Annotated in this window: 50 protein-coding genes and 1 tRNA gene (1 of these 51 running past the window's edge); 29 read left to right on the top strand and 22 right to left on the bottom strand. The window is 50.5% G+C overall.

Annotated features, from left to right (window positions below; genetic code table 11):
* Positions 1 to 285, top strand: partial view of a DUF6807 domain-containing protein gene (locus C7T94_RS00260; protein ID WP_107212543.1) — the final stretch only. It extends 747 nt beyond the left edge of the window; only the last 285 of its 1032 coding nucleotides appear in the window; its start codon lies beyond the left edge, outside the window; the stop codon is at positions 283 to 285.
* Positions 286 to 452: 167 nt separating this feature from the next.
* Here C7T94_RS00260 and lgt read toward each other — a convergent pair whose 3' ends face one another.
* From lgt to C7T94_RS00245, 3 genes are all read right to left on the bottom strand, one after another.
* A complete protein-coding gene (gene lgt / locus C7T94_RS00255; protein WP_107212541.1) occupies positions 453 to 1256 on the bottom strand; it encodes a prolipoprotein diacylglyceryl transferase in 804 nt (267 codons plus the stop codon).
* A 41-nt stretch (positions 1257 to 1297) separates the two neighbouring features.
* Entirely contained in the window at positions 1298 to 2689 is a 1392-nt protein-coding gene (gene dacB, locus C7T94_RS00250) for a D-alanyl-D-alanine carboxypeptidase/D-alanyl-D-alanine endopeptidase (RefSeq protein WP_107212539.1), read from the bottom strand.
* A gap of 68 nt (positions 2690 to 2757) precedes the next feature.
* Positions 2758 to 3747: an aspartate-semialdehyde dehydrogenase gene (locus C7T94_RS00245; RefSeq protein WP_107212537.1), complete on the bottom strand. Its 990-nt coding sequence runs from the start codon at positions 3745 to 3747 to the stop codon at positions 2758 to 2760.
* A gap of 64 nt (positions 3748 to 3811) precedes the next feature.
* Between C7T94_RS00245 and C7T94_RS00240 the strand changes: the two genes are divergently transcribed.
* Positions 3812 to 5557: a lamin tail domain-containing protein gene (locus tag C7T94_RS00240; protein WP_162618499.1), complete on the top strand. Its 1746-nt coding sequence runs from the start codon at positions 3812 to 3814 to the stop codon at positions 5555 to 5557.
* 88 nt (positions 5558 to 5645) lie between these two features.
* Entirely contained in the window at positions 5646 to 6608 is a 963-nt protein-coding gene (locus C7T94_RS00235; protein ID WP_107212533.1) for an acetyl-CoA carboxylase carboxyltransferase subunit alpha, read from the top strand.
* Positions 6609 to 6811: 203 nt separating this feature from the next.
* Here the strand turns inward: C7T94_RS00235 and C7T94_RS00230 are convergent, their stop codons facing one another.
* Positions 6812 to 9838 carry a glycosyltransferase family 117 protein gene (locus C7T94_RS00230; RefSeq protein ID WP_107212531.1) on the bottom strand — a complete coding sequence of 1009 codons (3027 nt, stop codon included), beginning with the start codon at positions 9836 to 9838 and terminating at the stop codon, positions 6812 to 6814.
* Positions 9839 to 10053: 215 nt separating this feature from the next.
* Between C7T94_RS00230 and C7T94_RS00225 the strand changes: the two genes are divergently transcribed.
* The 4 genes from C7T94_RS00225 (at position 10054) to pth (ending at position 12453) form a co-directional block, all read left to right on the top strand.
* Positions 10054 to 10124: transfer RNA gene (locus C7T94_RS00225), tRNA-Gln, on the top strand.
* A gap of 78 nt (positions 10125 to 10202) precedes the next feature.
* The gene (locus C7T94_RS00220; RefSeq protein ID WP_107212528.1) at positions 10203 to 11144 is read left to right on the top strand and encodes a ribose-phosphate pyrophosphokinase; all 942 of its coding nucleotides are present in this window, start codon (positions 10203 to 10205) and stop codon (positions 11142 to 11144) included.
* A gap of 45 nt (positions 11145 to 11189) precedes the next feature.
* Positions 11190 to 11768 carry a 50S ribosomal protein L25/general stress protein Ctc gene (locus tag C7T94_RS00215; protein WP_107212526.1) on the top strand — a complete coding sequence of 193 codons (579 nt, stop codon included), beginning with the start codon at positions 11190 to 11192 and terminating at the stop codon, positions 11766 to 11768.
* Between the two features lie 124 nt (positions 11769 to 11892).
* Entirely contained in the window at positions 11893 to 12453 is a 561-nt protein-coding gene (gene pth / locus C7T94_RS00210) for an aminoacyl-tRNA hydrolase (RefSeq protein WP_107212524.1), read from the top strand.
* Positions 12454 to 12455: 2 nt separating this feature from the next.
* Here pth and C7T94_RS00205 read toward each other — a convergent pair whose 3' ends face one another.
* Genes C7T94_RS00205 through C7T94_RS00185 form a run of 5 tightly spaced genes read right to left on the bottom strand, consistent with a single transcriptional unit; the run spans position 12456 to position 20692 of the window.
* Positions 12456 to 14054, bottom strand: coding sequence for a response regulator (locus C7T94_RS00205; RefSeq protein WP_107212522.1), 1599 nt, complete (start codon positions 14052 to 14054; stop codon positions 12456 to 12458).
* Between the two features lie 30 nt (positions 14055 to 14084).
* Entirely contained in the window at positions 14085 to 14921 is an 837-nt protein-coding gene (locus C7T94_RS00200; protein WP_107212520.1) for a CheR family methyltransferase, read from the bottom strand.
* Between the two features lies 1 nt (position 14922).
* Positions 14923 to 18390, bottom strand: coding sequence for a response regulator (locus C7T94_RS00195; RefSeq protein WP_107212518.1), 3468 nt, complete (start codon positions 18388 to 18390; stop codon positions 14923 to 14925).
* 57 nt (positions 18391 to 18447) lie between these two features.
* Positions 18448 to 19128 carry a LytR/AlgR family response regulator transcription factor gene (locus C7T94_RS00190; RefSeq protein WP_107212516.1) on the bottom strand — a complete coding sequence of 227 codons (681 nt, stop codon included), beginning with the start codon at positions 19126 to 19128 and terminating at the stop codon, positions 18448 to 18450.
* 52 nt (positions 19129 to 19180) lie between these two features.
* A complete protein-coding gene (locus C7T94_RS00185; RefSeq protein WP_162618498.1) occupies positions 19181 to 20692 on the bottom strand; it encodes a sensor histidine kinase in 1512 nt (503 codons plus the stop codon).
* A gap of 280 nt (positions 20693 to 20972) precedes the next feature.
* On the opposite strand from C7T94_RS00185, the gene C7T94_RS00180 reads away from it, so the two are divergent.
* The 12 genes from C7T94_RS00180 (at position 20973) to C7T94_RS00125 (ending at position 33021) form a co-directional block, all read left to right on the top strand.
* Positions 20973 to 23408 carry a TonB-dependent receptor gene (locus tag C7T94_RS00180; protein WP_162618497.1) on the top strand — a complete coding sequence of 812 codons (2436 nt, stop codon included), beginning with the start codon at positions 20973 to 20975 and terminating at the stop codon, positions 23406 to 23408.
* Positions 23409 to 23555: 147 nt separating this feature from the next.
* Positions 23556 to 23906, top strand: coding sequence for a Spx/MgsR family RNA polymerase-binding regulatory protein (locus C7T94_RS00175; protein WP_107212511.1), 351 nt, complete (start codon positions 23556 to 23558; stop codon positions 23904 to 23906).
* A 62-nt stretch (positions 23907 to 23968) separates the two neighbouring features.
* Positions 23969 to 24712, top strand: a complete 744-nt coding sequence (locus C7T94_RS00170) for a hypothetical protein (protein WP_107212509.1) — start codon at positions 23969 to 23971, stop codon at positions 24710 to 24712.
* Positions 24713 to 24796: 84 nt separating this feature from the next.
* On the top strand, positions 24797 to 26767 hold the full coding sequence (locus C7T94_RS00165; protein WP_107212507.1) for a M1 family metallopeptidase: 1971 nt from the start codon (positions 24797 to 24799) through the stop codon (positions 26765 to 26767).
* A gap of 82 nt (positions 26768 to 26849) precedes the next feature.
* A complete protein-coding gene (locus C7T94_RS00160) occupies positions 26850 to 27473 on the top strand; it encodes a lysophospholipid acyltransferase family protein (protein WP_107212505.1) in 624 nt (207 codons plus the stop codon).
* Positions 27470 to 28567, top strand: a complete 1098-nt coding sequence (locus tag C7T94_RS00155) for a glycosyltransferase family 2 protein (protein WP_107212503.1) — start codon at positions 27470 to 27472, stop codon at positions 28565 to 28567. Before C7T94_RS00160 ends, C7T94_RS00155 begins: the two co-directional genes overlap by 4 nt.
* A complete protein-coding gene (locus C7T94_RS00150) occupies positions 28537 to 29196 on the top strand; it encodes a carotenoid biosynthesis protein (RefSeq protein ID WP_107212501.1) in 660 nt (219 codons plus the stop codon). Before C7T94_RS00155 ends, C7T94_RS00150 begins: the two co-directional genes overlap by 31 nt.
* A gap of 24 nt (positions 29197 to 29220) precedes the next feature.
* Positions 29221 to 30069, top strand: a complete 849-nt coding sequence (locus C7T94_RS00145; RefSeq protein WP_107212499.1) for a 4-hydroxy-3-methylbut-2-enyl diphosphate reductase — start codon at positions 29221 to 29223, stop codon at positions 30067 to 30069.
* Between the two features lie 24 nt (positions 30070 to 30093).
* Entirely contained in the window at positions 30094 to 30783 is a 690-nt protein-coding gene (locus tag C7T94_RS00140) for a fatty acid desaturase (RefSeq protein ID WP_107212497.1), read from the top strand.
* Between the two features lie 104 nt (positions 30784 to 30887).
* On the top strand, positions 30888 to 31904 hold the full coding sequence (hemH, locus tag C7T94_RS00135) for a ferrochelatase (RefSeq protein ID WP_107212495.1): 1017 nt from the start codon (positions 30888 to 30890) through the stop codon (positions 31902 to 31904).
* 3 nt (positions 31905 to 31907) lie between these two features.
* Positions 31908 to 32423 carry a gluconokinase gene (locus C7T94_RS00130; RefSeq protein WP_107212493.1) on the top strand — a complete coding sequence of 172 codons (516 nt, stop codon included), beginning with the start codon at positions 31908 to 31910 and terminating at the stop codon, positions 32421 to 32423.
* Positions 32413 to 33021: an HAD family hydrolase gene (locus C7T94_RS00125; RefSeq protein ID WP_107212492.1), complete on the top strand. Its 609-nt coding sequence runs from the start codon at positions 32413 to 32415 to the stop codon at positions 33019 to 33021. Before C7T94_RS00130 ends, C7T94_RS00125 begins: the two co-directional genes overlap by 11 nt.
* Here the strand turns inward: C7T94_RS00125 and C7T94_RS00120 are convergent.
* Entirely contained in the window at positions 33018 to 34229 is a 1212-nt protein-coding gene (locus C7T94_RS00120) for a 3-deoxy-D-manno-octulosonic acid transferase (protein ID WP_107212490.1), read from the bottom strand. The genes C7T94_RS00125 and C7T94_RS00120 overlap by 4 nt on opposite strands.
* Before the next feature lie 60 nt (positions 34230 to 34289).
* On the opposite strand from C7T94_RS00120, the gene C7T94_RS00115 reads away from it, so the two are divergent.
* From C7T94_RS00115 to rfbB, 5 genes are all read left to right on the top strand, one after another.
* On the top strand, positions 34290 to 35600 hold the full coding sequence (locus tag C7T94_RS00115; RefSeq protein ID WP_107212488.1) for a UDP-glucose dehydrogenase family protein: 1311 nt from the start codon (positions 34290 to 34292) through the stop codon (positions 35598 to 35600).
* 2 nt (positions 35601 to 35602) lie between these two features.
* Positions 35603 to 36592: a UDP-glucuronic acid decarboxylase family protein gene (locus C7T94_RS00110; protein ID WP_107212486.1), complete on the top strand. Its 990-nt coding sequence runs from the start codon at positions 35603 to 35605 to the stop codon at positions 36590 to 36592.
* A 94-nt stretch (positions 36593 to 36686) separates the two neighbouring features.
* Entirely contained in the window at positions 36687 to 37709 is a 1023-nt protein-coding gene (gene galE, locus C7T94_RS00105) for a UDP-glucose 4-epimerase GalE (protein ID WP_107212485.1), read from the top strand.
* A complete protein-coding gene (locus C7T94_RS00100) occupies positions 37706 to 38263 on the top strand; it encodes a hypothetical protein (protein WP_107212483.1) in 558 nt (185 codons plus the stop codon). Before galE ends, C7T94_RS00100 begins: the two co-directional genes overlap by 4 nt.
* Before the next feature lies 1 nt (position 38264).
* Positions 38265 to 39320: a dTDP-glucose 4,6-dehydratase gene (gene rfbB, locus C7T94_RS00095; RefSeq protein WP_107212481.1), complete on the top strand. Its 1056-nt coding sequence runs from the start codon at positions 38265 to 38267 to the stop codon at positions 39318 to 39320.
* A 15-nt stretch (positions 39321 to 39335) separates the two neighbouring features.
* Here the strand turns inward: rfbB and C7T94_RS00090 are convergent, their stop codons facing one another.
* Both C7T94_RS00090 and C7T94_RS00085 read right to left on the bottom strand, forming a co-directional pair.
* On the bottom strand, positions 39336 to 40568 hold the full coding sequence (locus C7T94_RS00090) for an ABC transporter permease (RefSeq protein WP_107212479.1): 1233 nt from the start codon (positions 40566 to 40568) through the stop codon (positions 39336 to 39338).
* Positions 40569 to 40682: 114 nt separating this feature from the next.
* Positions 40683 to 41036: a HesB/IscA family protein gene (locus C7T94_RS00085; RefSeq protein ID WP_107214589.1), complete on the bottom strand. Its 354-nt coding sequence runs from the start codon at positions 41034 to 41036 to the stop codon at positions 40683 to 40685.
* Between the two features lie 92 nt (positions 41037 to 41128).
* Between C7T94_RS00085 and C7T94_RS00080 the strand changes: the two genes are divergently transcribed.
* Both C7T94_RS00080 and dnaA read left to right on the top strand, forming a co-directional pair.
* Positions 41129 to 42679, top strand: a complete 1551-nt coding sequence (locus tag C7T94_RS00080; RefSeq protein ID WP_107212477.1) for an acyl-CoA mutase large subunit family protein — start codon at positions 41129 to 41131, stop codon at positions 42677 to 42679.
* 194 nt (positions 42680 to 42873) lie between these two features.
* A complete protein-coding gene (gene dnaA / locus C7T94_RS00075; RefSeq protein ID WP_107212475.1) occupies positions 42874 to 44304 on the top strand; it encodes a chromosomal replication initiator protein DnaA in 1431 nt (476 codons plus the stop codon).
* 479 nt (positions 44305 to 44783) lie between these two features.
* On the opposite strand, the gene C7T94_RS00070 is transcribed toward dnaA, so the two are convergent.
* From C7T94_RS00070 to C7T94_RS00045, 6 genes are read right to left on the bottom strand one after another with little or no spacing between them, the layout of a single operon-like run.
* Positions 44784 to 48059 carry a S41 family peptidase gene (locus C7T94_RS00070; RefSeq protein WP_239494889.1) on the bottom strand — a complete coding sequence of 1092 codons (3276 nt, stop codon included), beginning with the start codon at positions 48057 to 48059 and terminating at the stop codon, positions 44784 to 44786.
* A 20-nt stretch (positions 48060 to 48079) separates the two neighbouring features.
* Positions 48080 to 48628, bottom strand: a complete 549-nt coding sequence (locus C7T94_RS00065; RefSeq protein WP_204353184.1) for an NUDIX hydrolase — start codon at positions 48626 to 48628, stop codon at positions 48080 to 48082.
* Entirely contained in the window at positions 48615 to 49019 is a 405-nt protein-coding gene (locus tag C7T94_RS00060; RefSeq protein WP_107212473.1) for a hypothetical protein, read from the bottom strand. Before C7T94_RS00060 ends, C7T94_RS00065 begins: the two co-directional genes overlap by 14 nt.
* Before the next feature lie 11 nt (positions 49020 to 49030).
* Positions 49031 to 49801 carry a TPM domain-containing protein gene (locus tag C7T94_RS00055; protein WP_107212471.1) on the bottom strand — a complete coding sequence of 257 codons (771 nt, stop codon included), beginning with the start codon at positions 49799 to 49801 and terminating at the stop codon, positions 49031 to 49033.
* Positions 49798 to 50241: a TPM domain-containing protein gene (locus C7T94_RS00050; RefSeq protein ID WP_107212469.1), complete on the bottom strand. Its 444-nt coding sequence runs from the start codon at positions 50239 to 50241 to the stop codon at positions 49798 to 49800. Before C7T94_RS00050 ends, C7T94_RS00055 begins: the two co-directional genes overlap by 4 nt.
* Positions 50242 to 50286: 45 nt before the next feature.
* Positions 50287 to 50868 (bottom strand): LemA family protein, encoded by a 582-nt coding sequence (locus C7T94_RS00045; RefSeq protein ID WP_107212468.1) that lies wholly within the window; start codon positions 50866 to 50868, stop codon positions 50287 to 50289.
* 206 nt (positions 50869 to 51074) lie between these two features.
* Here C7T94_RS00045 and C7T94_RS00040 point away from each other — a divergent pair, with 206 nt between their 5' ends.
* From C7T94_RS00040 to C7T94_RS00030, 3 genes are all read left to right on the top strand, one after another.
* Positions 51075 to 52622 carry an NAD(P)/FAD-dependent oxidoreductase gene (locus C7T94_RS00040; RefSeq protein WP_107212466.1) on the top strand — a complete coding sequence of 516 codons (1548 nt, stop codon included), beginning with the start codon at positions 51075 to 51077 and terminating at the stop codon, positions 52620 to 52622.
* A gap of 41 nt (positions 52623 to 52663) precedes the next feature.
* The gene (locus C7T94_RS00035) at positions 52664 to 53134 is read left to right on the top strand and encodes a DinB family protein (RefSeq protein WP_162618496.1); all 471 of its coding nucleotides are present in this window, start codon (positions 52664 to 52666) and stop codon (positions 53132 to 53134) included.
* Between the two features lie 103 nt (positions 53135 to 53237).
* The gene (locus C7T94_RS00030; protein ID WP_107212462.1) at positions 53238 to 53597 is read left to right on the top strand and encodes a CoA-binding protein; all 360 of its coding nucleotides are present in this window, start codon (positions 53238 to 53240) and stop codon (positions 53595 to 53597) included.
* A 16-nt stretch (positions 53598 to 53613) separates the two neighbouring features.
* Here C7T94_RS00030 and C7T94_RS00025 read toward each other — a convergent pair whose 3' ends face one another.
* From C7T94_RS00025 to C7T94_RS00010, 4 genes are all read right to left on the bottom strand, one after another.
* Positions 53614 to 54570, bottom strand: a complete 957-nt coding sequence (locus tag C7T94_RS00025) for a DUF5777 family beta-barrel protein (RefSeq protein ID WP_107212460.1) — start codon at positions 54568 to 54570, stop codon at positions 53614 to 53616.
* Position 54571: 1 nt separating this feature from the next.
* Positions 54572 to 55108, bottom strand: a complete 537-nt coding sequence (locus tag C7T94_RS00020; protein WP_107212458.1) for a YceI family protein — start codon at positions 55106 to 55108, stop codon at positions 54572 to 54574.
* 85 nt (positions 55109 to 55193) lie between these two features.
* Entirely contained in the window at positions 55194 to 55568 is a 375-nt protein-coding gene (locus tag C7T94_RS00015) for a c-type cytochrome (protein WP_162618495.1), read from the bottom strand.
* A gap of 130 nt (positions 55569 to 55698) precedes the next feature.
* The gene (locus tag C7T94_RS00010; protein ID WP_107212454.1) at positions 55699 to 57051 is read right to left on the bottom strand and encodes a methyltransferase RsmF C-terminal domain-like protein; all 1353 of its coding nucleotides are present in this window, start codon (positions 57049 to 57051) and stop codon (positions 55699 to 55701) included.
* Positions 57052 to 57671 lie beyond the last annotated feature (620 nt).

Below are 57671 nucleotides of genomic sequence, written 5' to 3'. Positions count from 1 at the left end.
CGCTGGGTCAGCCTGTCTGCTACGAAAAATAAGGAACAGATCAGCGTGGCAATAATAGACCATCCGAAAAACCCCGGTTACCCGGCCTATTCGCATGCAAGGGGTTACGGTCTATTTGCCTCTAACAACCTTGCCGTAAAGGCTTTCAATCCTGCCGCTGAGCCCGTTCGCATCGACCTTAAACCGGGAGAGGAACTGAAGTTCAGGCACCTGATTGTAATCAGTTCGGGCGGCTTTTTAAGCAAGGGGGAATTGGACAAACTGGCTGAACGGTTTGGAAAATAATTTCTAAGAAAGATATTTTTTTTAACTTAAAGTTGGTAACTTTACAAAAGTTACCAACTTTGCAGGACTCGTGCTGGATTGTGTCTTCAAATGTCGCAAACCGGGTTTAGTCCCGGCTTTCTGTCAAATTGCAAATCTAAGCTCAAGGTTGATCAATGCCCGGTAGTTCAGGTCTTGCGAACCGGCCTTAAGACAAAGAATATTCCCAATAAAATAAACGGAATACTGAGCAGCTGCCCCATATTCAGTTGCATGCCTTCTTCAAATGCCGACTGATTTTCTTTCAGAAACTCAATGAAAAACCTGATCAGGAACAGCGAAGCAATAAATACCCCAAATAACAAACCGGGTTTGCTTTTACCCTTGCGGTTAAGCAGGGTCATGACCGCAAAAAGAACCAGGTAACACAGGGCTTCGTACAACTGCCCGGGATGCCGCGGCACGCGGTCTACCTTCTCAAATATGAATGCCCAGGGCAATTCGGCAGGTTTACCGATAATTTCTGAATTCATGAGGTTTCCAAAACGAATGCAGGCACCCGCCAGCGGAACCACCAGCGCCATCTTGTCCAGCAGCCAGAGAAAGGGAACCTTAAACTTGCGCGCAAAAAGAATCAGCGCGATAAATATCCCAAGTGCGCCGCCGTGACTGGCCAGTCCGCGGAAACCGGTAAACCTGAACGATGGCTGAAATTCAACAGGCAGAAAGATTTCGAGCAGGTGATCTTTGTAATACGCCCAGTCATAAAACAGGCAATGTCCCAGCCGCGCGCCAATCAGCGTGGCCAGCACAACGTACACGGTTAGTTTCTCCAGCACCAGCACCGGATAACCATCTTTTTTAAATTCTCCTTTCAGTATCCGGAAACTAAATACGAAACCGAGCGCAAAAAGCAGGGAATACCATTGTATGGCGATGAAACCAAGGTCGATCAGTTCAGGGCTGGGGTTCCAGTGGATGTAGGCGGTCATGTAAGCTTAAACGTTAGCGTATAAAAATCAGGATATAGGGTTTACTTGAGTGCATCCAGTACCTGGAACAATTTCCGGTTGATGCCTGAACCTGAGTAGTTGTTGACATTGATCACTACGACATATTTATTGCCGCTGCGGTCGGTGTGGTAACCTGCAAAAGCCGAGACGTCAGATATGGTTCCGCTTTTGATCTTCATCCCGTTATACTCAGGAAGTGCTTTATAGAAATCAGCGAACCAGGATTCTTTCTGTGCCTGGAAAAGGATAGTGGCCATGGCCCGGGTAGTTACCCGGTTAGCCGGCGAAAGACCACTGCCGTCAACAATATTCAGGGCATTGCGGTCAATGCCCTTTTCTGCCCAGAAGTTAACCAGTGTGCGGGCGCCCTCCCGCGTTCCCGCTGGCCGGCCCGATTTCCAGGCCAGGGTACGCAACAGGTGTTCACCAAAAAGGTTGATGCTCTTTTTCTCAAACCAGTAAACAATTTCAGAAAGGCTGGGCGATGTGATCGTTGAAAGCTTCTGTACAACCGGCGGGGTTGTCTTTTGTTCGAGCGCAAGCAACCGGGAAGTGGTCGCAGCGGCCGAACGGATTCCAAGTCTCTTCATGGTATCCTGCAGGCGGTAAGCACAGTCGTAAGCAGGGTCAGGCAATGCAACAGAAATACCGCTTTTACGGATGTCGCTGGCCCAGGTGCCGCGCAGGTAAGCCAGATTGCCAAACGGAGGCAGGTAGGCATAGGCGTTATCGCCAGAGCCAGCTGCACCCGTTTTCAGCTCATTTACGATCCGGATGTAGGGCATTTCTGGTTGGGCTTTGATCACCGAGGCATTCGCTGCCCGCAGGTGGATATCGAATTGGTTTTCACGCCAGCTCAGCGCCGATGCGCCTGCACCATAGTAATTGCCGATTTCCTGCCAGGTCCAGCCATCAGGTGTGGTCTGCGTGCCCCAGGCACTGTCATCGCCAATGACGGTGCCGCTGATTTCGCGGATACCGGCTGCCCGGATTGCGGCTACCCACTGACTTAAGACCACATTTTCACGGCTTTGTTCGTACCGCCAGGAGCCAAGCGTCGGATCGCCGCCTCCTGTGATGATCAGGTCGCCTTTCAATACGCCGTTTTCGATCCTTCCGCTATAGCCCAGAGTGGTCTGGTAACGAAAATCTTTTCCGAGCAGAGAAAAAGCCGTAGCGGCCGTAATGGTCTTAAGCGTCGATGCGGTGGCCAGACCGGTATGTTCATTGGCACCATACAGCAGTTTGCCCGAGGCCGCATCCAGTACGCAGAGCGATGCCGACGCGTACCGGCACTGTTCGTCGGCCAGGAAACGTTCAAAGGCTTTTTCAACGTTTTCAATCCGGTTCTGGGGCATGGCCGATAAGGGGGCCAGGGCGATAAGAAGGCAAAAGATCTTTCTGAAATGCATCCTGCTGAAATAAAAAATGTGATGCCCTCAGGCACCACATCTGGTTATATGTTTTGGTTCTGCAAGTTCTAGACCAGCTCTTTCTGGACCAGGAACTCAGCGATCTGAACGGCATTAGTGGCCGCGCCCTTGCGCAGGTTGTCTGCTACAATCCACATGTTCAGGGTCTTGGGCTGCGATTCATCGCGCCGGATCCGGCCCACAAATACTTCGTCTTTTTCATGTGCATCTTTTGGCATCGGGTATTTCAGGTTGGCCACATCGTCTATCACCACAACACCCGGAGCCTTATCCAGGATAGTGCGCACATCTTCCAGTTCGAATTCGCTATCAAACTCGATGTTTACTGATTCAGAGTGTCCGCCCATGACCGGGATACGTACCGTAGTTGCCGTTACCCGGATGCTGTCATCGCCCATGATCTTGTTGGTCTCTTTGACCATTTTCATTTCTTCCTTCGTATAACCGTTCTCAGTAAAGACATCAATGTGCGGCAATACGTTCAGGTCGATCTGGTAAGGATATGCTTTTTCTCCCTCTACACCCTGGCGCTCATCCATGAGCTGGGTAACCGCCTTTACGCCGGTTCCGGTTACAGACTGATAGGTCGAAACAACCACACGTTTGATCTTGAACGCATCGTGCAGAGGCTTCAGCGCAACCACCATCTGGATGGTTGAACAGTTCGGATTGGCAATGATCTTATCGTCTATAGACAGCTCATAGGCGTTTACTTCGGGCACGATCAGTTTTTTTGACGGATCCATGCGCCAGGCTGATGAATTGTCAATGACTGTGGTTCCTGCTTCGGCAAAGCGCGGGGCATGCTCCAGCGATGTACTGCCGCCGGCAGAAAAGAGGGCGATATCTGGTTTCATGGAAATGGCAGTGTCCATGCTAACGATGGGGAACTGCTTACCCTTGAACGTGATTTCCTTACCAACGCTCTTTTCAGAGGCTACGGGAATCAGTTCGGTTAAGGGGAAGTTTCTCTCCTCCAGTACTTTTAACATGACGGTACCGACCAATCCGGTAGCACCAACAACTGCGACTTTCATTTCTTTAATTTTTAATTAATTTTTAAATTTGTAGTTATAAGTGAGTTTTTTTATGATTCCAAATATGCGAAATTTCAGTCTTATTCTATTGATCTGCTGGGCTAAAATCGCTTCTGCTGCATTTTCCTGCGATTTTTATGACACAGCGCGGCCGGCGCGCTCGTTTGCGCTTCGCGCCGGCGAAACGATTGTGATCAATGAGATTTTTGCAAACCCCGGCGGTAACGCTTTGTTGCCTGTGCAGGAATTTGTGGAATTGTGGAACCCTTCGACTGAGCCGGTTGTGCTGACCGGATGGAGTTTTTCAGATCTGCGCAGCAAGGCGGTTTTCGGTGCCGATACGCTTGCGCCGGGTGCCTTTCTGCTCATTTGCAGCAACGCTGACGTGGCTGCACTGGGCCGGTTTGGCAAAGTACACGGAATATCGCCCTGGCCGGCACTAAACAATGATGAAGACATGCTGACGCTGAGCGATGCGGAAGGACGGATCGCTGACCAGGTCCGTTATGACCTCGGTTGGTACCGGGCAAGTCCGTCGAAGGGCCTCAGCCTCGAACGCATCAAGGCCGGCGGTACTTGCGGGGGCAGGCAGAACTGGTTGCCCTGCACAGACGCGGGCGGCATAACACCCGGACGCATGAACACGGTGGCCGGTTTCCACGATCAGGCGCCGCCGGTTATACTTGCTGCTGCCGCAGTGGCCGGCGACAGCAGCATCATCCTGGCCTTTTCAGGCGAACCTGATACGGCCACATCCTTGCGTCCGGCCAGCTACAAAGTGAACAACGGCATGGGAGCGCCGGCAACGGTTGTCCCTGAAGATACAGATTTCCGGAAGGTCAGGTTAAATTTTGCCGGCAGCATACCCCGCAATCGGGAGTATCTGATCAGTACTCCCGGCTTGCGCGACTGTGCGGGCCGCCCGCCGGCACGAGGTGAATGCGCCCTTTTCGTACCAGATACCATTGCACCCGGCGATGTCCTGATCAGCGAGTTGCTCTGCAACCCACGACCGGGCGGAGTCGATTTCGTCGAACTGTACAACGCCTCGGCAAAAACACTCGATCTTTCCGGTCTGCACCTTGCGCGGGCCGACACCCTTGGCAAACCGGCAGACATCAGGCCGCTTTCTGCAACCGCCCTGCTTGCCGACGCCGGCTCCTATCGCGCTTTCTCGATCAATCCGGCGATGCTGTCGGGACAGTATCCGCAGGCCCCGGCCGCAATGCTCGTCGGCGTGGGCCGGCTTCCTGCGTATTACAATCAGTCAGGGAGCGTGCTGTTGCTACAGAACGGCCGGCTCATTGACCGTTTGGATTATACAGAAGGCATGCACCATCCGCTGCTGCAGAATATGAAAGGTGTTTCGCTCGAGCGGTCCGATTTTAACCAGCCAGCCTTCATTACCGGCAATTTTAGCAGTGCGTCGGCTGCCGCCGGATATGCCACACCCGGGTACCGCAATTCCCGCCAGGCAGACAGTTCCCAAATAAACCGGGTCGTGCTCGGCGTAACGACCTTCTCCCCGGACGGTGACGGCAGGGCCGATGTATTGCCGGTTCATTACAAGCTCGCGGCGCCCGACAACCTGGCTACTTTGACGGTTTATACCGACCGTGGGGTCAAAATCCGTATCCTGCTTCGAAATGAAGTAGCCGGCGGGACTGGCACCGTTGAGTGGGATGGGCGCGATGAACAGGGAAGGCCATGCCCCGCGGGGGTGTACCTTGTTCACTTCTCCTCTTTCGGCCTGAAAGGGACAAGATTCAGCACGCACAAAGCCTGCGTATTGGCCAGAAACCTGAATTAAGCAAGGCCAGGCGGCAGAAAGTTTGCAGATGCCGCGTAAATGCATGTATTTGTATGTAAAATATTATGTGTAATTTTACAGCCCGATTATGGCATATATCAAAACATCATTTGATTTCGAGAAACCACTGGCCGATCTGGTCCAGCAGATCGAAAAGGTAAAGCAGGTTGCAGATAAGACAAAAGTCGACATGTCGGCTACACTTCAGGAGCTTGAAGACCGGCTGGCGCAGACAAGTTCAGTACTTTATAACAACCTCACGGGATGGCAGAAAGTGCAGATGTCAAGACATGCCGACCGCCCGCAGACGCTGGACTACATCAACATGATCTGCGATGATTTTATCGAGCTGCATGGCGACCGTACGGTCAGGGACGATAAAGCAATTGTAGGCGGTTTCGGAACCATCGGCGGTCAGAGTGTGATGATCATTGGTCATCAGAAGGGCAAGAACACAAAAGAACGCCAGTTCCGCAACTTCGGCATGGCGAACCCCGAAGGCTACCGCAAGGCGCTCCGGCTCATGCGGCTTGCCGAGAAATTCAATAAACCGGTCGTTACTTTTATCGACACCATGGGTGCTTACCCGGGCCTGGAAGCTGAAGAGCGCGGGCAGGGCGAAGCCATCGCCAGAAACCTGCTGGAAATGTCGGTGCTGCGTGTTCCCATTCTGTGCTTTATCGTAGGCGAGGGCGCCTCGGGTGGTGCACTCGGAATTGGCATCGGTGATAAAGTTTACATGCTCGAGCACACCTGGTACTCTGTGATTTCGCCCGAATCCTGCTCATCCATTCTCTGGCGCAGCTGGGATTACAAGGAGCGGGCTGCAGATTGCCTGAAATTGACCTCGAACGATATGTTCAAAAACGGGCTGATCGATGGTGTGGTGGCTGAGCCGCTTGGCGGCGCGCACCAGGACCCCGAAGCTATGGCTGCTACCCTGAAAGATACCATTCTGAAAGACCTGGGCGTGCTTAGTAAAGAAAAGACCGACAAACTGATTGCAAGCAGGATCGATAAGTTTTGCGCCATGGGCGTTGTCCAGGAATAGCGACTTTATCTGCATTAAAATACAGGCCCGGAATTTATTTCGGGCTTTTTGTTTGCTGCTCCCAGACAACGGCAAACCTTGCCGTCCCGTTTAACGCCGCGAAATGCACATGAATATTGCGCCCTGAACCACACCCTTCCAGTTCACCTGTAAAATAAAAAAGCCGGCGGGTAGCCGGCTTTCGGTGACTAAATGTGTTTTTCTTATTCCGAAAAATACATGGCAAACCTGCTTTGCAGCGCCATGAAGTCTTTTTCAAGCTGTGCGTTCAGCTGTTTCTGGTTGTTCACGGCGGTTGCCTGGATCATCATGTTGAAGATATACAGGCCGCGCTGTACGTGCTGGCTTCCGTTCAGGCTGTTCTTGCTTTGCGATACGTCGGCCAGGTAGGTGAGTTCCTTTTTGATAAAATCTGCAGTTGACCGTACCAGCGCGTTGGCTTTTTCGGTTTGCTTCAGGGTATAGAGGTTCTCGGCCATGTAATATTTGCCGATAACAGAATTCATGCTGTAGAATCTTTTTGGGATAACCTGTTCGTATTTGGCAACTGCTTTAAGCGCATCTGCCGTCCGGCCTTCCCTGATAAGCGCCGAGATCAGGTTGTTGAACATGCTGGTCATGATAAACGTATCATCAGAAGACTGTGGGTCCAGGTATTTCGCCGTTGTCATATTACCCCATTTGAACCGGTTCATTACATGCTCGTACATGGCGTCGGTGTTAACCAGCTCACCGCGGGCGGCAGCTGTTGTATCAGGTTTGAAAGGCATCAGCCGCAAGGCTAAGCCTTCGTTGTACAGGTAATTATCCAGCCCGTTAAACTGCTCTGAAGGCACAGTTGTGGCAAAATAGATCGGGCGTTTCCATTGGTTGTGCGCCAGGATATCGAACATGGCCAGCGTTCCTTTGGTCACATAATTTTTGTTGAAAGTCCAGTCTATTTCAGGTGCAATGCGGTCGCGCTGTGCAGCGGGAACTGTTCCCGAGCTGATTACCTCGTCCGGATTGACCGTCATTTTTAGTTTCTTAGTCGGTATAAAGTTTGTTTTACTGCCGTCCTGTAAAGAGATTTTTGCCTCTTCTGCGTCAGACAGCAGGAAGTCGACCACGTCTTTCAGCTCCTGGCTCTGTGCAATCTTGTAATCCTGGTAATACATGACATCACGAACGCCCTGCACATACTGTTCTGCCTTCATGCTGATCGGTAGCGGTGCAGATTCATTTTGTTTCTGCTTCATGCCGTTGATGTACCAGTCGGTGTCAAATAAACTCAGGTTCACGATCCGCACATCAGGACGTACGTTTTCTACCTCCTGAATATACCAGAGCGGGTAAGTGTCGTTATCACCGTAGGTAAAAATAATTGCATTCGGTGCGCAGGACTGCAGGTAATCGTAAGCAATATCGTGCGCAACCATTTTTGTGGAACGGTCGTGGTCATCCCAGCCTTCTGCGGCCATAATGACCGGTCCGGCAAGTAAACCCACCACGACAGCTATACCGGCGCCGGCTGCGGGGCTGAGTTTCTTAAAAACCCATTCTCTAAGGGCAATTACACCCAGACCGATCCAGATGGCATATGCATAAAACGAACCTGCATATGCGTAGTCACGTTCCCGTGGTTCGAGCGGCTTCTGGTTCAGGTATAGTACAATGGCCACACCTGTAAAAAAGAACAGGAGACCTACAATGCCCGCATTCTTCGCGTCGCGTTTAAAATGCCAGAAAATACCGATCAGGCCCAGGATAAGGGGCAGTCCGTAAAATTTATTGTGAGCGTTGCTGTCTTTGATAGACGGGGGCAGGTTATCCTGGTTGCCAAGCCGTGCGGCATCGATCGCCTTGATGCCTGTGATCCAGTTGCCCTCAAAATTGCTCCCTTGTCCCTGCTCGTCGTTCTGCCGGCCTACAAAGTTCCAGAAGAAATACCGCATGTACATGTAGCCGATCTGGTATGAAAACAAGAAGCCCACGTTGTGAATGAGGGTAGGTTTCTGGTCGTCTGCCAGGCGCATCCATTCCTTGTAAAACTCGGGGTGGCCACCCTGGTCGCTGTACATACGCGGAAGCGGGGTTGTGCTGTCGTACTTGTAATCGGTTTTTTTTCCGGCCGATTCATATTTTTCATTTCCCTTGCGGTATAACGTTTTGCCCTCCTCGATGCCTACCTTCTCAGAATTGAAGTTTGGTCCGAAAAGCAGCGGGCGGTCGCCGTACTGCTCCCGGTTCAGGTAGCTCAGGAAAGAAAAGGCATTATCAGGATCACTGTTGTTCAGGTTGGGATCTGCCTTTGCACGAATAATGATCATGGCAAATGAGGCATAACCGAAAATAATCAGCACGAGCGACAGGAGCGAGAGGTTAAGAATTTTGTGCTGGTGTTTGATCGAATACCGGATAGCCCAGACCAGCGCGCCGATGAGCAGGACAGCGAAAAACAAAACTCCTGTACCAAAACCCAGACCCAGCGTGTTTACGAAAAACAGGTCGAAATAGGCGCCAAACGAAACCAGGTACTGGATCACGCCGTACTGGATAATGCCCAAAATCAGGCAGCCGATCAGGAAGGTTTTGAACATTCCCGATGTGGTGTGGGTTTTATAGCGTTTAAAATAATATACAAAGGCAAGTGCGGGAATAGTGAGCAGGTTGAGCAGGTGAATGCCGATCGAAAGGCCCATGATGTAGGCAATAAAAAGCAGCCAGCGGTCGGCCCGTGGCTCATCTGCATGTGCTTCCCACTTCAGAATGGCCCAGAAAACGATGGCGGTAAAAAGCGATGAAAGCGCATATACTTCAGATTCAACAGCCGAAAACCAGAAACTGTCTGAATAGGTGTAGGCAAGCGCACCCACAAGGCCGGCACCGATGATGGATACCATGTTGCCGGTCGATACTGCTTCGCCCGGTTTGATGAGTACTTTTTTTGCAAGCGCGGTGATGGTCCAGAATAGAAAGAGAATGGTTGCACCGCTGGCAACTGCCGAACCAACATTCATCCACCAGGCAACCTGGGTCAGGTCTCCGCCGGCGAAAATAGAGAAAAAGCGCTGGATCATCAGGAACAGCGGGGCTCCGGGCTGGTGTACAACCTGCATGCGAAGTGCCGATGCGATAAACTCACCGCAGTCCCAGAAGCTAACAGAAGGCTCGAGGGTAAGGATGTAAGACAAAGTAGCGATCACAAAACAGGCCCATCCGGCGATATTGTTCGTTTTCGTATAGTTCATTTCTTATGGATAATAATGACAGATTCTGTTTCAATACTGAAAGTGCTGCCGAAAATAAAGAAATTAGTTCAAACCTTCTAGGTTTTTAAGGTCTTGAAGCACGCAACCCGTTCAGAATCAACTTACGTTAAATTATTTGAAAACATATTTGCAGATATGGAATAAGCTGCCTAGATTTGCATTCCGTTTAAGAGACCTCCTTTTAAATGGCAGTTTGCCCGATAGTATAAGGGTAGTACAACGGTTTTTGGTACCGTGCGTCTTGGTTCGAATCCAGGTCGGGCAACAAATTTAGATTATCGGATCGTGTATTTTCAAAACCACATGATCCGTTTTTTTTTAACCGCATTGATAGAAAGACATCATGCCACTGCAATTTAACCCCGTTAAACTTTTTGCCGGTTCCGGCACAAAGGATCTGGCCCAGAAAATTGCCGAGCAATACGGTAAGCCACTTGGTGCCACCACGCTCAGCAAGTTCAGCGACGGGGAGTTTCAACCCTCATTTGATGAATCGGTTCGCGGCTGCGATGTTTTTTTGATCCAGTCTACCTGTCAGCCCTCAGACAATCTGATTGAATTGCTGCTCATGATCGATGCTGCTAAAAGAGCGTCTGCGCATTACATTACGGCTGTTGTTCCTTATTATGGCCTGGCCAGGCAGGACAGGAAAGACAAACCGCGTGTAGCCATCGGCGCCAAGCTGGTTGCCAACCTGCTTCGCTCTGCCGGTATTCACCGCATCATGACCATGGATCTTCATGCAGCCCAGATTCAGGGCTTTTTTGACATCCCGGTAGACCACCTGGACGGTTCAGTTATTTTTGTGCCATATATCAAAAGCCTCGGGCTGGAGAACCTGACCATCGCATCGCCCGATATGGGCGGATCATACCGGGCCCGTACTTTCGCGAAGTTTTTCAATGCGGAAGTAGTAATCTGCGATAAACGCAGAAAAAGGGCCAACGAAGTAGAATCCATGTCAATTATCGGCGATGTAACCGGCCAGGACATTGTGCTGATCGATGACATTTGCGATACAGCAGGCACGCTGTCTAAAGCGGCTGCGCTGATCATGGAAAACGGGGCAAAAAGCGTACGGGCGGTTTGTACACATGCAGTGTTATCGGGAAAAGCGATAGAAACTGTAGAAAATTCAATGCTTTCGGAACTGATCGTTACCGACACCATTCCGCTGAAGCGGGAAAGCAGCAAAATCCGGGTGCTGAGCACAGCAGACCTGTTTGCACGCGCCATAGCAAATGTAAACGAACATGCATCGATCAGCGACCTGTTTAAAGTATAACGCCCAAAAGGCAACAAATTAGCATTATCAATAAATATATATAACATGAAAACAATCGCAATTAGCGGTTCTCCAAGAGAGAACGTAGGGAAACGCGATGCCAAGGAACTTCGCTACGAAGGTAAAGTGCCTGCGGTATTGTATGGTGGAAAAGAGCAGAAACACTTTGCTGTAGTAACCACCGAGCTGAAAGATGCCATCTATACTCCCGATGCAACATTCGTAGAGATCGACATTGACGGTACCAAATCAAAGGCCATTATCAAGGAACTTCAGTTCCATCCGTTAACTGACCAGTTGCTGCACGTAGACTTCCTTCAATTGTTCGATGACAAGATCATCAACATGGAAATCCCTGTTAAACTCACCGGTACTTCTCCAGGTGTTAAAATGGGTGGTAAACTGATCCAGAAACTTCGCAAGCTGCGCGTAAAAGCGCTTCCGAAAGATATGCCGCAAAATGTAGAAGTAGATATTTCTTCAATGGAAGTTGGTCACCTGATCCGCGTTCGCGACCTGAAAAGCGAAAGCTATGTCATTACCAATACCCCAGAAGATACCATCGTATCTGTAGGTATGTCAAGAGCGTTGAAACAAGCTGAAAACGAGGCAAAAGGAAAATAATTCCTTTGGCTGCCGGTTGCCAAAACAGCACCGCCATGCGGTGCTGTTTTTTTATGCAATCATTTGCCGCTCCGGTGCACGTTCTTACATTTGCAGGAACAGCGCTTCCGCAGAATTTTAAAAGATGAAATACCTGATCGTAGGCCTCGGGAATATTGGGGCAGAGTATGCGCACACGCGCCACAACATTGGTTTTGACATTGCAGACCAGCTTGTCAAAGAACTTGACGGCAGTTTCGAAAACCTGAAACTGGCCTATTATGCCGAAGTGGGTTACAAGGGAAAAAAGCTGCACGTGATCAAGCCCACCACGTATATGAACCTAAGCGGCAAAGCCGTTAACTACTGGATGCGCGAGCTCAAAATTGCGCCCGAAAATGTGCTGGTGGTGGTCGACGACCTGGCCCTCCCCCTGGGTAAGCTGCGCCTGAAGCTGCAGGGAAGCAGCGCCGGCCACAATGGCCTCAAAAGTATTGAGTCGGTATGCGGCGGCCAGAACTACGCACGGCTGCGCTTTGGCATCGGCGATAATTTCCCGAAAGGCCGGCAAGCCGATTTTGTATTGTCCCTATTTGACAGGGATGAGCAGGCAGAATTGCCTGCACTCATCGATAAAAGTGTTGAACTGATCAAGAGTTTTGTAACGATCGGCCCGGCCCGGACCATGACAGATTTTAATAAATAATACTATCCGGGCTTACGGGTGTAATAAATGATCTTCTCGTGCAGGATCTGCTGGTCGAACGGCTTGCCCAGTATATCATCTGCGCCCGCATTGATCGCGTTTTCCCGGTCAGATTCCATCACCGCCGCCGAGAACGTAATGATCGGGATCCGCTCTTTACCCGGAATGTGTCCGTCCCGGATCAGCCTGATGGCTTCCAGTCCGTTCATGACCGGCATGTAGGTGTCCATTAACACCAGGTCGTACGGATGCCTGGCCAGCTTGTCCAGGGCCTGCTGGCCGTCATCTACAGCGTCTGCCTGAATATTCCAGTCTTTCAGAATCTTCATGATCAGGAACTTGTTGATCGGGTTATCTTCTGCAACAAGCACCTGCAGCCCGTCTAACTTAGGCAACACGGCATTGCCGGTCGCGGCCGGCGTCTTTTCACTGTCTTCGACAACCTGGTACCAGTTGGTAAATGAAAAACTGCTGCCTTTGCCTGATTCGCTTTCCACATGCATAATCCCACCCATCAGTTCTGCGAGTTTTTTGACGATCGATAATCCCAGGCCCGTACCGCCGAACCGGACAGTTGTCTGTTCATCGGCTTGCTCAAATGAATCGAAAATGCGCGTCAGGTTTTCTTTCGCAATGCCGATCCCGGTGTCTGTTACCCGAAACTCGACCTGCACATTGTCGCCTTTTTTATCCAGCAAACGGGCATCGAGCGAGACCGAGCCCCCCGGGTCTGTAAACTTGATTGCATTCCCGATCAGGTTCATCAGGATCTGGTTCAACCGCAGCGAATCGAGCATGACTTTGGCCGGCAGCAGCGGGTCGCTGAAAAACACGAGCTTGATGTTTTTTTCGCGTGCCCTGATATTGAGCAAGTTGATTACGGCCTTGCAGACCTTGTCTATTTCATTTGCAGAAAGGCTGATCCTGAACTTGCCGGATTCAATCTTCGAAAGGTCCAGGATGTCATTGATCACGCCTAATAGCGAATCTGAAGAAACCTGCAACAACTGCAGCATTTCTTTTTCGGCCTCCGGCAGGTCGCTTTGCTGCAGCAGCGACACCAGTCCGATTATGCCATTTATTGGTGTACGGATCTCATGGCTCATGTTGGCCAGGAAGTTTTCCTTTATTTTCTTTCCCTGTTCGGCTTCCTCTTTGGCAACGATCAGGTCTCTCTGCGCTTTTTCGAGGAGGATGTTTTTTTGTCTGAGCTCCCGCTGCACCCGCACCAGCTGGACAAATGCGTCTACTTTTGCAGAGGTGACGAAAGGATCCAGGGGTTTATACAGATAGTCTACGGCGCCCGTGTTCAGTCCTTTTACCGCATATTTTGTTTCTTTCGAGATGGCCGTAACGAATATAAAGAGGATCTGCTGGGTACGGGGATTGCTTTTCAGGATCTCCACGAGCTCGAAGCCATCCATTTCAGGCATCTGAACGTCGATCAACGCGATCGCAATATCTTTTTCCCAGCAAATGCGCAAAGCTTCGTTCGGCATCGTGGTAGAAATGATATTGATATCGGGCCGGTCAAGCAGTGCCTCGAGCGCAATGATGTTTTCCGGCCGGTCGTCGACCAGTAAAACATTGATTTTTTCCATCGGGGATGTGTTTAACAATCGTTTCTTTATCTAACTTATTTTCTGATAAATGTTCTGTTTCCGGTCAACAATCCTGAAATTTGCCGAAAGGGCCGAACTTCGCAGGGTTTCTTTAGATCCCAGACACAAAAAGCCAAAAGTAGCTAAACTATTGTAAAATAGTTCGATGACTTTGATCTGAAGCTCAATGTCAAAGTATATCAGCACGTTGCGGCAGGAGATGAGCTGGAACTCGTTGAAAATTCCGTCGGAAGCCAGGTTGTGTATTGAAAATAAAGCGTTCTTTTTGAGCTCCCTTTTAAGCGCGGCCGCCCCGTAGCGTGCGGTGTAATATTCCGAGAGGGAATGACTGGCGCCAGAAAGCAGGTAATTTTCAGAGTAAACCTTCATTTTCTGCAGGTCGTAAATGCCGCTTTTCGCGTGTTCGATCACTTCAGAATTGATGTCTGTTCCGTAAAAAAAACTGCGTTCATACAGCTGTTCTTCATGAAAAAGGATGGCAAACGAATACAATTCTTCGCCGGTCGAGCAGCCTGCATTCCATACCCTGATCTTCTGATAACTGCTCAGGTAGGGTGCCACGTGCTGCCTTACCGACTTATAGAACTCCGGATCACGAAACATCTCGGTCACGTTGACAGTGATATCGATCAGGAACTGCTCAAAGAACTGCGGGTTGTTGGTGAGCATCATCCGCAGGTCGAACAGATTCAGGTGGTCTACCGCCATGATCTTCAGTACCCGGCGTTTCAGCGAAGCACGGCTGTAATGGCCAAAATCGAAACCATGCACGTTCCGGATCAGCGCAATCAGCGCTTCCAGCTCCTGGTTGCTGATGGTTTCGGGGTACTTATTGGGCGAAAGCATACTAACTTAACCAAACCCGCATCATGGAAAGAAGTTTTTCCATTTCGACCGGTTTTGAAATATAATCGTTCGCGCCTGCTTCGATACATTTCTCCCGGTCGTTTTTCATGGCCTTGGCTGTAAGGGCAATGATGGGCAGCCTGCTGTATTTAGACTGTTCACGTATTTTCTGCATGGCTTCATACCCATCCATCTCAGGCATCATCACATCCATGAGCACCATGTCTGTTTGCGGGTGTTCTTCCAGCTTCTCAAGTGCCTCCCGGCCGTTTGTAGCAATGATGATGTTCATCTCATATTCCTGAAGCGCGCTTGACAAGGCAAAAATATTTCGCATGTCATCGTCTGTAATCAGGATGTTTTTGCCCTTCAGGGCTTTTTCAATGGTCGAAACGCTCTTGACCGCGCGGGTAGCTGCAGACCTGCGTTCCATATCCTGGTTTTTTAGTTTGTTGATAAACAGGCTCACCTCATCCAGCAGGCGGTCATTGGACTTGCTTGTCTTCAAGACCATAGACTGGGTATGTTTCTGGATTCGTGCAATTTCATCCCGGTCAAGTTCCTTGGCCGTATTGATGACTACCGGAATATCTTTAAGTTTGTCGCGGCTTTTAAGCGTATCGAGCAAGGCGAAACCGTCTGTATCCGGTAGCCTGAGATCGAGGATGATGCAGTCAAAGTCCTGTTCTTCAGTAAATTGCAGCGCCTCTTTGCCGGTGTAGGCCTGTGCCACGCCAATTCCCCTGCCAAGCAGCTGATCGCGCAGCGCATTGCTTTGTGTTTCCTGGTCCTCGATGAGCAGCACATTCTTGAGCCTGTAATCGGCCCGGGCATTCAATTGCCCGAACAGGTGATCCAGGTCCTGCAGCTTGAGTGGCTTTTGCAGGAAACCAATGGCGCCTTCATGCTGCGCTTTGGTTTGGCTGCCTTCGCCTGCAGACATCATGTGCACCGGAATGTCGCGCGTAAGCGGATCTGACTTCAGTTTTTTAATGATGGTCCACCCGCTCATGACCGGGAGCATAATGTCGAGAATGATGGCGTCCGGACGTTCTTTTTGGGCCAGCTCAAGACCCGTATCGCCACTGTGCGCCACGAGTGGTTCATAGCCCTTTTCACGAGCGTAATCGGCGAGAATATCGGCAAAACCCGTGTCGTCTTCAACGATCAGGATGCGTTTGCCTTCGCCCGCGATGACAGGGAAGGCTTCGGGGCTGAGTTGTACAGGCGCATCAGGTGGTTTGATATGCTGCTCCTCAATTTCCGTTGCGCTGGTCTCAGCAAGCTGTTCAGGGATGAAGAGGGTAAAGGTGCTCCCCTGTCCCACGTGGCTTTGCACTTGTATCTCCCCGCCAAGCAGCCGGGCCAGCTCACGGCTGATCGACAAGCCCAGGCCTGTGCCACCGTATTTGCGGTTCGTAGACCCGTCGGCCTGCTGGAATGCTTCGAAGATAAGTTTTTGTTTGTCTTCAGGAATGCCAATGCCGGTATCAGATACAGCGATGGCCAGCATTCGGCCGTTTGTTCCCGTTTCGGGCTGATAATACGGGGTATCTGGCGCTGCAGGAGCAATGGAAACCCTGATGCTGCCCTGTTCAGGTGTGAACTTAAAGGCATTCGACAAAAGGTTTTTGATGACCTGTTCAAGCCGCGTCTTGTCTGAAACAATGCGTGCGGGCAGGTTTGGCGACAGGTCGATCGAGAACCCCACATTCTTGTTTTTTGCCACTTCATCGAACAGCAGCTCGAGGTTGGTCTTTATCTCTTCAGGGTGAAGTGGTTCGATCAGCAGATCCAGTTTGCCCGATTCGATCTTTGACAAATCTAGGATATCATTGATCAGCACCAGCAGGTCGTTGCCTGCATTGTGTATCACACCGGCATATTTAATCTGTTCGGGTGTCAGGTTCGCAGTTTTATTCTCCCTGAGTATGCGCGCCAGGATCAGGATGCTGTTGAGCGGCGTACGTAACTCATGGCTCATGTTGGCCAGGAACTCCGATTTGTATTTGCCGGTCAATTCCAGTTCGGCGGCCTTTGCTGAAATGGCATCTTTTGCTTCGTTGATGAAATGGTTTTGCTCTTCGAGCAGCTGGGCCTTTTCTTCCAGTTCTGCATTTGTCTGCGTCAACTCTTCCTGTTGCACGCGCAATTCTTCTTCAGATGCCTGCAGCATTTCCGTTTTCTGCATCAGCTCTTCGTTGGTAGTGCGCAATTCCTCCTGCTGGCTTTCCAGTTCCTCGGCTTGCTGCTGCGTCTGATCGAACAAATTCTGGAGCAGCTGCCGTTCGTTGGCGCTGTTCATCGCAATGCCAATACTTTCAGTCACGTTTTGGAGCAATGCCAGGCGGCGTTCTTCAGGCCGGTGTATAAAGCCCAGCTCGATAACGGCAATCGTTTCATCTTTGAAAACCACTGGCACAAGGTACAGGTAAGAAGGGGAGGTATTTCCTAGACCCGAAGATACCTTGATGTAATTTTCAGGTATTTGGCTCAGTAATCGGGGCTGTTTCTCAAGGGCGACTGTACCGACGAGGCCTTCTCCGGCTGCAATGGGTTTCCGGTATTCCCGTTTCTTCTCAAAGGCAAAAGCACCTGATAACACAAAACTTTCCTGCCCGTGCTGCCGGCTGTAGATACCACCAATAATGGCCCCCACATTCTTACAAAGGGCAGCAACCACGCGTTCAGCTAATTTTTCCAGGTCCTGAACGCCACGCATGGCCTGGTAAACGTTCGATGCGCCCGTAAGCAGCCAGTTGCGATGCTCATTTTCAGCCGAGATCGCCGTCAGTTCTTCGTTCGTATGGCGAATCTGATTTTCAGTCTGTTTTTGCTGTCTGAACGTACGCTGAATAAAGGAGAAAAGATACAGGATAAGCAGGAAGATGATCAGCGCACTGAGCGTAACGATCCAGGTCGTTCGGGTCTGGCTTTGTTCCATGGCAGCTTTACGTTCTTCGAGCAGCTTTCTTTCCTGCCTGATCAGTTGCTGGCTGATGGCGAGTACTTTGTCCTTGTAAATTTTACCCTGATCGGTCATGACGAGCGCCCGTGCGGCCTGCTCTCCCGAACGCAGGTCGGCGTTCAGGATCGCCGCCATATCGGCGATTTTGAGCCTGAGGTAGTATGCCATCGAATCTGCCATGCGGTGCTGAACCGGATTGTCAGCAACCAGTTCAGTTAACCGGCCAGCCTCAGGCATGATGTTGCCGACATTGTTGCGGTAAGGCTCAAGGTATTTTTCCCGCTGGGTGATCACATACCCCCGCATGCCGGTTTCAGCGTTCAGCATATGCTGTTCAATTCCCTGCACGGTCGAAATCACCTCGTAGGTATGGGCAACCCAGGCCATATCTTTATCGAGCGAACGTACGCTGCGGTAAGACGTGGCTGCTGATATGAGGACAAAGAGCAGGGAAACGGCAAATCCCGTCAATACCTGCTGCCGGAAAGTGAATCTGGACATACGTGCAGTTAGTTATCCGGTAAAGATAAGCGCTGCGGGAAGAAAAAAAAACGCCGTTTAAAAAGGAAACGATTTTGCAAATCCTGCGCTGATGGGAATCATTGTTTCGCCAATCCATACCTGGTACCGGTCGTACCGGCTTATTTTGTTCCTGGAAACGATAAAGGCCCGGTGGGTACGGATAAAGTCGGCCGGAGGCAGCATTAGCAACATATCCTGGATAGGCAGCCGCGTACTGATGCTTTTTCCGTTTACCAGGTGAACCTGCGTATAGTTGCCCCCCGCTTCAATGTAGAGGATGTCATCGAGCTGCACCCGAACCTGTTCATAACCGTCTTTGATAAAGACAGACTGCTCCGTTTTCTGGCTGCCTGCATGCGTACGCAGGTCGAGCAGTTGCTGCGCTTTGTTGCAGGCCTTGAGAAACCTGGAAAGCGCAAATGGTTTTAACAGGTAGTCTACGGCATCCAGCTCAAAACTTTTTACCGCGTGCTCGCTGTATGCGGTGGTGAAGATGACCATGGGCGGATTAGCGAGCGTGCTGAGAAAGTCGATTCCGCTGATATCTGGCATTTTGATGTCGAGGAAGAGAAGGTCAACCGGGTTTTTCTGAAGGTAGGCCAGCGCCTCGAAGGCATTGGTAAAGGTGCCTTTCAATTCAATGAAAGGCACCTTCCCTGCGTGTGATTTTATAATGTCGAGCGCAATGGGCTCATCATCAATGGCAATAGCAATCATCCGGTGGTCCGTTTTTAAGAGCTGAAGATAGCGTTTTCTGTTTTCCGAAGCATTAAAGCTCGAGGGTCAGGTGAATAAAAAATTCTTTTGCACTCTCGCGTACGATCAGCTCATGCCGGTTGGGATACATGAGGGCCAGGCGTTTTTTAACGTTTTGCAGCCCGATTCCACTTTTCATTTTTTCAGGATCGGTGTCGGCCTTGAGATGTATGCTGTTGTGCACATCAAAAAACAACTTATTTTCTTTGGTTTGCAGTGAGATCCGGATGTGTGAGGGTTGCTGCAGGCTGATGCCGTGTTTGAATGCGTTCTCTACAAAAGGAATCAGCAGCATGGGCGTAATCTGCAGGTTGCCTGTCTGGTCCTGGATCTGTTCAAGGATCTGTACCTGTGCTGAAGAGGAGGTGCGCAGCTTTTGCAGCGCGATGTAGTTGACCAGATAATCTACCTCACGTGTCAGTGAGATCTTGTCCTGCATGTTCTCCTGCAGCATGAACCGCATCATGTCACCAAGTTTCTGAATGCCTTCGCCGGTACGCTCTGCGTTTTCCTGGAGCGCCGTGCCATACAGCGTGTTGAGCGCGTTGAACAAAAAATGCGGATTGATCTGCGATTTAAGGAAACTCAGGCTGGCGTCTGATTTGCCGAGTTCACTCTTCAGCGAAGATATCTCAGCCAGGTTTGCATTTCTCCGCCGGTAGGCGTACCATGAAAAAGGGGCGCTGATAAACAGCTGTACGGGAACGTTGAAGCAGATGACCACGATAAGAACCTCGTTATTGTGGCCAAAAAGGGTAGCCAGTAAGGCCAGTGGTATGCTCAGTCCCAGTGAAATCAGAAAGATGCGCCCGAAATAAGCGCGGAACTTCTTCATTTGCGCGGTCATTTCCGGGATCAGGTAATAAATCGAATAGATAACAATGGCGATGGTTGCAAAAACGATCAGGGTCCAGCTTACCACGATTTGCAGCGGTGCGCCGCTAACCACCCAGAAGAGCAGGCCCACAAACCAGAATGCAGCCCCAAAAAGCATTTCGAGCATCATGCGGTTGTCCTTACCGAATGGCGGCTGGTTACCGGCCCTGAAATGAAGAATCAGCTGCTTCAGGATAAAGTAAATGACAATAATGATGATCGTCCAGGCAGCATAGGTAAATGCCTGGAAAAAGATGTGGTTATAGCCGGCGTGGATGCTGTCATACCTGACCAGCAAATAGGCCTTGCTGTAAGTTCCGGTAATGCCCAGGACCAGCCCCGTAATCAGGAAAGCACCTCCCAGCAAAATCCCATGCAAGGCAATGTTCTGCCGCTTGGCGAGCGCCGGCAGTATACAGAAATGCAGCAGCAGAAATACGAAATACAGGAGAGAGTACCTGAAAAGCTCGGGGATAAAGAAGTTGCTGAAATGCGAAAACCGGATGCCGGCCTCGTCAAATTGATGGCGCTCGCGCCAGGGTATGTCTGGTGAATCGCTTCCAGCTTCAGAAACCAGAAAAAACACGGCCATTGCATACAATGCAGTGGCCACCCAAAATTCGACCTTGTTGATATCCTTTGCTTTCATGTGAATTAAAATCTGATACAATTTTAGGAACCCTGCTGCACTCCATTTTGAAAATGTGATAAACATCGATAAAAATGTGATGAATTAAAGCTCCTGGGTTTTTTTTAGGCAATTTTTGGCTAACCGGCGCCGACGCCTCATTCAGACCCGCACACATGCCCGGGCTGAAAAAATTAAACCCAGGTTTTTTGCGTTTCAGCACATTTAGGATGGCATTCAGCACATTTTCTATACAACTGCCGGCGCTGTCTTAATCTTGCAGCATAATAATCCAAAGAAAATGAATGCGAAAAAATACTTGTTGCTGTGTCTGGTCACCATATTGAGCTATGCCGGCGCACATGCACAGAAAACAGCTGTGCTGAAGGGCAGGGTGGTCGACTCGGCCGGCCGCAAACCCATTGGGGCGGTGAACGTTGCCCTGCAAAAAGACAAACAGACCATATCTGCGGTCAATACCGACGCCAACGGCATGTTTATGCTAAAAACCCTCGCACCCGCACTGTATAAGCTGGTCTTTTCAAGTGTGGGGTACGCTCCGCGCGAGGTCCAAGTAAAAATTGATGCAGAGGCAGCAGACAAAGACCTTGGTACCCTGGCCCTGTTTGCAACGAGCCATAGCCTGAAAGAGGTGGCCGTTACAGGCAGCAAACCCCTCGTCAAACAGGAAATTGACCGGCTTAGTTATGACGTTCAGGCAGATCCCGACAGCAAAATGCGGAGTGTGCTTGAAATGATGCGTAAAGTGCCGTTGATCACGGTAGACGGTATGGACAACATCAAACTGAAAGGCAGCGGGAATTTCAAGATCCTGATTAACGGACGGGCCTCAGGCATGATTGCGCGTAACCCGCAGGATATTCTGAAAGCCATGCCTGCTACCAGCATTCAGAAGATCGAAGTGATTACCACGCCGCCTGCAAAGTACGACAGCGAGGGACTGGCCGGCCTGATCAATATTATTACCAACAAAAAGGTAGACGAGGGCTATAACGGCCGGCTGGGGTTGCGGTACATCGACCCTTCCCAAGGTCTTAGAACTGGGGCTAACACCACAATTAAAACCGGTAAATGGGGTTTAATGTTCGATGCCGGTATCTCGCAGCGCAACCAGCCAGAAGTGGCCTCTGTCAGCAACCGGGTTAGTTCAGGTGCGCAGGCCGGCAGCCTGTTCCAGACCGGAAGCAATGTGTCAAAAGGCAAAAATTATTATGGTTCGACGCAGATCAGTTTTGAGGCCGATACGCTCAACCTGCTCACCGCATCATTTTCATTTTACAACAGCCGCCGCAACACAACAGACCTTCAGCAGTCCAGGCTTTATGGCACGCAAAGCACCCTGCAACAGTCTTTTGACCTCCTGAATACCGGCCGCAACGGCTGGGATGGCATGGATGCCGGCCTGAACTACCAGCTCGGGTTTAAGCGCAACAAGGAACAGCTGCTTACCTTTTCCTATCAGCTGACCCGTTCAGGCAACCTGCAGAATAACGATGTCTTTATATCGGAACGCCTGAATTTCGACGCCCCGAACTACCGACAGAACAACAAAGGCTATCTCCTTGAACAGACAGCCCAGGTAGATTACGTGCACCCGGTTACCAAAAATTTCAACATGGAGCTGGGTGGTAAGGCTGTCATCCGCGACAACAAAAGCAATTTTGGTTTTGCCTCCTTCAATGCACCAACGCAGGAATACCAGACAGATCCGCAGCGTACGAACGATTTTCTTAACACCCAGAATGTATATGGGGTGTACAATTCTTACCAGTACAATACCGGCAACTGGGGCTTCAAGGCCGGCCTGCGTGCTGAACTGACCACGATCAATGCCGATTTTGTATCGCAATCGCAGCTGCTTAACAAAACGTTTTTTAACCTGATTCCTTCTGTTTCGATTGCCCGTAAATTTAAAGATCAGGGTACGGTTAACCTGGGGTATACCCAGCGCATTGAGCGTCCGGGCATCTGGGAACTGAACCCCTTTATCGACAGTTCGAACCCGAATTTCGTTTCTTTCGGTAATCCAGGCCTGCGGCCTGTGCTGAGCAACAACTTCGAACTTGGGTACAGCAAATACAAAAAGGGCTCGTTCAACATCAACCTCAGTTATGCCTTTGCCAACCGCACCGTGCAGCGACTGAGCTGGTATGATGAGGTACAGAAAGTCACCTTTTCAAGCTACCAGAACGCCGGGCAGGACCGCAGGCTGGGTGCCAACCTGCACATCAGGTATCCGATTGCAAAATTCGTAGACTTCAACTTCGGGGGTAATTTGTACTACGTTTGGTTCAGCGGAGCGAGCGATGGACGGCTTTATCAGAATGATGGGGTACAGGGCCATGGGTACGCCAACCTGAATGTGAACCTGGGCAAAGGCACACGCGTCGGGGTGGAGTATGATTATGACAGTCCGAACCTGACGCTGCAGGGTCGCTCGAACCAGCTGCATAATTCTTTGATCTTCGCAGGCAAAGACCTCATCAAAAACAAGCTGATGCTTTCGGCCGCTGCGATCAATCCATTTCAAAAATTCCGGGAAGTGCGCAACGTAACGCAGGGTGAGAATTTCAGCCAGAACAGCCTTACACAAAATTACTACCGGCAGTTTGGTGTAGACCTTACCTGGCGCTTTGGTGCCCTGAAACAAGGTATTCAGAAAAATAAACGCGGGATCAGGAACGACGACGTCAAGTCGGGCAACAACCAGAATTGATATATGGTCCAGGTCTGGTCGTTTTAAGAACCTTTCTGGCAATTGGGACCGTGCCGGCCGCGAAATGCGTGCTGGTGCGGTTTTTTATTTAGCCCATTTCAATCTCTGCTGTTAAATATCTAATTTGGCAGCCTCAATAATCAGGCTATGCTCAAAGTTTATGGAATCCCGAATTGCAATACCGTCAAGAACGCACTCAACTGGCTTAAGGGCCGGGGCATTGACTTTGTATTCCACGATTTCAAAAAGAGCAGCGTAACCCCCGAAAGGCTTCATGAATGGTTTAGCGAATTCGGATGGGAGCAGGTCGTCAATAAAAAGGGCCTTACCTGGAAAAAACTAACACCTGAAGAGCAGGCGGCCGTGCATGATGAATCAACAGCCGCAGCCATGCTGGTCCGCAACACCAGTGCCATCAAACGTCCGGTCATTGAGCAGGATGGCAAACCGGTGCTCATTGGCTTCCAGGAGGCTGCATATGCAGAAAAATTGTCCTGAACGTCATGTTAAATTGTGTTAAACGCAAACCAAGGTTAAATGATCTGTGTTATTATTGCGATATGATGCGTAAGTTACTGATTACCGGAATTCTGTTCCTGCCCCTGTTGGCGGCTGCCCAAACTGTTGTAACAGGGGGGGTGTATGATCAACAGCGCCGGTCCATTCCGCTCGAGGGCGCCATCATTACCAACATCAAATCGCAACGCACCGCTCAAAGCGATAAAAGCGGTCGCTTTACCCTGCAGGCAAATACCGGCGACCTGCTTCAGATTAAACTTTCCGGCTACCGCACAGACACCGTATACCTGCCCAACCTGCTGCCTAAATTTATCTACCTGACCGAGCAGGCCACCAGCCTGCGCGATGTGGAGATCAAGGGAGCCCGGCTGGCCAAGGGCATAGGCGGGACAGACCCTGAGGCAGAAGAGTTCAGACGTGTAGGCACTGGCGGAAACTTGAACCGTAAAGCCAACGACGGCAAAATAGGCGGTTTAAATCTGAATCTGGGTTACGGCAAGTACCGCCGTGCACAGAAAAAAGAAGCCGAACTTGACCGCAGGTCGCGCCTGTATGACGAGATCAACTACAGTTTCAACGAACAAACCGTGGCGAATGTGATCAATACGCTGAAAGGCCAGGATCTGAAAGATTTCATCGCTTACTATAAACCCAGACCGGAAGACGTTTCAGGCGCGCAGAAATTTGACTACAATGCCTACATTGTCGATTCGTATAATGAATGGGTTAAACTAACCCCCGAACAGCGGAAACAACGCTCGCTGCCCAAGCTGGATTCAAATTAAGCCGTTTACGTAACATTCCTGCCCCTTTATTTTGTGCTCTGGGCAAATCGGCTAAATTTGCCGCGTATCAATTAACTGACGATTATGAATAAGAAACTTGCAAAGATCCTCGGGTCTTTAGGCTTGCTGGCGGCACTGACAAGCCCATTGGCTGCGCAGGATGCACCCAAGGGGTACGACTACCAGGAAGCCTTCGGACCGCTTTTTTACACACAAAACGGAAACGAATACCGATCTGCAAGCGGGTACCCGGGACCGAAATACTGGCAAAACCGGGCAGACTACCAGATCAAGGCCGAGCTAAACGAAAGTCGGAACCAGGTAACGGCCAGCATGACCATTACCTACAAAAACAACAGTCCCGACAAACTGCCATACCTGTGGCTGCAGCTGGATCAGAATCTTTTTGCAGATTCCTCGCGCGGTAATGCCATCATCCCGCCGAAAAGCCGGTACGGGGCACAGGGCGAGCGTTTTAACGGCGGCTATAAAATTACCAACCTGAGCGTACAGCGCCGTGGAAAGTCGTTGAAATTCGATCGCATCATAGAAGATACACGCATGCAGATCCGTCTCGATGAGCCCATGCAGGCTGCAGGCGATGTGGTGACGATCAAAATGGATTATACATTTGTGATCCCGAAAGAGGGTTCTGACCGTCTCAGCCACGTTACAACCAAAAACGGCGAAGTTTATGCCGTGGCGCAATGGTTTCCGCGCATGTCTGTGTACGATGATGTGCTTGGCTGGAACACGCTTCCATATTGGGGTGCAGGCGAATTTTATACCGAATTTGGCGATATCAACTTCGAAATTACCGCACCGGCCAGCCACATTGTAATGGGCTCGGGCGAATTGCTTAACCCAAAAGAAGTGCTGACTCCGCAGCAGCTGAAACGCTGGGAAGAGGCTAAACAGAGCGAAAAAACTGTGCATGTGCGGTCTGAAGCAGACCTAACGGACCCGGCGTCCCGGCCGTCGAAAGACAAACTGACCTGGAAATTCCGGATCACCAACGCCCGCGATGCGGCCTGGGCATCATCTAAAGCCTTCGTGCTCGATGCGGCACGGATCAACCTGCCCAGCGGCGCCACATCGCTTGCCGTATCGGCTCATCCTGTAGAAAGTAACGGGCAGGATGCGTATGGCAGGGGAGTAGAGTATGTGAAAGCATCGATCGAACATTACTCCAAAATGTGGTTTGAGTATCCTTACCCAATGGCCGTAAACATCGGCGCAGCCATTGGTGGCATGGAATATCCCGGTATTGTGTTCTGCAGTTGGAAAGCAAAAGGCCAAAGCGTATGGGGCGTAATCGATCATGAGTTCGGCCACACCTGGTTCCCGATGATCGTCGGATCAAACGAGCGCAAATACGGCTGGATGGACGAGGGATTCAACACCTTTATCAACGGCCTTTCTTCAGACGCTTTTAACAATGGCGAATATAAAGAACGCCCGATGAACATGCACATGATCGGTTCCCGCATCATCGGTAATCCGAACGGCGATAAAATGATGCTCATTCCTGATGGCATGGCAGAACGGAACATTGGCATGAACCTCTACTTCAAGCCCGGAATCGGTCTGAAACTGCTTCGCGACCACATTTTGGGCCCAGACCGGTTTGATTACGCGTTCAGGCAATACATTAAGCACTGGGCATATAAACACCCGACACCTTTTGACTTTTTCCGGTCAATGGACAACGCGGCCGGCGAGGAACTTTCCTGGTTCTGGCGCGGCTGGTTTATCGAGAACTGGAAAATGGACCAGGCAGTAACCGATGTGGCTGTTGTAAAGGAAAACGGCGCGGTGAAACGGGTCGATATTACGGTAACCAATCTTGATAAACTGCCCATGCCCATCATTCTCGAGGTCAAAACGAAAAGTGGCAAAACAGAACGCATCAAGGTTGCGGCAGATGTATGGATGCGCAATACCAAATGGACAATACGTCACCCCATATCGGAAGATGTTGTCTCGGTCGTGCTTGACCCGGCAAAGGTTCTTCCCGATGCAAACGAAGAAAACAACACCTGGACAGCCAGATAAATAAGAAGTCTGCAGCAAGCGCTGCAGACTTTTTTACTTTCTGGATTTTGCCGTTCAGCAGAAAATTCACAACTTACCGCAGATGTTTGAACCCAGGCAAAACAAACTGGTGTCGGGATTTTTTTCCTGGTACATTTCTTTCCTGATTAAAAGAAACTTTACTTCTTACACCTACAGCGACCTTGACACAGGTGGCAGCGAATCTGTTTTGCTGCTTGCCAATCATTTTAGCTGGTGGGATGGTTTCCTGCTTTTCCACCTGAACAAAAAGACGTTTCGCAGAAACTTTCATGTCCTGATCACCGCAGACAACTATAAAACCGTCTTTTTTCTGAAATACCTCGGCGGGTTCGCCGTGAGCAGGCCGGGCAGGGATATTGTCGAAACCCTGTCCTATGCGGGTAAACTGCTCGAACAGCCAGGAAATCTGGTGCTTTTATTTCCGCAGGGGAAAATCTATTCCAGCCAGGTGGGTTCCATACAGTTTGAAAAAGGCGTGATGCAGATTCTTCAGGCCGGCGAGCGCCGGTTCCGGGTGGTGTTTGCCGCGACTTTTACCGATTACTGGGACCGCAAAAAGGCTGCGGTTAAAACCTACCTGCAGGAATGGGTTCCTGAGCCGTACGTGAGCCTTCAGCTTTTAAAAAATGCTTACAACAAGCACTATCAGCAGTCTGCAGAAGAACAAAGTCGAAAAGTGGTATGATCCCGTTCCTGTATGCCGTACTTATTTTCCTGGTGCTGCGCTTTAGCGTAACTGTGTTCAATTTTGTATCGAACCCCAAGCTGGGCAGGTATGGCCGCCACTATGACGACCGGGTTTCCATCCTGATCCCGGCACGCAACGAAGCTGCGCGGATTGGGCTGCTTTTGCAATCGATTCTTGATCAGGACTACACGAATTACGAAGTGATCATATTGGACGATGACTCGACAGACGATACTTATGCAGTCTGCGAACGCTTCGCCAGTGCCGACAGCCGCTTTCGTGTGGTGCGCGGCCAGCCGCTGCCGGCAGATTGGCTGGGTAAAAACTTCGCCTGTCATCAGCTCGCGGCGTTGGCTACAGGCACAAGTCTGCTGTTTCTCGATGCTGATGACGAAGTGGCCCCCGGCCTGATCAATAACCTGCTGTTCAGGCTGAAAACTTATAAGCTTGCACTGGTCAGTCTCTTTACCAATCAGGTGATGTATACCTTTGGTGAATACTGTACAGTACCCCTCATGCATTTTCTCTTGCTGAACCTGTTGCCGCTCAGATTGGTGAGGCTGAGCCGGAATCCGGCGTTTGCTGCAGCCAGCGGGCAATGTATGTTCTTTGATGCGGCGGTTTACCTCAAAGAGAACTGGCACGCCAGCGTAAAAGGGAAGGTGGTAGAAGATATTGAGATCATGAAGCTCGTTAAAACGACGGGATACCAGGCAGAGGCCCTGCTGGCGAACGGCTTTGTGCGCTGTCGCATGTACGACGGCTTTTCAGCTGCAGCAGCCGGTTTCAGCAAAAATTTACTGGCCGGTTTTGGAAACAACATCTTCATCCTGCTGTTGTACCTGGCGTTGGTCATTGTCGGGCCCGTGCTAATGGTTGTCGAATTTGATATAGGTTTGCTTATCTTGCCGGCAGTTTTGATCGCATTCTCGAGAATGATGATCGCGTACCTGTCGGGACAAAAAGTCCTGTACAACCTGTTGCTGCATCCCCTGCAGATGTGCGCGTTCCTGTTCATCGCGGTCTTATCAATAAAAAAACACCTGTTTAAAACGAGTACATGGAAGGGAAGAACGATCCGGTCGATCTGAAAGCGAAAAAAATCGCTGTTGCTGTTATCATCATTTTTCACCTGGTCGGCCTGGCCGGCTTTTTATGTGGGCCGCTGCGGCCGTATTTTATACAGCTTGTGCCCTTTCACCTGCTGCTGATGTTCGGGGTCATCGTGTTCTCTTACCGCGGTCCGTTAAACCGGCTGATGCTTTTTGTTAGCGGTGTATTTGTTAGCGGGTTCCTGGTCGAAGTGCTCGGCGTGTATACCGGGAATATTTTCGGTAGTTATTATTACGGACGCACCCTCGGGCTTAAAGTATTTGCCGTGCCGCTGCTGATGGGCGTAAACTGGGTAATTCTCATTTTCAGCGTTGCCCAGATGATCAGGGCTTTGGGAATCAGGCACAGCATCCTGGCATCGCTGCTCGGGGCCGTGCTGCTCACGGTACTTGATTTTTTCCTCGAGCCGGTGGCTATGGCGCTCGATTTCTGGCACTGGAACTGGAGCACCGTTCCGCTGCAGAATTTTATTGCCTGGTTCGTGGTTTCGCTGATCCTCCTGAAATTTTGTTATGCCACCGATCTGAAGCAGCAGAAGTACGTGGGTGCGACGATGTTCCTGGCACAGCTGGCATTTTTTGCCATTCTGCGGTTTGCCCTTGCTTAATATAAATTGTGTATTTTTGCAACAATGAGTTATAACCTGTCAGTTACGATCGATCAATCTTCCGGTTTCTGTTTCGGGGTCGTCTACGCGATCGAAATGGCAGAAGATATCCTGGAATCAGCGGGTTATCTGTATTGCCTTGGCGATATAGTCCACAACGATGAAGAAGTGCTGCGGCTAAAACAAAAAGGGCTCATTATCATCAACCACGACGACCTTCAGAACCTTCGCAATGAGAAGGTACTGATCCGGGCACACGGCGAAGCGCCTTCCACTTATGAACTGGCGCTGCAAAACAACCTGACGCTGATCGACGCGTCCTGTCCCGTCGTGTTAAAATTGCAGAACCGCATCAAAAACTCGCATGATGAAGATGAGTCCATCCTCATCTTTGGTAAACACGGGCATGCGGAAGTGATTGGCCTGCAGGGCCAGACAGGCGGAAAGGCTATTGTTTTCCAGGATTTGGCCGAGCTTGATAACCGGGAATTGCCACAAAAATTTACGCTCTACAGCCAGACCACCAAAAGCACGGAGAAGTTTTATCATATCAAAGAACAACTGCTGAGCCGCGGTTACGAGGTGAAGGCGAATGATACCATTTGCAGGCAGGTCTCTAACCGTTACGATGAGTTGGAAGCCTTTGTGCAGAAGTACGATAAGGTCGTATTCGTATCCGGAAAAAAATCTTCAAACGGAAAAGTGCTTTTTGATGTTTGTAAGAAGCACAACCCGGAGTCTTTTTTCGTTTCTACAATTGAGGAGATTGACAAAGCCTGGTTCCGGGTAAACGATAAGGTGGGTATCTGCGGCGCCACGTCGACCCCGATGTGGCTAATGAAGCAGGTCAAGGAAGAGCTTGAACGCTATTGATACCCCGCCGAAAGAAAATGCACCATGCAAGCAGTACGACCATCTTCAACAGCCGGCCTCCTGGCCGCCGCCTGTCTCATAATACTTTGGGGCGTTAGCCTGCTGTTGCTCCTTAGCTGGGATTTTTCCTGGCAGAACCCGCTTGCCTATATCATGGTATTTGTACAGATGCACCTGTTTACCGGCCTGTTCATTACCGCGCATGATGCCATGCATGGCAGTGTTTCGTCAAATGCCAGCCTGAACACACTTGCAGGTCGGGTTTGTGCTTTTTTGTATGCCGGCTTCTTTTATGACGGCCTGTACGAGCGCCACCATCGCCATCACCGTCATGTTCACACCGCAGATGATCCCGACTATGCGCCGCATGGCTTTTGGCGCTGGTACTTTAGTTTCATGCTGCGGTATCTTTCCTGGATCCAGTTGCTGATCATGGCTGTGATCTTCAACTTGCTGAAAATCTGGTTTCCGGAAAAAAACATCCTGCTGTTCTGGGTCGCACCAGCCTTGCTGAGTACGCTGCAACTGTTTTATTTTGGTACCTACCTGCCCCATAAAGGTGAACACGATAATGCGCATCACGCGCGCAGTCAGCGAAAAAATCACTTAGCCGCATTTCTCAGCTGTTATTTTTTTGGCTACCACCTGGAACACCATGAAAAACCGTATCTGCCCTGGTGGCAGCTTTATAAAACCAAAGACCAGGGCGGCTAAGCCCGGCTCGGCCGTCTTTTTTTACGCAGAAATGTCCCGCCGGCTGCTTAAATTGGCGATATTTGCGGCAAACATCAAAACAGAAACCAGGGCTTGCTAAGTATATGGGGAAAAAAGGAATTTTATTGGTAAACCTGGGCACACCAGACAGCCCTGAAGTAAAAGACGTAAAACGGTATCTTGACCAGTTCCTGATGGATGAACGGGTCATCGACATCAGCGACTTCAGGCGTGCATTGCTCGTAAAGGGAATCATTGTGCCGTTCAGGAGTCCGAAAACATCAGCGCTGTACAAGAAGATCTGGGAACCGAAGGGCTCTCCGCTGCTCTATTACAGTGAGATCCAGGCCCAGATGCTTCAGGATAAACTTGGGCCTGGTTACCAGGTTGAACTGGCCATGCGATATCAGAATCCATCGGTTGAGCGTGCGCTTTCCAGGCTGAAGGAAGGGCTGGTAGAGAGCATTAAAGTCATTCCCCTTTTTCCGCAATATGCATCGGCCAGCACGGGCTCGGTCATGCAGCTTGTCATGGAGCTGCTAAGCAAATGGCCTACCATACCGCCAGTCTCTTTTGTCAACTCCTTTCATGACCATCCTTCTGTGATCAGTACGTTTGCCGATCATGCACGCCGCTTCGACCTGGCCTCTTTCGATCATGTATTGTTCAGTTTCCACGGGCTCCCCGAACGGCAGCTGCTTAAATGCGACCATACCGGCAGCCACTGCCTGAAAAATAAAGATTGCTGTGCGCAGCTTACCGATGTGAACAAATTCTGCTACTCGGCACAGGGGCATGATACTGCCCGGCTGATCGCCGCAGAACTTGGTATTGAAAGAAAAGACTATACGGTTTGTTTCCAGTCTCGATTGGGTAAAGAACCCTGGGTACAGCCTTATACGACAGATGTGCTGAAAAAACTGGCCGCCGAAGGTAAAAAAAGGCTGCTTGCTTTCAGTCCGGCATTTGTGGCTGACTGCCTTGAGACCATCTATGAAATTACCGTCGAATACTGTGAAGAATTTAAAGCGCTTGGCGGCGAACATGTTCAGCTGGTAGAAAGCCTGAACGACGATCCGAAATTCATCGAGGCCCTTGAAGACCTTGTTTTAAACGGCTAGATTATGAAAAGCTGCCAGGTTGTAGTCATGGGTGTTTCGGGGAGCGGCAAATCTGTGGTTGGCGAAGCCATAGCAGGAGCACTGGGCGCCGTTTTCCTGGAAGGAGATGCCTTCCACCCGCTGGCCAACGTGGAAAAAATGAGCAAAGGCATTCCTTTGCAGGATGCCGATCGCGCCGGCTGGCTGGAAACGCTTCGCAGCGAGATTAGCCGGTACCATGAAACCGGACAGTCCTGCGTATTGAGTTGTTCAGCATTAAAAAAATCTTACCGGGACTTGTTGCGATCAGGTGCGCCGGGACTTTATTTTTTGTACCTGCATGCAGATAAAACGGTACTCCGCTCACGCCTCGCGCAGCGCGAAGGGCATTACATGCCGCTCAGCCTGCTTGACAGCCAGTTGGAAACACTGGAGCCGCCCGTTAATGAGGACCGTGCAGTCATCATTGACGCCATGGTCGGCCAGGATGAAGTGATAGCTGCCTGCCTGCAGGCCCTTAAAGAAAAAAATGGAAATTGATCAGGATAAATTAAATAAGCTTACCAAAAGAACTGAAGGTGATTATGCGGCCTTTCTTTATGATGTAGACGGCACACTTGCCGATAATATTGACGCACACAAGCAGTCGTACCAGGAGGTAGCAGCCGGATATGGTGTAGCGCTGGATACGGATTTGATTGATGAAACCGCTGGCTGGCCCACCGTTGTGGTGGCGAAAGAGATCAGCCGCCGGTACGGTGTCGAGCTGCCAGAGACGTTTGCTGCAGAAAAGTCGGCCGTTTTCTTTGAAAAATTTATAGACAAGACGGTACCTGTAGGATTCGTGGTTCAGCATCTGAAAAACCACGCCGGCAAGGTACGCATTGGTATCGTGTCAGGAGGTTCCCGCACCACAGTTACCCGTACACTGACCGTGCTGGGTATTATAGACCAGGTCGAGGTGCTCGTTTGTGCGGGCGATACCAAACTCGGTAAACCACATGCGGATCCGTTCCTGCTTGCGGCACGCCAGCTCGGCGTTGAGCCGGCGCGGTGCATCGTGTTCGAAGACGGCCAGCCCGGTGTGGATGGTGCGATCGCGGCAGGTATGGATTGGGTGCGCGTTGACCAGATCTAAACCAGTATTTTTCTGAGTATAGCCTGTGTGGCGCCGGTATGCCGCTGGACGTATTCCCTGGCCCGCTCGCCGGCAGCCCCTTCAGCTGCAAAAAAGTCGAAGGCCGAACGCAGGCTGTTTTCATCGGTAATGCGCCGGGCCGCACCGGCTGCGCGCAGGTCTTTCGCTTCCTGAAATTTATGATCGTTGGGTCCGTAAATAACCGGTAAACCGAATGCCGCGGCTTCGAGTGTATTGTGTATACCTGCGCCGAACCCGCCGCCTATATAGGCTATTTTACCATACCGGTATAATGATGACAACATGCCGATGTTGTCAATAATCAGCACGCGTGCTGCAGCCGCCCGGGCGGCAGAGTACGCCGAAAAAAGCAGGGCATCAGGAAATCTTTTCTTCAGGTCGCTGATATGCGCTTCCCCGATCTCATGCGGAGCCAGGACCATTTTCCATGCATTTTGTTTTTGCATCAAACCTGCCAGTAACTTTTCATCGGGAGGCCAGGTACTGCCCGCAATAAGTACAGGATGCCCGGCAGCAAAAAGTTCGACCTCAGGAATTTCTGCAGGTGCGGCGGCATGGGCGGCCACCCGGTCAAAACGCGTATCGCCGGCCAGACTCAGATTACTGAAACCAAGCCCGCGGAGCAAGGCAACGCTTTCCTGGTTTTGCAGAAAAAACCAGCTTACAGCTTTCAGAATATGGCGGTTGAAGCCGCCATACCATTTAAAATAAACCTGGTTCTGTCTGAAGATCGCAGATACCATATACAGCGGAATCTGCCGCCGGCTCAACTCCCTGAAGTAATGATACCAATAGTCATACTTGACAAAGATGGCCATTTCAGGGTTGAAAGCGTCAATTAACCGGCGGGCATTGCGTGCCGAATCAAGGGGCAGGTAAAAAACACCATCTGCAAGCGGATAATTTTTCCTGATCTCATACCCGGAAGGGGAGAAAAAGGTAATCAGGATAGGTTTGGCGGGAGCTGCGGCTTTTAGTGCCTCAAGCACCGGCCGCCCCTGCTCGAACTCGCCCAAAGATGGAAAATGGAGCCAAACATGCTTTTGGCTCGGATTTACCCCGGCGGCGATGTTCTTCCAGACATCCTGCCGTCCCCTGATGAACAGCCGGGCTTTACCATTCCATAAGGCAACGAGCCTGACCACCAGGCCGTAAATTCTTATTGATAAGTTGTAAAGCAAAAGCATCTTCGCGCCGAAATTGTTATCTTCGCCGAAGATAGAAGTTTAAAATTAATTCCTAAACCCATGAAGATCGCAGTTATCGGAACAGGCTATGTAGGCCTAGTCACAGGCACCTGTCTTGCAGAAACAGGAAACGACGTCATTTGCGTCGATATCAATGAAGCCAAAGTAAAAAAAATGCAGGATGGGCAGGTGCCCATTTATGAGCCCGGACTGGATCTTCTTTTTCACCGAAACATTGCCCAGGACAGGTTAAAATTTACCACCGACCTGGCCATGGCCATAAAGGATGCGCAGATCATTTTTATGGCGCTGCCAACGCCTCCGGGAGGAGACGGAGCTGCCGATCTTTCGTATATCCTGGGCGCTGCCAAAGACATTTCCAAACTGATCACCGATTACAAGGTGATCGTTAATAAATCGACTGTTCCCGTAGGTACCGCTGACAAGGTACGCGCCGTATTCAGCGAAAATACCGATGTGGAAGTCGACGTGGTCTCAAATCCTGAATTCCTCCGCGAAGGTGTGGCAGTAGAAGACTTCATGAAGCCCGATCGGGTGGTGGTAGGAACCACAAGTGAAAGGGCTAAAAAACTAATGGCCGAACTTTATGGTCCCTATGTACGTCAGGGTAACCCAATCCTGTTCATGGACGAACGTTCCTCTGAACTGACTAAATATGCTGCCAACTCTTTCCTGGCCACAAAGATCACGTTCATGAACGAAATTGCGAACCTGTGTGAACTGGTCGGTGCAGATGTTGACGCAGTGCGTAAGGGCATCGGTTCAGACAGCCGCATCGGCAAACGTTTCCTGTTCCCGGGTGTGGGTTACGGTGGTTCTTGCTTTCCGAAAGATGTGCAGGCACTTGTCAAATCGGCCGACGAGAATGATTATCATTTCGCCATCCTGAAGTCGGTAATGGACGTGAACGAAAAACAGAAAACGATTCTTGTAGAAAAGGTGCTGAAATACTATGCGAACAATGTACAGGGCAAACATTTTGCGCTCTGGGGTCTTGCCTTCAAGCCGGAGACGGATGATATTCGTGAAGCCCCGGCACTGTACATCATTGACGCACTGATCAAACACGGTGCAACCTTAACCGTTTTCGATCCCGAGGCCATGGCAAATGTAAAAGCCCTCATTGGCGACAAGGTTAATTATGCAGAAAATGCATATGACGCGCTTGAGAACGCAGATGCCCTGCTGATCGTGACCGAATGGTCTGTTTTCCGCAACCCGGATTTTGAACGTCTGGAAAGCACCCTGAAAAATAAGGTCATTTTTGACGGCAGGAACCTCTATGACCTTGAAAAAATGATCGATCTCGGTTATTATTACAACAGTATCGGACGCAAGCAGATCAATTAGACATGGCCAGAAAAAGAGTTTTAATTACAGGTGCCGCCGGTTTTCTCGGCTCGCACCTTTGCGACAGGTTCATTGCCGAAGGTTTTCATGTTATCGGCATGGACAACCTCATTACCGGCGATCTTGATAACATAGAACACCTGTTCAAACTGGAAACCTTCGAGTTTTATAACCACGATGTTTCCAAGTTTGTGCATGTACCGGGCGAGCTGGATTACATCCTGCATTTCGCCTCGCCGGCAAGTCCGATCGACTACTTGAAAATCCCGATCCAAACCCTGAAGGTAGGCTCACTGGGCACGCACAACCTGCTCGGCCTGGCCCGCGCCAAGAAGGCCCGGATGATCATCGCGTCAACATCAGAGATCTACGGCGACCCAAGCGTAAATCCGCAGCCTGAAGAGTATTGGGGAAATGTAAACCCTGTTGGTCCGCGGGGCGTTTATGACGAGGCCAAGCGTTTTCAGGAAGCCATTACCATGGCCTACCATACGTTCCACGGCCTGGAAACACGCATTGTGCGCATTTTTAATACCTACGGACCAAGAATGCGACTGAATGACGGCCGTGTGCTGCCGGCCTTTATCGGGCAGGCACTTCGCGGCGAGGACCTGACGGTCTTTGGTGACGGTTCGCAAACCCGATCGTTCTGTTACGTAGATGATCTTGTAGAGGGAATTTACCGGTTGCTCATGTCAGATTATGCTTCGCCGGTTAACATCGGTAACCCGGATGAAATTACCATCAAACAGTTTTGTGAAGAGATCATCAAATTAACTGGTACAAACCAGAAGATCGTTTACCGCGAACTGCCACAGGATGATCCGAAGCAGCGCCGGCCGGATATTACCAAGGCAAAGGAACTGCTCGGCTGGGAGCCCAAGGTGCACCGCGCCGAAGGGCTGAAAATCACTTATGAGTACTTCAAGTCGCTTCCCAAAGCAAAGCTGGAAAAGATAGAACATAAGGACTTTACCACCTACAATAAGTAAGGTTAACCCATGAGCCGGCCCGCAGCCGGCTCATGGTGCAACTGACAGCGCCTTAAGGCTCGCCCAAAACCTAAAAAACCACATAGATACACAAATGAAGATACTTGTAACAGGCGGAACAGGATACATCGGTTCCCACACTGTTGTGGAACTGCATCATGCAGGCTATGAAGTCGTGATTATCGACGATCTTTCCAACTCCAGCATCCGTATACTCGATCAGATCGAAGCGATCATCGGCAAGAAGCCCCAATTTTTCCAGTTTGACCTCTGTGATGAAGCCAGAGTCAGGGCTTTTGCCGAAGAAAACCAGGATATTTCTGGTATTATTCACTTCGCAGCCTCGAAAGCGGTTGGCGAATCTGTCGAAAAGCCACTAAAATATTACCGGAACAATTTTTTTAGCCTGATCAATTTACTGAGTGCTTTTAACCGGAAACTGAACTTTGTTTTTTCGTCTTCCTGTACCGTATATGGTCAGCCTGACCGCCTTCCGGTCGACGAATCGGCCCCGGTAAAAAAAGCGGAATCGCCTTATGGCAATACCAAACAGATCGCCGAAGAGATTCTCGCCGAAACCTGTGCCGTGACGCCCGCGCTGAACGTGGTTTCACTTCGTTACTTTAACCCGGTGGGTGCCCATGCATCGGCATTGATCGGTGAGCTTCCAAACGGTGTTCCGCAAAACCTGGTACCGTTTATTACGCAGTCGGCCATTGGCAAACGCGGCCCGATCACTGTTTACGGCAACGATTACAGCACGCCTGACGGAAGCGCTATCCGCGATTATATTCATGTCGTTGACCTGGCAAAAGCTCATGTGGCTGCCCTGAAGCGTATGCAGGAAGAACGCAGCGAAGGCAACTACGAAGTGTTCAACGTTGGTACCGGCAAAGGATCTACGGTGTTGCAGATTATCAGCGCGTTCGAATCATCAACCGGCGAAAAACTCGATTACCAGATCGGTCCGCGTCGTGAAGGAGACATCGAACAGATTTATGGCAGCGTGGAAAAATCTGCAGAGAAACTGGGCTGGAAAGCTGAGCTCGGTATCGAAGAGATGATGCGCTCAGCCTGGGAATGGGAAAAGTACATCAAAGCCAATCCGTTTGAATGAAATTAAGCGAGCATCCTGATCTCAAGAAAACGATTACGGCCCTTCCCGCAAAGGAGAAGGACAAGCTGCTGCTCCGTTTGCTCGCAAAAGACAAAGTGCTCACCGAGCATTTGCACTTTAAGCTGCTGGAAAACGCCGCAGACTTGGAAGACCGGAAAGACAAACTCCGGGCACTTGCAGATGAAGCCGTACCCGAAATGGAACGGCTGAATGCCAAAGAGGCGCTAACCAGGCTCCGTAAACTGATGAAGGAACTTAATCACTTCGTCAAAGTGACCAAAGATGCGGAAGGTGAAGTGGAACTGAAAATCTACCTGCTGTCTGTTGTTCCTTTAACCTATAAATCGAAGACCTACAGTTTCAGGGACTATGCTATTTTATTTAATACGTATTACACCAAAGCTGTTGCCGCTGTCCTTGTGAAATTCGGCAAATTGCACGAAGATCTCCAGTTCGACCTGACTGAGGCGCTGAACGGGCTGCTGCGAAAAATTTATGCCTCAAAAATGGCCGGGCCCGCTGCTTACCAGGGTCTGCCCGAAAAAATTGATTAACATGCCAAAGAAAATTCTCATTACCGGCGGTGCCGGCTTTATCGGCTCTCATGTGGTGCGCCGCTTTGTTTCCAACTATCCCAACTACGAAATCGTTAATCTCGACAAGCTTACTTATGCCGGCAACCTGGCCAACCTGAGCGATATCGAAGACCGCCCCAACTACCGCTTCGTGAAACTGGACATTACAGAAGCAGCGGCGATGAACGAATTGTTCAGGACGGAAAATTTTGACGGCGTGATTCATCTCGCAGCTGAATCGCACGTTGACCGCTCCATTACAGACCCTACCGCTTTTGTCATGACCAATGTGATCGGGACCGTGAACCTGCTCAATGCTGCACGCGAGCATTGGAAAGGATCGTATGAGGAGAAACGTTTCTATCACGTTTCAACCGACGAGGTGTACGGTGCACTCGGCGAAACCGGGATGTTTACCGAAAGCACCGCTTATGATCCGCATAGTCCGTACTCGGCTTCGAAAGCCTCGTCAGACCATTTTGTACGTGCGTATCATGATACCTATGGCCTGGATGTGGTGATTTCCAATTGCTCAAACAACTATGGTTCACACCACTTTCCTGAAAAGCTGATTCCCCTTGCCATTAACAACATCAAGAACAGCAAGCCTGTGCCGGTTTATGGCCGCGGGGAAAATGTGCGCGACTGGCTGTGGGTAGAGGACCATGCACGCGCCATTGATGTGATCTATCACCAGGCGGCAAGTGGCCAGACTTATAACATTGGCGGGCACAACGAATGGAAGAACATTGACCTCATCAACCTGCTGTGCCGCATCATGGACAAGAAGCTGGAGAGAGAACCTGGAACCTCTGCCAAGCTCATTACATTCGTAACTGACCGCGCGGGGCATGACCTGCGTTACGCCATCGATTCGGCTAAGTTGCAGAAAGAACTGGACTGGGTGCCCAGCCTCCAGTTTGAAGAAGGTCTGGAAAAAACAGTAGACTGGTACCTTGAAAATGAGGATTGGTTAAATAACGTAACTTCAGGCAACTACCAGGCATACTACGAGAATCAATATCAAAACCGGTAAATAAGCTGAAAACGGTTATTCATAGCGTAAGGCTTCGACTGGATCCAGTTTCGAAGCCTTTTTTGCTGGATAATAGCCCGACATGATTCCAACGCCAACACATAGGGCCAGGCCACCGATGATAAATTTCCAGGGGATAATGAAGGAGCCACCCATGAGCAGCGAGATTACGTTACCAAGGCCAATTCCAAGAAATATGCCCATCATGCCCCCCATGAGGCAGATCACAACCGCTTCAATGAGAAACTGCTTGCGGATAACCGCCGGGTTGGCACCGATGGCCTTTCTGACGCCAATCTCGCGCGTGCGCTCAGTTACTGAGACCAGCATGATATTCATCAGGCCAATAGAGGCACCAATCAATGTAATGACACCGATAGCCACACCCCCGATCGCGATGAAATTAAGATTTTCGAAAAGGGTCTGGGCAACCGCGTCACTTTTGGTGATCTCGAAATTGTTCTCGGCGGTAACCTTTACTTTACGAATGTTTCTGAAAAGCGCGGTCGATTCGCCGATTACCTCTTCCATGAGGTTGTTGTCGGTTACGTTAACCGTAATGGTATAGGAGGGATTGGCGTTTGCATTAATCTGCTTCGCTTTGAGCAGCGGTACATACACCGAGCGGTCGCCGCTGAAACCCATGCTCGAACCTTTGGATTCGAGTACGCCCACGATCTTGAAGCGGTTGTTGCCCACGCTGACCAGCTTATCAAGAGGCGATTCTTCGGGAAAGAGCTTTTTGACCACCTCGCTGCCTACAATACAAACATTGCTGCCCAGCTCGATCTCTGATACACTGAAATTTCGACCCAGTGAGATGTTCAGGCCCTGCGAGGCCAGTCCGTTTTCATCTGTACCCTGTACATTAATATTGGGATTGGTCTTTTCATTGCCATACTTGATGGTTGAGGCTCCGCTGGCAAAGACGCTGAGCGCCACGGTTGCCGGTGCCTGAAGCTGCTCTTTGAAGGCCTTTGCATCTTCATAGCGGATGGCCTTGTACCGTTTAGGCCGTTGGCCCGAGCCGCCGATGCGGATGCCGGTTCCGCGGTTCCTGATGGTGAAGGAATTGGCGCCCATGCTCGAAAAAGCTTCTGTCATGCTTTTTTTTACCGCATCGAGGGTAGTGAGGATGCCGACCAGGGCTGTTAAACCGATCGCAATGATCAGGGCCGTCAGCATGGTGCGCAGGCGGTTGCTCTTAATAGACTGGATGGCAAGACGGATGTTCTCTCTGTAATTCATGTTTGGCCGCGTATGCCCGATCAGTTGCCGATAGACTGCCTGGCGTTATAAAAATAAAAAGTCCCGCGGTTAAGACAGCGGGACCTTTATAATTGTTACAGAACAGATCGCGGATTATGCCGAAAAACTGGTTCCGCAGCCACAGGTACTCGAAGCGTTCGGATTATTGAATGTAAAACCACGGGAGTTCAGGCCGTCCTGCCAGTCGATCTGCATACCAAGCAGGTACATCTGGTGTGCTTTGTGCATAAAGACACGAATACCCTCGATCAGGAATTCCTGGTCACCCTCTTTTTTCTGATCGAAGCCAAGGACGTAGTTCATACCAGCGCAGCCGCCGCCCTCGGCGCCTACACGCAATCCGAAGTCTTCGCCGATCTCCTGCTGGTCGCGGAGTTTAATCAGCTCCCTTACAGCGCCTTCCGTGAAACTCACCGGTGCAAATGTTGTATCTGCTGTTGTGCTCATGCTTTCCAAAGTTTTATAGAACACAAATATAAAGAATAATGCACATTTTTGTTTTTGACCAATTTGAAATTTACTGTTCATAAACAAAGCTTATGGGTGCAGAAAGCCAATACCGTACGCCTTCGGGCATAGAGATCAGGGAGGTGTATACCGATGCGCCGCAAGTTAATGAACGCCCGGGCGAATATCCCTTTACACGGGGCATCCAGAAAGACATGTACCGCGGTCGGCTGTGGACCATGCGGCAATATGCCGGCTTTTCGACCGCTGAAGAGTCAAACAAGCGCTACCATTACCTGCTTGCCCAGGGAACAACCGGACTTTCGGTCGCGTTCGATCTGCCTACGCAGATTGGATACGATTCAGACCACCCGATGTCTGAAGGGGAGGTAGGCAAGGTAGGCGTAGCCATCGATTCGCTCAGAGACATGGAAGTGCTTTTCGATGGCATAGAACTGCAGGGAATTACGACCAGCATGACCATCAACGCCACGGCGGCCATCCTGCTGAGCATGTATATAGCCCTGGCCAAAAAGCAGGGGGCCGACCTGAGCCAGCTTTCGGGCACGATTCAGAACGATATTCTGAAAGAGTATGCCGCCCGCGGAACGTATATCTATCCGCCCGGGCCGTCCATGCGTATCATTACAGATATTTTCGAGTATTGCAGCAGGGAGCTGCCCAGGTGGAACACGATCTCGATTTCGGGTTATCACATTCGCGAAGCCGGATCCACAGCAGTCCAGGAGCTGGCCTTTACATTGGCCAACGGCAAGGCATACCTACAGGCGGCCTTAAAAAAGGGACTCGACATCAATGTATTTGCCAGGCGGCTTTCTTTCTTTTTCAACTGTCACAATAACTTTTTCGAGGAGATTGCCAAGTTCAGGGCGGCCCGCCGCATGTGGGCAAAAATGGTTTCAGACCTGGGTGCGACCGACCCGAAGGCCCAGATGCTGCGGTTTCACACCCAGACGGGTGGCTCCACGCTGACTGCGCAGCAGCCACTGAACAACGTGATCCGGGTAACCCACCAGGCGCTGGCGGCAGTCCTTGGCGGCACCCAGTCCCTGCACACCAATGGGTATGATGAGGCCATTTCCCTTCCTACAGAGGCCGCGGCAAAGGTTGCGCTGCGTACGCAGCAGGTCATCGCCTTCGAAACAGGGGTAACTGATACGGTTGACCCGCTGGCCGGATCCTTCTTCGTGGAAAACCTGACCAACGAGGTCGAGGCCGCCGCCTGGGCTTATATTGATAAGATCGATGCCATGGGCGGATCAGTCAAAGCGATCGAGCAGGATTACATGCAGCGTGAGATCGCCGCCGCCGCTTACCGCCACCAGCAGGAGATCGAAAACGGCGAAAGAATCCTGGTCGGCGTGAACAAATTTGTACAGCCCGAAACGACTGAACCGGAGGTCTTTCGGGTCAACGAGGAGGTGCGGCAGGAGCAGATCGCGAAGCTCGCGTTGCTGCGTATAAACCGCAACGAGCAGGCCGTTCAGGAGGCGCTAAAAAAACTGGCAGAAGCGGCGGCTTCTGAAGCCAATTTAATGCCCTGCATTTTGACCGCAGTCGAGGCCTACAGTACGCTGGGCGAGATTTCTGACGTGCTTCGTAATACTTTTGGTGAGTATTAAAAGGATGTGGAAAAATAGTTATCCACACTAAAAATTCAGGCTAAATACGGTACGATTCTGCGGGTGAGATAGTTACGAAATAATTCAAATTTTAATTTTTTATGTTGATAATTTTGCCAATATTCGACTTCCCGAAACGACCCACCCCTAACAATCGGATCGGAACTGAAAACCAATAATTTGCGATTTTAACAATGGAAAAAACTTGTACCGAAGTATGGAAGAACTGTCTCCAAATCATAAAGGACAACATCCCGAACCAGAGTTTCAAGACCTGGTTTGAGCCGATCAAAGCCCTTAAATTGGAAGGCAAAGTACTTACCATCCAGGTACCAAGTTTGTTCTTTTACGAATGGCTGGAAGAGCACTACGTAGGGCTGCTTCGGAAAACCGTGAAGAAGCAACTCGGCGATGACGGCAGACTCGAATACAACATTGTTGTAGACAAGTCTTCGAGCACCGGAAACCCTTATACTACAAACATGCCGTCTAACGGCAATGGTGCCGAGGCCAAGATGCAGTCGATGCCGATACCGGTATCGATAAATAAGGATATTAAAAACCCGTTTATCATTCCGGGTCTTAAAAAACTGAATGTAGATCCGCAGCTTAATGCGAATTATACATTTGATAATTACATCGAGGGCGACTGCAACAGGCTGGCACGATCAGCCGGTTACGCCGTTGCAGCCAAACCAGGCGGTACCTCGTTCAACCCGCTTATGATCTACGGCGGGGTAGGTCTTGGCAAAACACACCTGGCCCAGGCCATCGGCAACGAGATCAAACGCAACATGCCCGATAAGCTGGTCATTTATGTTTCCTGCGAGAAGTTTTGTCAGCAGTTCGTCGACTCCCTGAAAAACAACACGATCAACGACTTCGTTAATTTTTATCAGGCTATGGATGTCATCATCATGGATGATGTACATAACTTTGCCGGTAAAGAAAAGACACAGGATATATTCTTCCATATTTTTAACCACCTGCACCAAATGGGCAAACAGGTGATTCTGACGTCAGATAAGCCACCTAAAGACCTGGCAGGGCTGGAAGAACGCTTGTTAAGCCGGTTTAAATGGGGCCTCTCTGCCGATCTGCAGATCCCTGATCTGGAAACACGAATTGCTATTCTTAAAAAGAAAATGTATGCCGACGGCATCGAGCTTCCTGCCGAAGTCATCGAGTACGTGGCCCACAACATAGATAACAATGTTCGTGAACTGGAAGGAGCCATGGTCTCGCTTTTGGCGCAATCCACCCTGAATAAAAAAGACATCGACCTGGCACTCGCCAAACAGATGCTGAAGAACTTCATCAAGAATACTTCCAAGGAGATCTCGATGGAGTACATTCAGAAGCTGGTTTGTGAGTACTTTGAAGTACCGGTAGATATGGTGAAATCCCAGACCCGCAAACGCGAAATTGTACAGGCCAGGCAGATTTCGATGTATCTTTCTAAAAGCCACACAAAGTCCTCCCTTAAAACAATCGGTGCTTTCTTTGGCGGCCGCGACCACAGCACGGTTATCTATGCCTGCCAGACCGTGGAAGACCTCATCGAAACCGACAAAAAGTTCAAGATTTACGTAAACGATATTCAGAAAAAACTCAAAATGAGTTAACAAGGCTGTTCAATTGTAACTATACAAGTAAGGTTAAGCGCATCCTGTGAAAACAGGGGCGCTTTTTTGTTGACCTGGGCTTGCCTCATACAGGGCTTGGTTAAGCAAGGAGGAAGAACTACGCCATTCTTTTCCTGACCCAGCACATTGCGGGGTCCAGCGAAGTGCAGATCTGTTTAATCCCAGCAGATTCTTCGCTGCTGTTCTGAACACCAGTTCCGGCAGGCGCTCGAAAGTTAAGGTCCTGCCGGTTCGCGCGCTCAGGGGCCAGGCGTGCGGTACTTGTTTCCTCTCCCGGCCAGCGGTGTACGTTAGGCTATCTGGTCGTTATTTTTGCTTCATCCTCCCAGGCACTATGCCATTCAGTCCTTCTTCTTGTTGTTTATTTCTTTAACAGTTTGATCGGGCGCAGTGCCAGGTCCGAACTACTAACTTGCCAGCGGGAAACAAAACAGCCACCGCTGGGGTGGCCGTTCTTCTTATTTTTTTGTCTGTTCCAGCATCTCTTTTACTGCCGCCTCCAGTTGCGGATCTCTGCCGTTCAAAAAGTCGGCATAAGGTAATTCCACCCTGATGTCGGGTTCAACCTGCAGGTTTTCAGTTGTCCGGCCTTCCTTGCCGACGGTGCCGAACATCGGGATGCCAAATACAATGGTCGGATCGATTTGCCGTTCCCACCAGACCGCCGTACCCGTGCCTGCGACCGGCATACCCACCAGTTTACCCGTTCCCGTTTGCTTGTAAATGTAGGGGAAAATAAAGGCGTCGCTGTAGTTTCCCTCACTCATGAGCACAATGCTGGGTTTGGTCCAGCTGCCTGCAGGCTCAGTTCCTTTCAATGTTTTTCCGCGGTTTGTAAAGTTCAGATAAGACTTTCCGCTCAAAAATGTATTCAGGTCATTGTGCAGCCAGCCGCCACCGTTAAAACGCGTGTCGACAACAAGCGCCTGTTTTTCCAGGTTAATGCCCTGGGCGGCATCAAGCACGGCACGATAACTATCGTCGTTCATGCTGCGCACGTGAACATAACCGATTTTTCCGCCACTTAACTTATCCACCATGGCGCGCATCGTTTTTACCCAGCGTTTATACATGAGTTCATTCTCCTCTTCGAAAGAAATGGTTTTAACCGGTTCCTCATAGCGCGTTTTGCTGGCAGGATCATACATGCTCAGCAACACGGTTTTACCAATCTCCCGGTTTAGCAGCCGCGCGCCGTCTTCTGTTTCGTCCAGTTCGCGCCCATTGATTTTCTCAATGACCTGCCCTGCCTTCACTTTCGATCCGACTTTGTCAAGCGGGCCGGAAGTCAGCACCTCTGTAATCCTGAGGCCTTTCCCCGCATAGGTCTCATCGACCAGCACGCCCAGACCGGCGGTACGGTCTGCAGCAGGGAACTGAGGCGAATAACTGCCGCCGGTATGCGAGGCGTTCAATTCGCCAAGCATTTCGCTGAGCAACTCCTGGAAATCATAGTTGTTTGAAACATGCGGCAGGAACTTCTCATAAGCGGTTTTATAGCTTTCCCAGTTTACGTTGTGCAATTCGGGCTGGTAAAACTTTTCCCTCACCTGGCGCCAGGCATGGTCAAAGATATAAGATCTTTCGGCGGCGGCGTTCAGCATCATCTCACCGCTGATATTAATCGGGGAGATCTTTCCGCTTTCTGCGTCGACCTTAACAAGCCGGCCACTGTTGCTAACAATGAGTGCCTTTTCATCTTTACTTAGCTCGATGCTTCCCGGCGAGCCACCCAGTTTAGCCAGTATGCGGGTCTCCCTTGTACGCGGCTCGGTCACCCAAAGATCAAAACCCCTTTCAAAAGCGGCGAGGTAGAAAACCTTGCTTGCATCCTTGTTCAATACATAGTCACTGATCGATGAACTGTTGATTGTCAGTTTCACAATCCGGTCATCGGCGCCTTCCAGGTCAAGTGTGGCAAGCACTTTACTGGCTGCCGCTTTTTCATTTGCATTCTTCCTGGCCTTTGTTTTTTCATCGGTTTTGGCGGCCGAATCTTTTTTTGCCTTCTCTTCCGTTTCCTTGAACAACGCAAATTCGTCTTTGCTCAGCTGAAACTTGTCATATTCCCGGCGATCGAAGAAAAGCGCAAAGATGTCTACTTCACGGCTGCCCTGAAGTGCTGCCGACCGGCGCCCAAAGCGGTCACTCACCCAGGTCAGAACTTTTCCGTTCATGCCCCACTTGGTGGCCCCCTCACCAAAGCCGCTATTTACGGGATGTATGATCTTGCCGCTGCCATCTGCACGGATCAAAGCCGCATTATTTGCGGCAAAAAAGAAGCCGCGCTGGTCGTCTGTAATGATCCATTTGCTGTCAGGGCTCCACTGAAAATTCCAGTCGCCGTCACTGTATGAATGGTTGTGCCCTTCGGGTAACAGGGTCCTGGTCGACTTGGAGGCCAGGTTGAATACCTTCAGCACATTCCTGTTTTCTACATAGGCGATCTCTTTGCCGTCCGGGGAAAATTTCGGAAGAAACTCCTCTGCGGCACCGGCAATGACAGGTTCTTCTTTCAAAACCGTCGAAGCGTAGAAATACGGCTCAGCGGTCCGGATCAGCGAGGTTTTATAGATATCCCAGCTGCCTTTTCGCTCGGCGGCATAAATCAGTGTTTTGCCATCTGGCGACCAGTCGATCATTCGTTCCTGCTGCGGCGTGCTGGTAAGCCGCTTGGTTTGGCCGTTTTCAACGCTGGCCACGAATACCTCTCCGCGCGATACAAACGCAATTTCGCGGCCATTCGGTGATAGCGCATATTCACTTACGTTGCTGTTGATCGGGATATTTTTTTCAATTTCAGAGGGCGTTTCGTTGGCAATCAGGACCTGGACCTTTCTGGGCTGACCGCCCGGGCTGAGTGTGTAAATTTCGCCATTCCAATTGAAACAAAGGGTTTGATCTTCGGCAACACTCAGCGAACGGACAGGATGTTCCCTGAATTTGGTCAGTTGCGCAGGTTTTTCACCCGGTGAGGCGGAGCGATAAACATTCTGTGTTCCATCCAGCTCGCTCAGGAAATACACATCGTTGCCTGTTAAACTGAAAACCGGTTCCCGGTCTTCGCCGTTGAAGTCTGTAATTTTATCATACCGGCCCGTTTTCAGGTCGAGCGTCCAGAGATCGCGCGTTACAGACGAGGTATGGTGTTTCCGAAAAGCGTCTTCGTATCCTTTACGGTCCTGGAAAACCAGTTTAGTGCCGTCTGCGCTGTATTTGGCATTTTCCACGCCAGCGGCGCTAACCAACCGGGGTTTTGCACTGCCATCAGCACGGATTGAATACAGGTTCAAAAACAGGCGCGGCGACGGAAAACGTACGCTTTTCGCAGGGGCATGATGTGCCGACGAGAACAGAACGTTTTTGTTGTCTGTGCTGAAATCGCTCGGATAGTCGTTTGAACTGTTGAACGTAAGCCGGCGGGCGGTCCCGCCGCTGGCAGGAATCACGAACACATCGAAATTCCCATACCTGTTGCTGGCAAATGCGATCGATTTGCCGTCACGGCTCCACACCGGCATCTGTTCATGATGTTCGGAGATGGTCAGTGGTACAGCTGTACCGCCCGAGGTGGAAATCTTATACAGGTCGCCTTTATAGCCGAAAACGATCGTTTTGCCGTCTGGCGAAAGCGCGGGATAACGAAGCCATAACGCTTCGCTCTGTGCATTCGCTGTCAGGCCGGCCATAGCAAGCCCCGCCGCAAATGCGAGGGTTTTAAAATCGAACTTCATTGTTTGTTTGGTTGTGTAAGTTAACGTGCGTTTAACCGTTCCATGCCATAAAATAAGGCAGCAGCATGGAGCGCCTGTGCAATTTTATTTTCCAGTAAAAGTGCTTTTACCTCTGCCGGACTGTGCAGGGAAACCTGCAGAATTTCGTGCTCATCCAGGTGCTGTTCATGAGTTTTTACCCCGCCTGTAAGCAGGTAGGTAAAAGTTCGGTTGGTCGAGGTAGCCGGATTGGCGTAAAGTGTCGCAATCAGCTCACAGGTCTCAAAATTGTAACCCGTTTCTTCGAGCAGCTCGCGTTTAATGGCCGTTTCGGGATTTTCGCCGGCATCGATCACGCCGCCTGGAACTTCGAGCGAAATGATGTCTGCTGCGTGGCGGTATTGCTGAACCAAGATCACCTCGCCGCTTTGCGTAAGTGCAATGGCATTTACCCAGTCGGGATACTCCAGTACGTAATAGTCATCTTTGACGATGCCGTCGGGTAATTCGCAGGTATCTACGCGTAACGTTGCCCACTTTTCGTTTACCAGGTATCGTGAACCGAGTTTCTTCCATTTAGTGATCTGCATTGGACAGGTATTTTTTTAATTGTTGTTGGATGGCTAAGTTCTGGAAAGACTGGATGTGGTGGTTGTTTTCCAACAGTGCATATAGGCCCAGCAGGTTTTTGGCCAGGTTGATATTGACCGCCGATGTTGCTGAAGGGTCAAACTGCAGGTGCATCATCTGACCCAGGTAATCCAGTTTGCCGGCATCGAACCTGCGATCGGCCAGGAGAGCAGCAAATTCTGTCTCCGGTAAACTCAGGGCATCAGTCGGGAGGTCAAAAAACGCCTGAAGGCTTTGATCGAAGGTCTCCTGCGCTTCGTCCTCGCGGTTTTCGTTTTTAAGCCTAAGAATTTTAGCCAGTACCTGCGCCAGCTTCTGTATTTCGGCGGTGAGTAAATCTCTTCTGTACATGCTGGTTTATTTTACCAGCTTCCGCTGGATCCGCCACCGCCGAAACTGCCTCCACCAAAGCCGCCAAAACCGCCGCCGCCAGATGAACCGCCGCCCCAGCCGCCACCGCCGCTTCTGCCGCCGCCGCTGCCGAAAAGCATGGCCCACCACAGGGCATTCGCTGCACCGCGGCCGCCGATTACCTGGCTGCCGCCACCGCCGCCACCGCGTTTGATCAGGAAAATAACGATGATGATGATCACGACGATACCGATCACGCTAATGTCGTCACGGTCTTTGGTTATTTTGGCCGGGGCCTTGTCCCGGTATTCGCCTTTTGTATAGGAAATGATCGAACTGGTGCCAGCATCCAGGCCTTCGTAATATCTGCCGGCTTTGAAATAGGGCTTGATGTCGTTTTCAATGATCCGCTTCGCATACACATCTGGCAGGGCGCCCTCCAGGCCATAGCCGGTCTGGATAGAGATCTTTCGGTCGCCGACGGCCACAACGATCATAATACCGTTGTTTTTGCCAGCCTGGCCAACACCCCATTTGCGGCCCAGTTCGAGCGTGTACTCGTTGATGTCGTAATCACCTACAGACTTCAGAATTGCAATGGCAATCTGGGTAGAGGTGGAGTCGTTAAAAGCGACAAGTTTTGATTCAAGCTGTTGTTTTTCGGTGGCCGAGAGTGTGCCGGTATAATCGTTAACCAGGGTAGCAGGCTTAGCAGGGAAATCCTGCGCGAAAGAAAGGAAAGTGCTGAAAATAAAAAAACAGGCGGCTAAGATTTTTTTCATTCCGTTTTGTCTGAATTTAAGAACACCACCTCGTTTGGCAGTTCGTTCGTGTAATCGTTCTTCGATGGGAAAAAGATACTTAGTTTTTCGCCCGCCAGTTTGATTCCGGCAACGATACCATCTGTAAGCTGTCCTTTTATAAAATAATCGCGCATGAGGTTTTTGGTAGATTCCCAGAAGTCGGGTGGCACACGCTGGTCAATTCCGCGGTCGCCGATAATGGCAAACTTGTGGTCATCGAAGGCAAGGTAGATCAGCACCCCGTTGCGTTCAACGGTGCGGTGCATGTTCAGTTCTTCGAAATGGCGGGTAGCCGTTTCAAAAGCGTCGCCAGGACAATGGCTGTCTATCGCAATCCGAATCTCACCTGAGGTATGTTTTTCCGCCTGCTCGATTGCACGGGCAATGGCATCCTGTTCCTCTTCTGAAAAAATGGCCATGATCTTTATCTAAATAATTGTGGCGGCACGCCGGCCGCCACAGGTTTAAAATTCTACTTTCGGTGCATTCTGCGAAGCTGCATCGGCCTCGAAATAACCTTTTTGCTTGAACCCGAACATGCCCGCGGTCAGGTTGGCCGGGAACGAACGGATCTTGCTGTTGTACTCCTGTACGGCATCGTTGAAGTCTTTGCGCGCCACGGTAATCCTGTTTTCTGTTCCTTCCAGCTGTGCAGACAGGTCGCTGAACTGTTGCGTAGCCCTGAGTTCAGGATAGTTTTCAGTAATGGAAAGCAGTTTGCCAAGTGCCTGGCTCAATTCGCCCTGTGCAGCCTGGAATTTCCTGATGTTTTCAGGACTCAGATCGTCGGCCTTAACGGTCATCTGGGTGGCTTTGGCCCTGGCTTCTGTTACAGCAGTCAGTGTACCCTGTTCAAATTTTGCGGCTCCTTTTACGGTATTGACCAGGTTGGGAATCAGGTCTGCACGCCGTTGATACTGCGTTTGTACCGTTCCCCATTTTGATTTCACGTTTTCGTCCAGCTTAACCATGCTGTTGTAACCGCATGAACTGAACAGCGTCATGGCAAAGATGCCTGCGACAAGACTTAAGAGTATTCTTTTCATTTTTTTATGTTTAACATCTTCTTTTGGGATTACAGGCAGAATAAGTTGCGCCGCCCGTTCAGGACCCCAGCGGTTGAAATTTACTAAATCGGATTCAATTTCCGTACCTTTGTTACATCAGGCCACGATTTTGTGCGGTTTTGTCAGTTTTACAGATCGCAGTCCCCGCCTTCCGGGGTACGTGACGCAATTGCCTGACAAAATGTATGCAAAAAGATATTGAGATCAGCCTGCTTCCGCACGAATCAGAACGGGAAGAGGTCATAGCAGCCAGGCTTAGAACCGCGCTGGGCGCCGCTGCCGCCGGGCTGCAGGGTTATGTACTGCTGAAACGGTCTATCGATGCGCGTTCAAGGCGCGTGGTATTCAGGCTAATGCTTCGGGCCTACCTGAATGAGCCGGTACCAGGTCCGGAAAAGCCGGCTGTTTATGCACCGGTTACCGGAAAAAAGAAGGTCATTATTGTTGGAGCCGGACCCGCGGGGCTTTTTGCAGCATTGCAGTGTATTGAAAGCGGCCTGCAGCCGGTGGTGCTGGAACGCGGCAAAGACGTCAAGCAGCGCCGTCGAGACCTTGCTGCCATCAACAAGGAAGGATTTGTTAATACGGAATCGAATTACTGTTTCGGTGAAGGCGGGGCCGGAACCTATTCTGATGGAAAACTTTACACCCGGTCCAACAAACGGGGCGATATCAACAAAGTCCTGCAGATTTTCGTAGACCATGGCGCCACCGCTGATATCCTGGTCGATGCCAGGCCCCACATCGGCACCAATAAATTGCCGCAGATCATTACCGCGATGCGCGAAACGATCCTGAATGCAGGCGGCGAGATTAATTTCGATGCGAAGGTAACTGATCTGATCGTGGAGCATGGCCACATCAGGGCTGTCGTTGTTAATCATGATGAGGAATATGCAGGCGAAGCCGTTATCCTCGCAACCGGACATTCTGCCCGCGATATCTATGAATTGCTTCATGCGCGTAACATCCTGGTCGAAGCCAAGCCTTTTGCATTGGGTGTACGCATTGAACACCCGCAGGAACTGATAGATGCCGCGCAGTACCACAGCCCGCAGCGCAGTGAATACCTTCCGCCGGCATATTACAGCCTGGTCGAGCAGGTAGGGAGCCGGGGCGTTTTCTCTTTTTGCATGTGTCCGGGAGGCATTATTGCACCTTGTGCAACCGGCGAGGAAGAGATTGTGGTCAACGGCTGGTCGCCCTCAAAGCGCAACAATCCTTTTGCCAATTCGGGAACAGTGGTACAGGTTACTCTTGAAGATGTGGTCGGTTATGACCCGCTGCGCATGCTGAACTTCCAGTCTGAGATCGAAAAAGCAGCATTCCGGGCGGGCGGAGGAAACCTGGTTGCACCGGCCCAGCGCATGGTCGACTTTGTTCAGGGAAAACTCTCAACCGATTTACCGGTTAATTCGTACCTGCCCGGCACCCGGTCTGCCATGCTGGACCAGGTACTGCCAGACTTCGTGGCAAAAAGCCTCAAAGCGGCATTGCCGATTTTCGGCAAAAAAATGCGCGGATATTATACCAATGAGGCGATCCTTGTCGGTGTGGAAAGCCGCACCTCTTCTCCGGTACGCATTCCGCGTGATAAGGAAACGCTGCAGCACCCCCAGGTTAAAGGGCTTTACCCTTGCGCAGAAGGTGCGGGTTATGCCGGCGGCATCGTTTCTGCAGCCATTGACGGAATCAACTGCGCGGCCGCAATTGCACGTACCATATCAGGTTGAATAACGTTATAAACAAGCAACCGCCTCAGCCCTTAAATGTCATGACCCCCGAACAGATCACCAACGAACTAAAAAAAGCCTACCAGGGCGAACCCTGGCACGGCGACAGCCTGTTGAGCATCATCGCGCGCTGTTCAGCGCACAAAGTTTTCAGCCATCCTGTACCCGGTGCCCATTCGGTTGCCGAAATCGTACTTCACCTGACAGCCTGGACCAGGGAAATCATTTCCCGGCTTTCAGGCCATGCCGCCGGGGAACCAGCCATGGGCGACTGGCCCGTTGCTCAGGAGCAAACCGAAAGTTATTGGAACGGCCTGGTGCAGGATCTTAAAAACAGTAACGAAGAACTGCTGCGCATAACCGGCCGGATGCAGGCTGAGGAATGGCTTCAGCCGGCAGGCGTACATGCGGCGGAGGCCGGGGGCGAAATAACCTGCTTCGCGCTTGTAAATGGACTTATTCAACACCATGCCTACCATGCAGGGCAAATTTCGCTGCTTTGCAAGTACTGAGATGCGTCTCTGCAAACAAAAGGTTAAGCACCCCTGTTAAAAAACAGCGGCCGGATGCAGACCGCCATATAGTATATATATAACTACCAGCAGATCCATCCTTATGAAAAAGACATTGATCATCGGCGCTACACCAAACGCTTCGCGTTACGCTTACAAAGCAGCTCACATGCTTAACCGCTATCAGCATCCCATTGTCAATGTCGGCGTGAAATCGGGCGAAGTGGCCGGCGTACCCATTGAAAAACCTGGCGCCATTCATCAGGATATCGACACGATCACTTTATACATCGGTCCCGCTATTCAGAAAGACTACTATGATTACATTGTAGATACAAAACCCCGGCGTGTCATTTTTAATCCCGGCACAGAAAACTATGAGCTGGAAAAACTGCTTGACCAGCACGACATCGAACCGGTCAGAGCCTGTACGCTGGTGATGCTTTCAACCGGTCAATATTAATAGGTTTCTCCGTTCGTCATTCCTGCTGTTTCGCGTCTTTCCTGTGAAAGGAGAACCGCCGTGCAATACTGAAACCCCAGCGAAACTGCCCCTTGGTCCAGGTGCTGGTTGTTTCGGGAATAAATTGCGATTCCTGTATGGCAGTAGCGTTCGTAAAGTTCAGGTGAAAAACGTGCCCCCCGGTTTCGATCTCCAGGCCTGCCCCGAGCACATGGTAAAAGGCTGCGCCATTAACCGCCTCAATATAATCCTTGCTGCTTTTTGTTCTGAACGGCACCGTATAGTCAGCCACCAGGGCCATGCGTTTGCTGACTTTTAGCCGCCCACCCACGGCCAGCGCGAACAGGTCATTTTCGTCATTGTAGGCTGTGAAATTGCGATGTACATAGGTGGGCACCACTTCAAACGAAAAAGCCGGCGTAAATTTTCGTGCCAGCACCGCCTGAGCTACGTAAGAAAGGCGGTCAGCGAATTTGCGGTAAGCGGTAGCTGCGGTCACATCTTCAGATGCCCGCATGGCCGATGCGGTTGCGCTGCCAAAAAGTGTGGTTGAAAAGGGCATTCCGTCGTCATTGCTTTGTTCCGTAAGGCGAAACTTCAGGCTTCCCTCATAAAGCTGCGTGGCAGGACCCGCTCCTTTTGCGCGGGCCAGGCCGGCCGTGAGCCGGTCGCTGATCCCATAGTCAAAGCCAATACGGATATCTGTAGACTGATCCAGGCCGAAAAAATTCGACATACCGCCGTTGTGGCCTGCAATGTCACCAAAGCGGTGGTCGACCCTGAAATCAAGTTCATGGCGGTGAATGGTTTCAGACGTTTGGATATTGATCAGCTTTGGCGACTTAAAGGTTGCCGAAACTTTTTCAGGGCTGGTTTGGGTGGCGAGCGCCTTTTCCAGCTCATCTTGTGCAATACCTGAAAACGGCAAAATAGATAAGGATACTGAAAACAGGAGGGGTGCTGTAATTTTCATGTTAGTTCTTTTGATAAGTTGCCGAAACCTTGACTTGCATGACCTCGGCAATGTTTTTAATGACCAGAGAGGGAATTTTAATTTTGTGATCTGCAACGCTGACGTTGAAGGTACAGGCGGCACTGATCTGTGTACCGTTTACTGTGAGTGTCGCCGGAACCTGATAGCTCTTGGTTACGCCATGCACATTCAGCGTTCCTTTTACAGTGACCTGGTATGTGCCGGCCTTGCTGTAGTCGACAGGGTCTGTGATTTTGCCGCGGAATTCGGAGGTCGGATACCGGTCGCTTTCCATGTAGTTTTCGTTGAAATGCTCCTGCATCATCTTTTTTTCGAATCTGAATGATGTATTGTTGACTTTAAACAGGATGTCGCCGGTTTTAGGATTGATGGCCGAGGAGCCGGTTTTGCTGACGGCGGCAATGTCTTCGACCGGGGTAGATGAAAAAAATGAGATAGTCGCTGTTTTGCTGACGAGAAACTGCGGATATGCATGCAGGCTGGACAGCAGTAAAAGAGATAAGATCGTGGTTCGCATGATAGGTGTTTTTAGTTTCAATTGTTCCTGGCCGTTCGCCTGCACCGGAAGGATAGCCGGGGGCCCGGCCCCCGGTGGGCTGCAGTTACTGCGGCAGTCCTTTGTCCAGCCAGGCTTTGAGCAATTCTTTTTCTTTGGCACTCAGGCTGCCGTTTCGCGGCATGGTCATGGTAACCAGCGTGACGTTGTTGATGCGGCCGGCGTTTGCCTGTACAGAAGCATAGCCATTAAAGGTCCAGGCACCGCTGCCGCCGCCGCCGGGTGCATGACAGCCCGAACATTTGGTCTGGAAGAGGTTGCTCGCAAAATTTGCATAAGTCACATTCGCTGCGGTGACTTCATCGGGCTTGGGCGGAGGAGGGTCCTGCGGCTTTTCGGCCTGGTCTTTCGAACAGGCGAGCAGTCCAACGGACATTGCCGTAAAAAGAACAACGTTCAGAGTTAGTTTTTTCGTTTTCATAACAGGTTGCTGTTTCAGGTTGTAACGGGTTATATTTCCGGTTACGGCCATTGAAGCGCAGGGGTTGCCTGAGCAGCGAAAAAACCTGCACTTTTCCTGAAACAGGTGTAAGCTGACTCGAATGAGAGGGTTAAGACTGCCGAAGAATGCGCAGCTCTTTAGGAAAATAATTATTAACGCGGTTTGGAAGGGCCTTTACCCAGCCAAGCGGATAGCCGTCATAAGTGACCAGGCCCCAGCCGCGCTCGTTGATTTGCAGACTGATGTCGTTGCGGCGCAGGTATTCGAGTGCCGTTTCTTTATCGACCGCAAAACGAGGTATACCCGGCGCGGCAAGCAGGCTAAGCCCCAGCTGGTGATCTGGCAGCAGGTCGCGACCGGCTGTCCGGCCCAGTTTCACGCCCGATTTTTTAATATACAGGGACTGCCTGAGCTGCTGGAACAGACTGTAGTGTTCTTCAGGGAAAGCATACAGGTCATCGTTGAACCTGAATACCTGTAATTTCTCGTTTTTGATCCAGGGTTTGAGCAGGTCGCGGTCTGGTTTTCCCGCGGCAGAGCGATCGGTCTGTTTCCTGTTACTGCGGCTGTTTTCCTCGCCGGTTTTGCGCAGGCAGGCTATGAAAAACCCTTCGCCGGGAACCGCGCCCGGATAAAACCGGTACCCGAACGCGCCCTTTTTTGCCGAAGTCGTTTCCACGATGCCTTGAAATTGCGGAAGCCGTATGCTTTCCATCGAAAAGGTATCCATTAACCAGTCCACCACCTGCTCGTTTTCTGCTTCTGAATAGGAGCAGGTAGAGTAGATCAGCCAACCACCTTGTTTTAATGCAGGGTAAACATCGGCGAGAATGCGTTGCTGACGCTGGCTGCACAAGCGTACGTTGTCTTCAGACCATTCGTTTATCGCTGCAGGATCTTTGCGGAACATACCCGAACCCGAACAGGGTGCATCAGCGACGATCAGGTCGAAGCAGGCGGGAAGCCGGCTGAAGTCGCGCGGATCGTTGTTCGTTACGATGGTATTGGCCGGGCCCCACTTGTCCAGGTTATCCGCCAGCACATTTACGCGGGTTTTAATGATTTCGTTGGCTACCAGCAATCCTTCCTGTTGCAGGAAAGAGCTGATCAGCGTGCTTTTGCCACCGGGTGCTGCGCAAAGATCGAGTACGATAGGCTGCGCCGGAAGCCCGATGGTTTCAAGTGCCTGACGCAGAAACATGGACGAAGCCTCCTGAACGTAATAACAGCCTGCATGAAAAAGCGGATCAAAAGTAAACGAAGGCCTATGGGCAAGATAAAGCCCTTCAGCGTTCCAGGTAATTGGCGTCCCTTGAAAAGGAAGGCTTGCGGGTTTAAAAGGATTGCTGCGGATAGACACAATGGGACTGGCCTCAACCTCATGGGCGGCGAGAAAGGCAGATGCATTAAAATGCGGAAGGTCTTTAAGTTGCTCTATGAGCGATCCAGGCAATTGCGGCATGACAAATGATTTGAGCAAAAATAGTGATTGGAAGCTGAACTGGGTAGGGGTAGGGAATAAAGAACAGGTTGAAACCTGAGTACGCGATGCGGAACCCCAAAGCGCAGACCCGTGCAGGAGTAAGAAGACGGAGTTAAGGACTGGGGCAGAGTCCTCGTCGCTATACTATATAAGGCACTACCTCAGGAGCAGAAACAATATTTTATATGTAGTAGCTGAAATCCGCACCTCAGGAGGTCTCAAACACCTGTTGATGCAGATTGTTTGCCTTGCTTTTGAATTTTTTCTGCTGGACAATCAATGAGTTAGCAAAAGCGTACGAAAAATTAAGGCGGTAGGTGTTGCATGGAAGGGGAAATGTTTCTACTTTTGCACTCCGCTTCGGAAGGAAGGGGGACGCCGAAAAAGAGGGCAGATGCAACGGAAACGAAGTTTTTGACTGATTTGGAGGTATTGAAAAGCAGCAGCTGAAGTTAAAGGGAGCAGCGGAAAAACGGGGAGAAAGCGGGGAGAAAATATTTTAAAATATTTCTTGCAGAAGCCAAAAAGTTAGCTACCTTTGCAGCCCGGTTCGGAAGGAACGGGAGATGTGAAAAGCTGAAGAGGAAGAGAAGAAAAAA

It is taken from the genome of Pedobacter yulinensis, from assembly GCF_003029735.1.
Lineage (GTDB): Bacteria > Bacteroidota > Bacteroidia > Sphingobacteriales > Sphingobacteriaceae > Pedobacter > Pedobacter yulinensis.
The sequence above is the reverse complement of the archived record's forward strand: the minus strand, read 5'-3'. Positions and strand labels throughout refer to the sequence as shown.

Bases quoted from the DNA above. Each gene is read 5' to 3' on its own strand.
- C7T94_RS00190 (WP_107212516.1), bottom strand. From the start codon at position 19,128: ATGATTGCTATTGCCATTGATGATGAGCCCATTGCGCTCGACATTATA.
- C7T94_RS00115 (WP_107212488.1), top strand. From the start codon at position 34,290: ATGAAGATCGCAGTTATCGGAACAGGCTATGTAGGCCTAGTCACAGGC.
- C7T94_RS00150 (WP_107212501.1), top strand. From the start codon at position 28,537: ATGGAAGGGAAGAACGATCCGGTCGATCTGAAAGCGAAAAAAATCGCT.
- C7T94_RS00175 (WP_107212511.1), top strand. From the start codon at position 23,556: ATGCTCAAAGTTTATGGAATCCCGAATTGCAATACCGTCAAGAACGCA.
- C7T94_RS00245 (WP_107212537.1), bottom strand. From the start codon at position 3,747: ATGAAAGTCGCAGTTGTTGGTGCTACCGGATTGGTCGGTACCGTCATG.
- C7T94_RS00110 (WP_107212486.1), top strand. From the start codon at position 35,603: ATGGCCAGAAAAAGAGTTTTAATTACAGGTGCCGCCGGTTTTCTCGGC.
- C7T94_RS00235 (WP_107212533.1), top strand. From the start codon at position 5,646: ATGGCATATATCAAAACATCATTTGATTTCGAGAAACCACTGGCCGAT.
- C7T94_RS00145 (WP_107212499.1), top strand. From the start codon at position 29,221: ATGAGTTATAACCTGTCAGTTACGATCGATCAATCTTCCGGTTTCTGT.
- C7T94_RS00165 (WP_107212507.1), top strand. From the start codon at position 24,797: ATGAATAAGAAACTTGCAAAGATCCTCGGGTCTTTAGGCTTGCTGGCG.
- C7T94_RS00180 (WP_162618497.1), top strand. From the start codon at position 20,973: ATGAATGCGAAAAAATACTTGTTGCTGTGTCTGGTCACCATATTGAGC.
- C7T94_RS00070 (WP_239494889.1), bottom strand. From the start codon at position 48,059: ATGAAGTTCGATTTTAAAACCCTCGCATTTGCGGCGGGGCTTGCTATG.
- C7T94_RS00220 (WP_107212528.1), top strand. From the start codon at position 10,203: ATGCCACTGCAATTTAACCCCGTTAAACTTTTTGCCGGTTCCGGCACA.
- C7T94_RS00025 (WP_107212460.1), bottom strand. From the start codon at position 54,570: ATGAAAATTACAGCACCCCTCCTGTTTTCAGTATCCTTATCTATTTTG.
- C7T94_RS00055 (WP_107212471.1), bottom strand. From the start codon at position 49,801: ATGAAAAAAATCTTAGCCGCCTGTTTTTTTATTTTCAGCACTTTCCTT.
- C7T94_RS00050 (WP_107212469.1), bottom strand. From the start codon at position 50,241: ATGGCCATTTTTTCAGAAGAGGAACAGGATGCCATTGCCCGTGCAATC.
- C7T94_RS00215 (WP_107212526.1), top strand. From the start codon at position 11,190: ATGAAAACAATCGCAATTAGCGGTTCTCCAAGAGAGAACGTAGGGAAA.
- C7T94_RS00100 (WP_107212483.1), top strand. From the start codon at position 37,706: ATGAAATTAAGCGAGCATCCTGATCTCAAGAAAACGATTACGGCCCTT.
- C7T94_RS00120 (WP_107212490.1), bottom strand. From the start codon at position 34,229: ATGCTTTTGCTTTACAACTTATCAATAAGAATTTACGGCCTGGTGGTC.
- C7T94_RS00030 (WP_107212462.1), top strand. From the start codon at position 53,238: ATGAAAAAGACATTGATCATCGGCGCTACACCAAACGCTTCGCGTTAC.
- C7T94_RS00040 (WP_107212466.1), top strand. From the start codon at position 51,075: ATGCAAAAAGATATTGAGATCAGCCTGCTTCCGCACGAATCAGAACGG.
- C7T94_RS00090 (WP_107212479.1), bottom strand. From the start codon at position 40,568: ATGAATTACAGAGAGAACATCCGTCTTGCCATCCAGTCTATTAAGAGC.
- C7T94_RS00195 (WP_107212518.1), bottom strand. From the start codon at position 18,390: ATGTCCAGATTCACTTTCCGGCAGCAGGTATTGACGGGATTTGCCGTT.
- C7T94_RS00020 (WP_107212458.1), bottom strand. From the start codon at position 55,108: ATGCGAACCACGATCTTATCTCTTTTACTGCTGTCCAGCCTGCATGCA.
- dnaA (WP_107212475.1), top strand. From the start codon at position 42,874: ATGGAAAAAACTTGTACCGAAGTATGGAAGAACTGTCTCCAAATCATA.
- C7T94_RS00045 (WP_107212468.1), bottom strand. From the start codon at position 50,868: ATGAAAAGAATACTCTTAAGTCTTGTCGCAGGCATCTTTGCCATGACG.
- C7T94_RS00065 (WP_204353184.1), bottom strand. From the start codon at position 48,628: ATGCAGATCACTAAATGGAAGAAACTCGGTTCACGATACCTGGTAAAC.
- pth (WP_107212524.1), top strand. From the start codon at position 11,893: ATGAAATACCTGATCGTAGGCCTCGGGAATATTGGGGCAGAGTATGCG.
- dacB (WP_107212539.1), bottom strand. From the start codon at position 2,689: ATGCATTTCAGAAAGATCTTTTGCCTTCTTATCGCCCTGGCCCCCTTA.
- C7T94_RS00035 (WP_162618496.1), top strand. From the start codon at position 52,664: ATGACCCCCGAACAGATCACCAACGAACTAAAAAAAGCCTACCAGGGC.
- C7T94_RS00170 (WP_107212509.1), top strand. From the start codon at position 23,969: ATGATGCGTAAGTTACTGATTACCGGAATTCTGTTCCTGCCCCTGTTG.
- C7T94_RS00080 (WP_107212477.1), top strand. From the start codon at position 41,129: ATGGGTGCAGAAAGCCAATACCGTACGCCTTCGGGCATAGAGATCAGG.
- C7T94_RS00085 (WP_107214589.1), bottom strand. From the start codon at position 41,036: ATGAGCACAACAGCAGATACAACATTTGCACCGGTGAGTTTCACGGAA.
- C7T94_RS00185 (WP_162618498.1), bottom strand. From the start codon at position 20,692: ATGAAAGCAAAGGATATCAACAAGGTCGAATTTTGGGTGGCCACTGCA.
- C7T94_RS00200 (WP_107212520.1), bottom strand. From the start codon at position 14,921: ATGCTTTCGCCCAATAAGTACCCCGAAACCATCAGCAACCAGGAGCTG.
- C7T94_RS00130 (WP_107212493.1), top strand. From the start codon at position 31,908: ATGAAAAGCTGCCAGGTTGTAGTCATGGGTGTTTCGGGGAGCGGCAAA.
- C7T94_RS00155 (WP_107212503.1), top strand. From the start codon at position 27,470: ATGATCCCGTTCCTGTATGCCGTACTTATTTTCCTGGTGCTGCGCTTT.
- C7T94_RS00060 (WP_107212473.1), bottom strand. From the start codon at position 49,019: ATGTACAGAAGAGATTTACTCACCGCCGAAATACAGAAGCTGGCGCAG.
- rfbB (WP_107212481.1), top strand. From the start codon at position 38,265: ATGCCAAAGAAAATTCTCATTACCGGCGGTGCCGGCTTTATCGGCTCT.
- C7T94_RS00015 (WP_162618495.1), bottom strand. From the start codon at position 55,568: ATGAAAACGAAAAAACTAACTCTGAACGTTGTTCTTTTTACGGCAATG.
- C7T94_RS00140 (WP_107212497.1), top strand. From the start codon at position 30,094: ATGCAAGCAGTACGACCATCTTCAACAGCCGGCCTCCTGGCCGCCGCC.
- hemH (WP_107212495.1), top strand. From the start codon at position 30,888: ATGGGGAAAAAAGGAATTTTATTGGTAAACCTGGGCACACCAGACAGC.
- galE (WP_107212485.1), top strand. From the start codon at position 36,687: ATGAAGATACTTGTAACAGGCGGAACAGGATACATCGGTTCCCACACT.
- C7T94_RS00125 (WP_107212492.1), top strand. From the start codon at position 32,413: ATGGAAATTGATCAGGATAAATTAAATAAGCTTACCAAAAGAACTGAA.
- C7T94_RS00230 (WP_107212531.1), bottom strand. From the start codon at position 9,838: ATGAACTATACGAAAACGAACAATATCGCCGGATGGGCCTGTTTTGTG.
- C7T94_RS00160 (WP_107212505.1), top strand. From the start codon at position 26,850: ATGTTTGAACCCAGGCAAAACAAACTGGTGTCGGGATTTTTTTCCTGG.
- lgt (WP_107212541.1), bottom strand. From the start codon at position 1,256: ATGACCGCCTACATCCACTGGAACCCCAGCCCTGAACTGATCGACCTT.
- C7T94_RS00240 (WP_162618499.1), top strand. From the start codon at position 3,812: ATGCGAAATTTCAGTCTTATTCTATTGATCTGCTGGGCTAAAATCGCT.
- C7T94_RS00010 (WP_107212454.1), bottom strand. From the start codon at position 57,051: ATGCCGCAATTGCCTGGATCGCTCATAGAGCAACTTAAAGACCTTCCG.
- C7T94_RS00205 (WP_107212522.1), bottom strand. From the start codon at position 14,054: ATGGAAAAAATCAATGTTTTACTGGTCGACGACCGGCCGGAAAACATC.